General features: G+C 43.8%; 44 protein-coding genes (1 of these 44 cut by a window edge). 21 read left to right on the plus strand and 23 right to left on the minus strand.

Features of this window, described 5'->3' with window-relative positions:
* Positions 1–146: 146 nt before the first annotated feature.
* Positions 147–1313, plus strand: coding sequence for a Na+/H+ antiporter NhaA (gene nhaA / locus OQJ75_RS09455; RefSeq protein WP_265972775.1), 1167 nt, complete (start codon positions 147–149; stop codon positions 1311–1313).
* Positions 1314–1588: 275 nt separating this feature from the next.
* Here the strand turns inward: nhaA and OQJ75_RS09460 are convergent, their stop codons facing one another.
* Together OQJ75_RS09460 and OQJ75_RS09465 are read right to left on the minus strand one after the other, a co-directional pair.
* Positions 1589–2200 carry an OmpA family protein gene (locus OQJ75_RS09460; protein ID WP_248387776.1) on the minus strand — a complete coding sequence of 204 codons (612 nt, stop codon included), beginning with the start codon at positions 2198–2200 and terminating at the stop codon, positions 1589–1591.
* The gene (locus OQJ75_RS09465; RefSeq protein WP_265972777.1) at positions 2200–3510 is read right to left on the minus strand and encodes a TolC family outer membrane protein; all 1311 of its coding nucleotides are present in this window, start codon (positions 3508–3510) and stop codon (positions 2200–2202) included. The genes OQJ75_RS09460 and OQJ75_RS09465 overlap by 1 nt, the downstream gene beginning before the upstream one ends.
* 763 nt (positions 3511–4273) lie before the next feature.
* Here OQJ75_RS09465 and OQJ75_RS09470 point away from each other — a divergent pair.
* The 3 genes from OQJ75_RS09470 to fabV all read left to right on the plus strand — a co-directional run bounded on the left by OQJ75_RS09470 (position 4274) and on the right by fabV (position 8654).
* Positions 4274–4903, plus strand: a complete 630-nt coding sequence (locus tag OQJ75_RS09470) for a TetR/AcrR family transcriptional regulator (RefSeq protein WP_054546579.1) — start codon at positions 4274–4276, stop codon at positions 4901–4903.
* A 55-nt stretch (positions 4904–4958) separates the two neighbouring features.
* Complete coding sequence (locus tag OQJ75_RS09475; RefSeq protein ID WP_004734682.1) at positions 4959–7241, plus strand: acyl-CoA dehydrogenase; 2283 nt, start codon at positions 4959–4961, stop codon at positions 7239–7241.
* Between the two features lie 210 nt (positions 7242–7451).
* On the plus strand, positions 7452–8654 hold the full coding sequence (fabV, locus tag OQJ75_RS09480) for an enoyl-ACP reductase FabV (RefSeq protein WP_265972782.1): 1203 nt from the start codon (positions 7452–7454) through the stop codon (positions 8652–8654).
* Between the two features lie 266 nt (positions 8655–8920).
* Here the strand turns inward: fabV and OQJ75_RS09485 are convergent, their stop codons facing one another.
* Together OQJ75_RS09485 and OQJ75_RS09490 are read right to left on the minus strand one after the other, a co-directional pair.
* Positions 8921–10603: an aspartate:alanine antiporter gene (locus OQJ75_RS09485; RefSeq protein WP_248374619.1), complete on the minus strand. Its 1683-nt coding sequence runs from the start codon at positions 10601–10603 to the stop codon at positions 8921–8923.
* A 245-nt stretch (positions 10604–10848) separates the two neighbouring features.
* The gene (locus OQJ75_RS09490; RefSeq protein ID WP_009847069.1) at positions 10849–11112 is read right to left on the minus strand and encodes a GrxA family glutaredoxin; all 264 of its coding nucleotides are present in this window, start codon (positions 11110–11112) and stop codon (positions 10849–10851) included.
* A 406-nt stretch (positions 11113–11518) separates the two neighbouring features.
* Here OQJ75_RS09490 and OQJ75_RS09495 point away from each other — a divergent pair, with 406 nt between their 5' ends.
* Positions 11519–12811, plus strand: coding sequence for an iron-containing alcohol dehydrogenase (locus OQJ75_RS09495; protein WP_265972791.1), 1293 nt, complete (start codon positions 11519–11521; stop codon positions 12809–12811).
* 123 nt (positions 12812–12934) lie between these two features.
* Here OQJ75_RS09495 and OQJ75_RS09500 read toward each other — a convergent pair whose 3' ends face one another.
* The 5 genes from OQJ75_RS09500 to OQJ75_RS09520 form a co-directional block, all read right to left on the minus strand.
* The gene (locus OQJ75_RS09500) at positions 12935–13789 is read right to left on the minus strand and encodes a MurR/RpiR family transcriptional regulator (protein WP_004734686.1); all 855 of its coding nucleotides are present in this window, start codon (positions 13787–13789) and stop codon (positions 12935–12937) included.
* Positions 13790–14148: 359 nt separating this feature from the next.
* Positions 14149–15792 carry a pyridoxal-dependent aspartate 1-decarboxylase PanP gene (gene panP / locus OQJ75_RS09505; RefSeq protein WP_265972793.1) on the minus strand — a complete coding sequence of 548 codons (1644 nt, stop codon included), beginning with the start codon at positions 15790–15792 and terminating at the stop codon, positions 14149–14151.
* Between the two features lie 118 nt (positions 15793–15910).
* Entirely contained in the window at positions 15911–16438 is a 528-nt protein-coding gene (locus OQJ75_RS09510; protein WP_248374622.1) for a hypothetical protein, read from the minus strand.
* A 174-nt stretch (positions 16439–16612) separates the two neighbouring features.
* Complete coding sequence (locus OQJ75_RS09515; protein ID WP_265972796.1) at positions 16613–17518, minus strand: lysine exporter LysO family protein; 906 nt, start codon at positions 17516–17518, stop codon at positions 16613–16615.
* Between the two features lie 54 nt (positions 17519–17572).
* Positions 17573–18493 (minus strand): HDOD domain-containing protein, encoded by a 921-nt coding sequence (locus OQJ75_RS09520; protein ID WP_265972797.1) that lies wholly within the window; start codon positions 18491–18493, stop codon positions 17573–17575.
* Positions 18494–18851: 358 nt separating this feature from the next.
* On the opposite strand from OQJ75_RS09520, the gene OQJ75_RS09525 reads away from it, so the two are divergent.
* Complete coding sequence (locus tag OQJ75_RS09525) at positions 18852–19433, plus strand: TfoX/Sxy family DNA transformation protein (RefSeq protein WP_017060401.1); 582 nt, start codon at positions 18852–18854, stop codon at positions 19431–19433.
* Between the two features lie 161 nt (positions 19434–19594).
* On the opposite strand, the gene OQJ75_RS09530 is transcribed toward OQJ75_RS09525, so the two are convergent.
* The 3 genes from OQJ75_RS09530 to OQJ75_RS09540 form a co-directional block, all read right to left on the minus strand.
* Positions 19595–20137, minus strand: a complete 543-nt coding sequence (locus OQJ75_RS09530; RefSeq protein WP_060982739.1) for a hypothetical protein — start codon at positions 20135–20137, stop codon at positions 19595–19597.
* A 287-nt stretch (positions 20138–20424) separates the two neighbouring features.
* Complete coding sequence (locus OQJ75_RS09535) at positions 20425–20922, minus strand: response regulator (RefSeq protein ID WP_265972801.1); 498 nt, start codon at positions 20920–20922, stop codon at positions 20425–20427.
* Entirely contained in the window at positions 20915–22858 is a 1944-nt protein-coding gene (locus OQJ75_RS09540) for an ATP-binding protein (protein ID WP_265972803.1), read from the minus strand. The genes OQJ75_RS09535 and OQJ75_RS09540 overlap by 8 nt, the downstream gene beginning before the upstream one ends.
* A gap of 183 nt (positions 22859–23041) precedes the next feature.
* Between OQJ75_RS09540 and OQJ75_RS09545 the strand changes: the two genes are divergently transcribed.
* The 4 genes from OQJ75_RS09545 to OQJ75_RS09560 all read left to right on the plus strand — a co-directional run bounded on the left by OQJ75_RS09545 (position 23042) and on the right by OQJ75_RS09560 (position 28973).
* Entirely contained in the window at positions 23042–24304 is a 1263-nt protein-coding gene (locus OQJ75_RS09545; RefSeq protein ID WP_265972804.1) for a DUF945 family protein, read from the plus strand.
* Positions 24305–24467: 163 nt separating this feature from the next.
* Complete coding sequence (gene serC, locus OQJ75_RS09550) at positions 24468–25562, plus strand: 3-phosphoserine/phosphohydroxythreonine transaminase (protein WP_265972805.1); 1095 nt, start codon at positions 24468–24470, stop codon at positions 25560–25562.
* A gap of 352 nt (positions 25563–25914) precedes the next feature.
* Positions 25915–27063, plus strand: coding sequence for a sugar ABC transporter substrate-binding protein (locus OQJ75_RS09555; RefSeq protein ID WP_416340673.1), 1149 nt, complete (start codon positions 25915–25917; stop codon positions 27061–27063).
* Between the two features lie 20 nt (positions 27064–27083).
* Entirely contained in the window at positions 27084–28973 is a 1890-nt protein-coding gene (locus tag OQJ75_RS09560) for a GGDEF domain-containing protein (protein WP_265972905.1), read from the plus strand.
* A 221-nt stretch (positions 28974–29194) separates the two neighbouring features.
* Here the strand turns inward: OQJ75_RS09560 and OQJ75_RS09565 are convergent, their stop codons facing one another.
* Positions 29195–29911 carry a 3'-5' exonuclease gene (locus tag OQJ75_RS09565; RefSeq protein ID WP_248374632.1) on the minus strand — a complete coding sequence of 239 codons (717 nt, stop codon included), beginning with the start codon at positions 29909–29911 and terminating at the stop codon, positions 29195–29197.
* Positions 29912–29916: 5 nt separating this feature from the next.
* Positions 29917–31806, minus strand: coding sequence for a DUF294 nucleotidyltransferase-like domain-containing protein (locus tag OQJ75_RS09570; RefSeq protein ID WP_248374633.1), 1890 nt, complete (start codon positions 31804–31806; stop codon positions 29917–29919).
* A 150-nt stretch (positions 31807–31956) separates the two neighbouring features.
* Between OQJ75_RS09570 and OQJ75_RS09575 the strand changes: the two genes are divergently transcribed.
* The gene (locus tag OQJ75_RS09575) at positions 31957–32598 is read left to right on the plus strand and encodes a porin family protein (RefSeq protein WP_260810761.1); all 642 of its coding nucleotides are present in this window, start codon (positions 31957–31959) and stop codon (positions 32596–32598) included.
* A gap of 136 nt (positions 32599–32734) precedes the next feature.
* Here the strand turns inward: OQJ75_RS09575 and OQJ75_RS09580 are convergent, their stop codons facing one another.
* The 3 genes from OQJ75_RS09580 to OQJ75_RS09590 form a co-directional block, all read right to left on the minus strand.
* A complete protein-coding gene (locus OQJ75_RS09580) occupies positions 32735–33925 on the minus strand; it encodes an amino acid aminotransferase (protein WP_265972808.1) in 1191 nt (396 codons plus the stop codon).
* Positions 33926–34127: 202 nt separating this feature from the next.
* The gene (locus tag OQJ75_RS09585; RefSeq protein WP_265972809.1) at positions 34128–35669 is read right to left on the minus strand and encodes an HD-GYP domain-containing protein; all 1542 of its coding nucleotides are present in this window, start codon (positions 35667–35669) and stop codon (positions 34128–34130) included.
* 251 nt (positions 35670–35920) lie between these two features.
* Positions 35921–36220 (minus strand): hypothetical protein, encoded by a 300-nt coding sequence (locus tag OQJ75_RS09590; protein WP_265972811.1) that lies wholly within the window; start codon positions 36218–36220, stop codon positions 35921–35923.
* Between the two features lie 219 nt (positions 36221–36439).
* On the opposite strand from OQJ75_RS09590, the gene OQJ75_RS09595 reads away from it, so the two are divergent.
* Positions 36440–37843 (plus strand): PLP-dependent aminotransferase family protein, encoded by a 1404-nt coding sequence (locus OQJ75_RS09595; RefSeq protein ID WP_265972813.1) that lies wholly within the window; start codon positions 36440–36442, stop codon positions 37841–37843.
* A 127-nt stretch (positions 37844–37970) separates the two neighbouring features.
* Positions 37971–38177 (plus strand): hypothetical protein, encoded by a 207-nt coding sequence (locus OQJ75_RS09600; protein ID WP_004734707.1) that lies wholly within the window; start codon positions 37971–37973, stop codon positions 38175–38177.
* Positions 38178–38311: 134 nt separating this feature from the next.
* Here the strand turns inward: OQJ75_RS09600 and asnS are convergent, their stop codons facing one another.
* Positions 38312–39712: an asparagine--tRNA ligase gene (gene asnS, locus OQJ75_RS09605; RefSeq protein WP_265972816.1), complete on the minus strand. Its 1401-nt coding sequence runs from the start codon at positions 39710–39712 to the stop codon at positions 38312–38314.
* A gap of 559 nt (positions 39713–40271) precedes the next feature.
* Here asnS and OQJ75_RS09610 point away from each other — a divergent pair.
* The gene (locus OQJ75_RS09610; protein ID WP_265972817.1) at positions 40272–41762 is read left to right on the plus strand and encodes a SulP family inorganic anion transporter; all 1491 of its coding nucleotides are present in this window, start codon (positions 40272–40274) and stop codon (positions 41760–41762) included.
* 111 nt (positions 41763–41873) lie between these two features.
* Here the strand turns inward: OQJ75_RS09610 and OQJ75_RS09615 are convergent, their stop codons facing one another.
* Entirely contained in the window at positions 41874–43526 is a 1653-nt protein-coding gene (locus OQJ75_RS09615) for a methyl-accepting chemotaxis protein (RefSeq protein WP_265972819.1), read from the minus strand.
* Positions 43527–44330: 804 nt separating this feature from the next.
* Between OQJ75_RS09615 and OQJ75_RS09620 the strand changes: the two genes are divergently transcribed.
* Positions 44331–45473, plus strand: a complete 1143-nt coding sequence (locus OQJ75_RS09620) for an amino acid permease (RefSeq protein WP_265972907.1) — start codon at positions 44331–44333, stop codon at positions 45471–45473.
* Positions 45474–45621: 148 nt separating this feature from the next.
* Here the strand turns inward: OQJ75_RS09620 and OQJ75_RS09625 are convergent, their stop codons facing one another.
* The 3 genes from OQJ75_RS09625 to OQJ75_RS09635 all read right to left on the minus strand — a co-directional run bounded on the left by OQJ75_RS09625 (position 45622) and on the right by OQJ75_RS09635 (position 49266).
* Positions 45622–46983, minus strand: a complete 1362-nt coding sequence (locus OQJ75_RS09625) for an L-serine ammonia-lyase (protein WP_265972821.1) — start codon at positions 46981–46983, stop codon at positions 45622–45624.
* A gap of 120 nt (positions 46984–47103) precedes the next feature.
* Positions 47104–48357: an aromatic amino acid transport family protein gene (locus tag OQJ75_RS09630; RefSeq protein WP_017060421.1), complete on the minus strand. Its 1254-nt coding sequence runs from the start codon at positions 48355–48357 to the stop codon at positions 47104–47106.
* A 309-nt stretch (positions 48358–48666) separates the two neighbouring features.
* The gene (locus OQJ75_RS09635) at positions 48667–49266 is read right to left on the minus strand and encodes a CoA pyrophosphatase (RefSeq protein WP_265972822.1); all 600 of its coding nucleotides are present in this window, start codon (positions 49264–49266) and stop codon (positions 48667–48669) included.
* Positions 49267–49540: 274 nt separating this feature from the next.
* Between OQJ75_RS09635 and OQJ75_RS09640 the strand changes: the two genes are divergently transcribed.
* Positions 49541–50083 carry a heme NO-binding domain-containing protein gene (locus tag OQJ75_RS09640; RefSeq protein WP_265972823.1) on the plus strand — a complete coding sequence of 181 codons (543 nt, stop codon included), beginning with the start codon at positions 49541–49543 and terminating at the stop codon, positions 50081–50083.
* Between the two features lies 1 nt (position 50084).
* On the plus strand, positions 50085–51803 hold the full coding sequence (locus tag OQJ75_RS09645; protein WP_265972824.1) for an ATP-binding protein: 1719 nt from the start codon (positions 50085–50087) through the stop codon (positions 51801–51803).
* A 136-nt stretch (positions 51804–51939) separates the two neighbouring features.
* Here OQJ75_RS09645 and pabB read toward each other — a convergent pair whose 3' ends face one another.
* Positions 51940–53319 (minus strand): aminodeoxychorismate synthase component I, encoded by a 1380-nt coding sequence (gene pabB, locus OQJ75_RS09650; protein WP_265972825.1) that lies wholly within the window; start codon positions 53317–53319, stop codon positions 51940–51942.
* A gap of 520 nt (positions 53320–53839) precedes the next feature.
* On the opposite strand from pabB, the gene OQJ75_RS09655 reads away from it, so the two are divergent.
* From OQJ75_RS09655 to OQJ75_RS09670, 4 genes are all read left to right on the plus strand, one after another.
* Positions 53840–55357, plus strand: a complete 1518-nt coding sequence (locus tag OQJ75_RS09655; RefSeq protein ID WP_265972826.1) for a fumarate hydratase — start codon at positions 53840–53842, stop codon at positions 55355–55357.
* 164 nt (positions 55358–55521) lie between these two features.
* Positions 55522–55707 carry a hypothetical protein gene (locus OQJ75_RS09660; RefSeq protein WP_010441392.1) on the plus strand — a complete coding sequence of 62 codons (186 nt, stop codon included), beginning with the start codon at positions 55522–55524 and terminating at the stop codon, positions 55705–55707.
* Positions 55708–55915: 208 nt separating this feature from the next.
* Positions 55916–57289 (plus strand): YcjX family protein, encoded by a 1374-nt coding sequence (locus tag OQJ75_RS09665; RefSeq protein WP_265972830.1) that lies wholly within the window; start codon positions 55916–55918, stop codon positions 57287–57289.
* A gap of 14 nt (positions 57290–57303) precedes the next feature.
* Positions 57304–57671 carry the beginning of a YcjF family protein gene (locus OQJ75_RS09670; protein WP_265972832.1) on the plus strand. It continues 685 nt past the right edge of the window, so 368 of the gene's 1053 nt are visible here — the first part of the coding sequence; it begins with the start codon at positions 57304–57306; its stop codon lies off the right edge, out of view.

Genomic DNA, 57671 nt, shown 5'->3' on the forward strand with positions numbered 1-57671 from the left:
AATATACGACGTATTGTTTAGTATTTGTAGGAAAAACCGAAGTTAAACATCCGAAGAAGTGATTATCTATCAATTAAACTTGGATATAAACTCATGGCTATTCTTTGTTATTCGTTTATTTAAATAATAAATATAAGGGCGAAATCATGACCGACGTCATCCGTGACTTCTTTAAAATGGAATCTGCTGGCGGCATCATACTAGTCATCGCTGCGGCGATCGCAATGTTTGTAGCAAACTCACCACTGAACGAAATGTACCAAGGTGTACTTCACAGCTACGTTCTTGGTATGTCTGTGTCTCACTGGATTAACGATGGCTTAATGGCTGTCTTCTTTCTTCTTATCGGCTTAGAAGTTAAGCGCGAACTTTTAGAAGGCGCATTAAAGTCTAAAGAGACAGCAATCTTCCCAGCTATCGCAGCTGTGGGTGGTATGCTAGCTCCTGCACTTATTTACGTGCTATTTAACTCAAGTAACCCTGAAGCGCTTCAAGGTTGGGCTATCCCAGCAGCGACTGATATCGCATTCGCACTGGGTATTATGGCTCTTCTTGGCAACCGTGTACCGGTAAGCTTGAAGGTATTCCTGCTAGCGCTGGCAATTATTGACGACCTAGGTGTTGTTGTTATCATTGCACTGTTCTACTCAGGCGACCTATCAACGCTAGCACTTACAGTTGGCTTTATCGCGACTGGTGTGTTGTTCATGCTAAACAACAAGCATGTGACTAAGCTGAGCGTTTACCTCATTGTTGGTGCTATTCTGTGGTTCGCAGTATTGAAGTCTGGTGTTCACGCAACATTGGCTGGTGTAGTAATTGGTTTTGCTATTCCACTGAAAGGCAATAAAGGGGAGCGTTCACCGCTGAAACACTTAGAGCATGCTCTGCACCCATACGTCGCTTTTGCAATTTTGCCAGTCTTTGCTTTTGCAAACGCAGGTATTTCATTGGAAGGTATCTCAATCTCAAGCCTAACAGGTATGCTACCGCTTGGTATCGCTATGGGTCTATTGGTTGGTAAGCCTCTTGGTATCTTTGCATTCAGCTGGGGTGCGGTGAAACTGGGTGTCGCTAAGCTCCCTGAAGGTGTGAACTTTATGAACATCTTCGCAGTATCTGTGCTGTGTGGTATTGGTTTTACAATGTCTATCTTTATCTCTTCGTTAGCGTTTGGCCCAACGAACGCAGATTTTGACACACTAGCTCGACTAGGCATCCTGATGGGGTCTACAACAGCTGCAATTCTAGGTTACTTCCTGCTAAGCATTTCTTTACCGAAAACAGCAAAGCAACAAGAAGTAAAACTATAATTAGCGGTAGGCTCGTTTAACGGCGAGCCTATTCACTGATTAACAAGCTATTTTCTGAGTAGCAAGACGAGTCACAGAATCATCCTCCCCGATTCATGTGACAACAAAGAACAAAAAAGCCGTGATAGGGTTTCCTATCACGGCTTTATTGATCCTAATTGCTAGTGTTTTTAGTTTGGTTAGTTATTGATGATCTAAAACTCCTAGATTCAACTCATTATTTTGATCGGCATGAGTTGCGGATCGTTTTGGATGACCGGAGTGACAGTGTCACTTTATTTTTCTAGCGTGGTAAATATGGTCCACTCCTCGACGATCTGCTCATTCAGCCCGACAACCGTTGCTGTTACTCGACGGTTCAGTGCATGAGAAGTAGCATCGTTGCCATCGCTCTCTAAGCGGTTTTCACCGTAACCGACAACTCTTACTCGGCTCGGGTCTATACCATTCGACAATAATTCATCTTCAACGTGGTGAGCGCGCTTCTTTGATAGCTCTAAGTTGTATTCACTCGCGCCGACTTTACTGGCGTAACCTTGAATTTCTATCGATGCACTTTGGTAGGTTTCTAAGAACTCAGCCATGGTAGTGATTTGATCTGAGAAGATAGGGTTAACTTCATAGGAGTCATTGGCGAAAAGGATGTTCAGCTGTCTGACTTCTTCTGAGCGTATAGTCTCGCCACAGCCTTCATTATCAACTAATGACGCTCTAGGTGTACTTGGGCAGGTATCTCGTGCATTGACCACCCCATCGTTATCATCGTCTTGCAGGTCTGAAATTTGCTCCGCTTCTGGCGTTTCTATGTAGGGCTCTTCATTTTGGCTAGAGCATGCACATAGCGTTATCGTTAATGCGGAAAGCAATAAATAAGGTCTTTTCATCATTAATACTCCACGGCCGTTGTCCACTCGTCTGGAATGTCGACCAGTAGAGCGTTCAATAGAGAGCCTGTCGCGTTCATTACACGGTATTTAGCGTACTGTTCAGAGTAATGCGCATCTAAGTAATCTTTACGGGCTTCAAACAATTCGTTTTCAGTGTTAAGCAGGTCAAGGAGCGTACGTTTGCCGATTCGATATTGTTTCTCATAAGCGATAACGGTTTCTGACGCCGAATCCACGTGATCAGACAAGAAGTTCTTTTGTTGCAACGTCAGGTCCAATGCACTCCAAGATAGGCGAAGGCCTTCTTCCACTTGTCGATAAGCACGATCTCTTAGATCCTTCGCTTTATTGAGTTGGTAAGCTGCAGCTTCTGAATTAGCACTATCGGTACCACCGTTGTAGAGGTTGTATCGCATTCTTAACATTGCCAACGTCTCTTGGCTCGAACCTTCATCGCCTCCCGCATCATCGCGCCATGATTGAGATGCCTCGATAGAGAAAGTCGGGTAGTTAACCCCTTTTGATTGTTTGTACTGGAAGTGCGCCGAATCGACATCTGCAGTTGCGACTTTGATTACCGGGTGTTGGTCCAGAGCATCAACAAGGGCGTCTGATAATGACAGAGGAATCATAGAAATATCGGCTCTTGGGTAAACTAAGCCAAGCGGTTCTTGACCCACTATTCTTCTAAATTGAGTGTGGGTATCAATTAGGTTGTTCTGTGCGGCTAATAAATTGCCGTGCGCTTTTGCAATCCTAGCTTCTACTTGAGATACATCTGCGGTTGAGCCTATGCCTGAGACTGCACGTTTTTTGATGTCTTTATAGATTTTCTTGTGGATGGCAAGGTTACTTTCCGAAAGGGCTAAAACTTCAGTTGCTTTGACTGCATCCAGGTAGATCTGTGTGACCTCTAGCGCTTTGTCTTCGGCATCCGCGAGTAATTGTAAGCGAACCGATTCCGCTTCTGCGGCAGTACGGTCAATATCATTGAGAGTCGACGAACCATCCCACAGCAACTGAGTGAGGGATATGGTGGCTTCCTTTCGTGTAAGGTCAGAGTCCGGGCTCCCGCTACTTTCTGCTGGGTTTATACCTTCGTAACCAATACCAGCATCAAGATCGATACTCGGCCTATAAGCACCGCCTGCGGCATCATTTCGTTTTTGGACACTCACAAACTCATTAAAGATACTCTTTATCTCAGGGTTGGTAGCCAAGGTGATGGCAACGGCCTGTTCTAAAGTTTGAGCAGAGAGTGGAGTTGCAATAGCTAAGCAACAGATGATGGGTAATTTAAACAGTCTCAAAGTAGGTCTCCTTCTACTTTTAAAAGCTCCCGCCTCCTCCCAACTAGCGTTTAACTACGTTTAACTACTTAGTTGAGAAGGGTATTAAACGAAGCTTAGGACATCTGCTAGAAATTGCTAAGTTTGTTGGCTTTATTTCGAATGTAAGTCTCTATCTCTATTGATTAATTTACCAGTAGTGACAGGTGGCAAGCTTCGAGTAGATGTGTTGAAAATAAATGCAAGGCTAGAATTCGGCTTGGGCAGAGATTGGTAAACGTTGGTTAGGAGGTTGTTTGAAATACGTATCTCAGTGAGACCAATGTGCCAAGCGTGGTAGTTCGATTTTTAGGAAAAAATGACAATATATAAAGAATCGATCGCGCTGTTTAGTTTGTAGTTGTAGCAGTGAAGAAGGGTAAGTAAGGTTTCACCCTAAACAACAAACAAAAAAAAGCCCAAACCAACACGGTTTGGGCGGATACAAGTATAGGAGTTAATAAGGAAAATGCAGTAATTAAGAAAGCAGGGGAGAGACAAGTTTGACGGCCTGTTAAACTTCTAAATACTCTGTTTTCTACTTAATTTATGACCCTCCATTTCTATTTCAGTTCCCAGAAAATTCATTAATTTTTCCTTTTTTGTAAACATGCATCGATTCAATCGGTTAGTGAATAAAGCGATTAACTGGTACGACCAATTTGTGAAAATGTGATGTTGCTTGCTTGTTAAATAAATGTACTAAGCGTATATTTCAAACAGTTGTTTAATACGAGTGATTGAAATGGCACCAAGAAGTACAACCAAAGACAAAATCTTAGATGTGGCTGAAGGCTTATTTGCTGAGCACGGTTTTAATGACACCTCTTTACGCACCATTACGGGTAAAGCCAATGTCAATCTTGCTTCAGTGAACTACCACTTTGGCGACAAGAAGACTCTGGTTCGTGCCGTATTAAATCGATACTTAGAAGCATTTATGCCTGCACTGCAAGACGCTTTAGTGAACTTAAACTTGAACGAAACGTATTCTATGAGTGATGTGTTTGAGTCTCTGAGACAGCCGCTAAGAGCACTGAATGATGTAAGGCCAAATGGTACGAGTCGATTTATGTTACTCATCGGTCGAGGTTATACGGATGTGCAAGGTCACTTGCGTTGGTTCATTACCACTCGCTACAGCGAAGTACTAACTCTGTTTACTAGCTCAGTAATGAAAGCCAACCCGAATCTCACTCAAGAACAGTTATTTTGGCGATTGCACTTCACCCTAGGGACTTGTGTATTCACCATGGCATCTAGCCAGGCTCTGATAGAAATTGCAGAGAATGACTATGACAGAAAGATAGATGCGAAGGCAGTGGTCGATATTCTCATTCCATATTTGGCCGCTGGCATGTCAGCAAAAGAATAAAACAATAAAAAGCAAAATATTCACAAACAATATAGTGAACAAAAGGATCTGAACTATGAGCTCTCTAAGACAAAAATGGGTAAGTGACCCAGCTTTTAAACTCTTTAAAAAAGTACTACCACCACTATCTAGCACCGAGAAAGAAGCGATGGAAGCGGGTAGCGTGTGGTGGGACGGAGAGCTGTTTTCTGGTAAACCAGATTTCACTAAGCTTCACCAGTACCCAAAACCTCAGCTGACAGCAGAAGAGCAATCGTTCATGGATAATGAACTTGAAACTTTGCTCGCTATGCTTGATGACCACAAAATTGTGAAAGAAGACAGAGACCTTCCAGAGGAAGTTTGGAACTTCTTACGCAAAGAGCGTTTCTTCTCGCTAATTATCGCGAAAGGGTACGGCGGTCGTGAGTTTTCGGCGCACGCCAACTCTACAATCGTAACCAAGATTGCAACTCGTAGTATCAGTACTGCAGTTTCAGTAATGGTTCCAAACTCTCTTGGCCCTGGTGAGCTACTGTCTCACTACGGTACTCAAGATCAAAAAGACTACTGGCTACCACGTCTTGCTGACGGTACAGATATCCCATGTTTCGCATTAACAGGCCCTGAAGCGGGTTCCGATGCGGGTGGTATCCCTGATGTCGGCACTGTGTGTATGGGCATGCACGAAGGCAAAGAGACACTAGGTATCAAGCTTAACTGGAACAAGCGTTACATTACGCTAGCACCAGTGGCAACGGTACTTGGTCTGGCTTTCAAACTTCACGATCCAGAAAAGCTATTGGGTGACAAAGAAGACATTGGGATCACTTGTGCACTTATTCCAGCTGACCACGAAGGTGTTGTGATTGGTGAGCGTCATGATCCACTTGGTCTTGCGTTTATGAATGGTCCAACTCGCGGTCACGATGTCTTTATTCCTATGGAGTGGCTAATCGGTGGCGCAGATTACGCAGGTAAAGGCTGGCGTATGCTGGTGGAATGTCTGTCTGCAGGTCGTGGTATCTCATTACCCGCACTTGGCACGGCGATGGGCCACCTAACAGCGAAAACGACTGGCGCATACGCTTATGTTCGTAAGCAGTTCGGTATGTCGATTGGTAAGTTTGAAGGTGTTGCAGAGAGCTTAGGCCGTATTGGTGGTTTAACGTATCTATTAGAAGCGACTCGTACGCTGACAACCACGTCACTTGATATGAAAGAGAAGCCGGGTATCGTAACGGCTATCGCGAAATATCATATGACAGAGATGGCACGTACTATTTTGAATGACTCAATGGATATCCATTCAGGTCGTGCAATTCAAGATGGCCCAATGAACTACTTGGCAGCGCCTTACCTAGGTATTCCAGTTGCTATCACAGTAGAAGGTGCGAACATCCTAACTCGTAACCTGATGATCTTCGGTCAAGGTGCGACACGTTGTCACCCATACGTATTGAGCGAAATGGAAGCGGCAGCGAACCCAGATGAGAAGCAAGGTGCAAAAGACTTTGATAGCTTGTTGTTCAAGCACATCTCACACGCGACTAAAAACACGTTCGGTGCTTTTGGTGCGGCACTAACAGGTTCTAAGTTCATTAAAGCCGACATGAGCGGTCCGACTAAGCCTTACTACCAAGACTTGACTCGTTTGAGCCGTGCGCTTGCTGTCAGTGCGGATTTCGCAATGCTGACGCTAGGTGGTGAACTGAAACGTAAAGAGCTTATCTCAGCACGTTTGGGTGATGGTCTAAGTTACCTATACATGGCGTCTGCTGCGCTTAAGAAGTATGAAGACGAAGGTCGTCAACAAGCTGACCTAGACTACGTCCATTACGCGGTTCAACACTGTTTCCACAATGCGGCGAAGTCGTTACAAGAAGCGTACCGTAACTTCCCGAACAAGATGGTAGGTAAAGTACTTAAAGGTCTAGTTTTCCCTGTAGGTAACCACTTCGAAAAACCAAGTGATAACCTAACCGTTCAACTAGCAGAGAGCTTGATGACTCCAGGTGCACACCGTGAACGTTTGACTCACCTTTGTTACATTGGCAAAGAGGAAGATGACAGTGTTGGCCTTATGGAGAATGCTTTCAATGCGATGTACAGCATTAAACCTTTGGAGCGTAAGATCTTCAAAGCAGTGAAAGAGGGCAAAGTGGCTCGTAAAGGCTTGCTGGCGGATAAACTGGCTCAAGCACTTGCTGCTGATGTTCTGACACAAGAAGAAGTCGACCAAATTGTTGCTGCTGATAAACTACGCTACACAGCGATTCAAGTTGACCACTTCAGTCATGACTTTAGTGAAACTTTGACGCGAAAAGAGTTAAAACCTAAGCTAAATAGCGTTGCTTAGATAAAGAAATGATTAAAGGCACCTATCAAGGTGCCTTTTTTTGTTTTTGTCGTAGAAGTCTCAGTAGAAGCGTTAACAAATGGTGACTTAGTCAGCAAATATCAGCTGAGTGCTCCAACCACTTGCATTTTCACCACATTTTTACAGAAATTAGATGCCATTTGCGTACGAAACTTTTATCCTTAACCTGATTTTTTAAGGAAGTTGAATATGATCATCAAACCTCGAATTCGCGGATTCATCTGTACTACAACACATCCAGTCGGTTGTGAAGCTAATGTAAAAGAACAAATTGCTTACACAAAAGCTCAAGGCCCAATCGCAAACGCACCTAAACGTGTACTAGTTGTTGGTTCTTCAAGTGGCTACGGCTTGTCTTCACGTATTGCGGCTGCATTTGGTGGCGGCGCTTCAACTATCGGTGTTTTCTTCGAGAAAGCCGGTACTGAGAAAAAGCCGGGCACAGCTGGTTATTACAACTCAGCAGCGTTCGATAAGCTTGCTAAAGAAGAAGGCCTGTATTCAAAAAGCCTGAACGGCGATGCTTTCTCTAACGAAGCGAAACAGAAAACAATTGACCTGATCAAAGAAGATCTAGGCCAAATCGATATGGTTGTGTACTCACTGGCGTCTCCAGTGCGTAAAATGCCAGAGACTGGTGAAGTGATTCGTTCAGCTCTAAAACCTATCGGTGAAACATACACATCAACGGCTGTTGATACGAACAAAGACCTGATCATCGAAGCAAGTGTTGAGCCTGCATCTGAAGAAGAGATCAAAGACACTGTTACTGTAATGGGCGGTGAGGATTGGGAACTTTGGATCAACGCTCTATCAGAAGCAGGTGTTCTAGCTGACGGTTGTAAAACTGTTGCTTACAGCTACATCGGTACTGAACTAACGTGGCCAATCTACTGGGATGGCGCTCTAGGTAAAGCGAAGATGGATCTAGACCGTGCAGCATCAGTGCTGAACGAGAAGCTAGGCCAAACTGGCGGTACTGCAAACGTTGCTGTTCTTAAGTCTGTTGTGACTCAAGCAAGCTCGGCTATCCCTGTTATGCCTCTTTACATCGCTATGGTGTTCAAGAAGATGCGTGAAGAAGGTATCCACGAAGGTTGTATGGAACAGATCTTCCGTATGTTTAGCCAACGTCTATACAAAGAAGATGGCAGCGTAGCAGAAGTGGATGAAGTGAACCGTCTACGTCTAGACGACCTAGAACTTCGTGACGACATTCAAGAGCATTGTCGTAACCTATGGCCTCAAATCACAACTGAGAACCTGAAAGAACTGACTGACTACGTAGAGTACAAAGAAGAGTTCTTGAAGCTATTCGGTTTTGGTGTTGAAGGTGTGGATTACGAAGCTGACGTTGATACAGCGGTTGAATTTGATGTAGCTGACATCTAATTCGAATAATCGAATCAAACGACAGATAAAAAATAGGCGCTCATTGAGCGCCTATTTTTTGTCTTAAAAGCAGATACGGGATTCGAGTGGCGAGATACGAAGAGATTTAAGAGCAGGTGCGGGATACGAGTCGCGAGATGCAAAAGCTCTAAGAGCAGGTTTGGGGGCGGTGAAAGCTGAGCTGACGTAATAAAAAATGCACTAATCCAAAGATGAATTAGTGCATTTAAAATATCTAAGCTGGGCTGCTTTTAAAGCAGCAGGCGCTAGCTAATGATGATGATAAAAGTACCTGCTAAGGTCATCAATATATTGGCTATCGCATAGGTACCTGCATAACCCAGAGCCGGAATGGTTGAGCGAGCATGGTCGTTTACGATGTCCATTGCTGGAGCACAGGTTCGCGCACCAATGATCGCACCAAACAATAGAGCTCGATTCATCTTCAGCACATAAGCGCCGACCAAGTAAGCGAAGAATACTGGCAGTACACTCACCACCAGAGCAATACCAATGACCTGTGGGCCAACTTGGGTTAAGTGCTCGAATATCTTGCCACCGGCGCTCAACCCGATACCGACCATAAAGAACATCAAACCCAGGTCTTTGACCATATTCAACGCCCCTTGAGGCACGTAACCAAAGGTAGGGTGGTTCGCTCGTAGGAAACCAAGCATTATGCCTGATAGAAGCAGGCCAACCGCGTTACCTAGTCCAAACGATACCTGACCGAATGTCATGGTGATCAAACCAAACAAAATGCCCAGAATGAAGAAGCTACAGAAAGCCATCAAGTCTGCCATTTGGCTGTGGATCGAGATGAAGCCAATTTTCTCAGCTAAGCCGTGAACACGACTTTTTTCACCACTCACTTGCAGCACGTCACCTTTGGAAAGCACGATGTTTAAGTCCATCGGCATTTCAATTTGAGCTCGAACTACGCGGTTAAGGAAACAGCCATACTCAGACAAATTGAGGTCTGAAAGACGTTTACCTGCGATATTGTCACTTTTAACGACGATCTCTTCTTCTACGATACGTAGATCGAGAAGGTTACGGTCGAAGACCTCTTTACCGTTACGGAAACTTGGATCTAGACGAGCGTGGCTGTCTGGGAAACCAACCAATGCGATCTCATCGCCTTCTTGCAGAATTGCGTCACCATCTGGATGGGCAAGAATACCGTTACGACGAATACGTTCGATGTAACAGCCTGTTTGGCGATAGATACCCAATTCACGCAGGTTCTTACCGTCAGTCCAAGAGATAAGCTCAGGTCCCACACGGTAAGCACGAATGATAGGAAGATAAACCTTACGTTGACCAGATGCACCTAAACCACGCTCTTGAGCTATCTGCTCGGCCGAGTCGTGTAGATTTACTTTTTGTAGCTTTGGAATCAATCGAGCGAACATGATCATACTGATTAAACCAACCAAGTAAGCCATCGCATAACCGACAGAAAGGTTTTCGATAATCAGGCTCAAGTCCATATTTCTTGGCACTTCAGCAAGCCCAGAATTCAATGCATCTTGCGCACCTACAAGGATTGGTGTTGCTGTAAGAGCGCCAGCCATCATGCCGGCAGACAATCCAAAGCCTAGGCCGAGGTAATGACTACTGAAATAGGTTAGGGCAATAGCCGTAGAAAGTACTACAAGGCTAAGAATTAGGTAATGTTTACCATCTCTAAAGAAGATACCGAAGAAGTTTGGCCCTGCTTCAATGCCAACACAGTAGATGAATAACATAAAACCAATGGTGAGTGCATCAGGGTTAAAAGAAAAACCAAGATGTCCCATGACAAGGGAAGTAATCAGAACACCGATTGAATTACCGAGTTGGAGGCTACCGAAACGAATTTTACCAATGGCTAAACCAATCGATAAAACAACAAAGATGAGGAGAATGGGGTTTTGTTCTAACAGAAAAACAACGTCGATATTCACAGTGGTCGCTCAATAATTGGCGTGAAACACAGGGTAAGTTTGAGAGGTGAATTGTATCTAAATATAAATAAATTATAAGCGATATTTTGCTAATTTACTTTATTTTGACCTTATTCTTATTCCGTATGGAAACTGATCATAAAAAAGCCCGCTACAGTGAGCGGGCTTTCTACAAATCGTACAGTCTAACGCTTAAATGGGTCAGCTGTTTAAGGCCTTAGCCTAGATTCTCGTGTAATTCTAGCTTAGTCGAAAAGACCTAGGTTTTCCTTTGCGTATGCTTCAAATTCTGTGCAGCCGCCGATGTGGTCTTGGTCGATGAAGATTTGTGGCACTGTGTCTACAGGTTTACCAACAGTCTTCTCTAGATCTGCCTTGCTGATACCTTCAGCGTGGATGTCAACGTAACGGTAGTTGAAGTCATCGCGTTTAGCTTTAAGAGTTTCAGCATGCTCTTTTGCACGAACACAGAATGGGCAAGCAGGGCGACCAAAAATAACTACAAACATTTAATTTCTCCTAAATACGGGATGAGGCTCGTTAACTCGATTATGTTAACTATTCTTTAGTGAATGCCACTCTAAATTTCTTAAAACCAACTATGCCTCAATGCCATGGGGAAATAAAGATGGAATTACCTCTTAATACAATAGGTTTTGTCTATCAGAGCAAATAATGGCCACAAAAAGGATCCATACTGATTTCTTATGGGTATCTAGATTGATTACCCTTAATTTAAGAGTGTGAATTACCTCTAAAAATACGATATTAATCCATCTTTAATGCGACAAGTTGCACCTCGTCAAAAAAAGCTCATACAGAACGAGTCATCTTAATACAGATGCACGATATAAAGGCTAAATTCCAACAACCAAGAGTTCGCAGTTTTGTTCGGTCATAGGCGCAGGAGGCACCATGTTTCAATTTATGACATCTACAAAGATCATCTTTGGTGATGGAGCACTTTCCGCTTCATTGTCTCTCTTTAATCAATACGGCTACAGCGTGCTATTGGTTACAGGCAATACACTAGAGCGCACTTCAATTGTTACTGACTATCTGGATGCGCAGAGTATGCGTTATCAACACATTGCCGTTTCCGGTGAACCTAATATCAAAATGGTTGAAGAGGCGGCTATTTCTGCTCGTCGATTTAAGCCAGATATGGTCGTCGCGATGGGTGGTGGCAGTGCCATCGATATGGGAAAAGCGTTAGCCGCGGTTTTACCTAATCAAGGTAACTTGTATGACTATGTTGAAGTGGTCGGGCGTAATGTTCCTCTTAAAACCAAACCTCTACCGTTTATCGCTATTCCAACTACAGCGAGTACCGGCGCCGAGGTCACTAAAAACGCGGTGCTGAAATCAGGCCAAGACCAAGTAAAAATCAGCCTTAGAAGCCCTGATATGCTGGCTGACGTTGCGATTGTCGACCCTACTTTAACTCATGGCACCAATCTGTATTTATCAGGGCGTGGAGCGATGGACGCATTTACTCATTTAATGGAAGCCTATGTGTGTGGTGAACCTAACCCGCTAACCGATATGATTTGCGAGGAAGGGCTGCGTAAATTGAGTGTATCTGTGGTTCGAGCATGTATTGATGATGAGCCGCAAGCACGTTGTGATCTAGCGTTTGCCTCAATGCTTGGTGGAATGGCAATCACTAATGCTAAGCTTGGTGCTGCTCATGGTTTAGCCTCGGCACTAGGAGGCAAGATTTCTGCGCCTCATAGTGTGATTACCGCACGTTTAGCGCCGTTTGTGATGTTGGAAAACATTGCTGTCGCGAAAGAGCAACAAAGAAGTGACATCCTAACGCGTTATCAGAGAATCGCTCAGATAGTGACAGGTAACGTAGAAGCAAAACAAGAAGACGCAATTTCTTGGTTATCTGAAGTGCTTGATACGCTTAAGTTACCCAACTTGCTGGAATTTGGTGTCTGTGAAGCCCAGTTTGATGAGGTGTCTGCCGATGCGCTCAAGTCAGTGGCGATTAAAGGAAACCCTTTGCCATTGAACCAAGAGAGGCTCGTACATATTCTCAAGCAGGTTTGCGAGAAGTGCAGTTGTGGAGAGGGGGAGCATAAAGAGGCTTCAATGAGTCAAGTTGGGCAAGAGCCTGCTGTCGAGTCTAGTTTTACTATTATCAACTCTTATGCGTCTGAAAACAGCGTGGTTGAGAAGGGCAATAGCTGGACTATTTAGCGGTCTTAAACTTGTTCGTTGTATAAGTCATTTTATACAGACAAATAAAAACGGAGCTCTAGGCTCCGTTTTTTAATTCAACTTGTTCTCTGGTCATGTGTTTTCAGTTCATGACTAAGCAGACTAGAACTGAGAGTATTTCTCGTAACGTGAATCACGCAGTGACTCTTTCACACGCTTTAGGTTCTCTCTGAAGCCAGAACCACGACGAAGCGTGAAGCCTGTAGCTAACACGTCGATAACCGTCATCTGAACAACGCGGCTTGCCATTGGCATGTAAACGTCAGTGTCTTCCGGTACATCCAACGAGATAGACAGCGAGCTCGCTTTATCTAGTGGAGAATCTTTTGCTGTGATAGCAATAACTGTCGCGCCGTTTTCACGCGCTAAGTTCGCGATCTCAACTTGGCTTTTAGTTCGGCCTGTATGAGAGATAAGAACGATAACGTCGTTATCACTGCAGTTAATGCAGCTCATTCGTTGCATCACGATGTCTTCGAAACATGTGATCGGAATATTAAAACGGATGAACTTATTTTGAGCATCTTTGGCTACAGCAGAAGAGGCACCCAGTCCGAAGAACGAAATGCGTTTTGCTTGAGTCAGCAAGTCAACCGCACGGTTTACTTGCATCGCGTCGAGACTGTTTTTAGCAACGTCTAAACAAGCCATAGTCGATTCGAAAATCTTGTGTGTATAAGCATCTGGGCCATCATCTTCTTCAACGTTACGGTTCACGTAAGGTGTACCGTTCGCCAAGCTTTGAGCTAGGTGAAGTTTAAAGTCAGGGAAGCCCTTTGTGTCTAAACGGCGACAGAAGCGGTTAACTGTTGGCTCACTCACGTCAGCCATTTTAGCTAAGGTAGCAATGCTAGAATGAATTGCAGTTTGAGGGGAAGCCATAATTACTTCGGCTACCTTACGCTCAGACTTGCTGAAATTTTCCAGGTTTTTTTGTATTTTTTCTAATGTATTCATAGTGTTCACAAGGGTATAGAGAACAACTTGCTAGTTAATATCTTTTTACCAGGGGGTATGGCTGAAACAAATATCAGTAAAACATGACTCAAAATATTCTTTGGCATGTAAATACCGCAGCTTCAAATAGATATCAAGCTAACTAGCACCATAGAGTCAGTATAAACCCAACATACTATTTACTAATACAAAAACACGGCATGAATGCTTAAGAATATGACAAACCTCAACAAAATTTTAGAAAACTACAGAACTGGAAGAGATTTTGAGTAAAAAGAATGCAAATTGAGTACGAACTGACAGCTTAGTTACATCAAAAAGAAAGAAATTTTCAATTTGATGCAACTAAAATTGAATGGCTATGCATTGATTTGCGTAACCAACTTGGTGATTTTACCCATCAAGTTAGGGGCTAGTGTCGATATTTCGCGCTGTTCTTCAAGTACCGAAGAAAGAATGTCGTTGCCAGTGAGTGGGTTCGCTAACACAACACGGAAAACGATGATCGGTTGATGCGCCCAAGCTTCAGGGTTCAAACGAGTTCTTGAAACAAAAGATCGACCTGTTTCTCGCTGTTTTTTCTGGATGAACTTAGTGAGCTCGTTTAGTAACTCATTCAGTTCAATACGTTCTTTTGCATCGGCTTTAAGTAGGGCGGCTTTAACTGATTCCGGTACATAGCGGTAAGTCAGTAGGCAAAGTTCAGGCTCTGATACCAATTCAAAATCATTTTGTTGCTTAATTAGGTCGGCAAAGTAGCGCGCTTTGTTAATACTCTGGTCGATCAGTAGCTCATAACCAGGGCGGCTGATGATGTGCATCGAAGCATAAACCAGCATGGCCATGCCTGAGCGAGAGCCTTCTAACGTATGGCTGCCGAGATCTTTAGACCCTTTACGCAAAATATATTGAGCATGATGTTCAATGGCAGTCATTGCGTCTGGTTTTTTAAACAGAACCATACCCGCACCCATAGGGATATAAAGCTGTTTATGCGCGTCAATCGTGACTGAATCAGCTAATTCGATACCATCAAGCAGGTGACGATGATTGTTAGACATCAAAGTCGCACCGCCCCAAGCAGCATCAACGTGGAAATGACAACCTGACTCGGCACACACTTCAGCAATGTCTCTTAGCGGGTCGATATTACCGGTTTCGGTTGTACCTGCCACACCAATGACTGCGAAAGGTTTTATCTTGTTCTGTTTAAGCTGTTCGATCTTTAGTCTTAGGTCGTCAGTGCAAATACGGTTGTCGTTATCCGTTTTAACCGATACTAGACCTTCTTGGCCGATACCAAGCACATCTGCAGCTTTTTTCAGAGAGTAGTGACCGCGTTCAGAGACTAAGATTGCTAGGCCTTCGTAGTCGTAGTGCTTCATGGCTTTAAACAAGCCTTCTTTTTCGACACCTTTGAACGAACCTTGCGCTTTTAGTGCATTGTTACGTGCCACCCAAAGCGCAGTAATGTTCGCGATGGTACCACCAGAACAAAACGCACCTAAAGAGTGGTTTGCACTGTGCATCCAACGAGAATAAAACTGATCGCTATCTTGATAAATCAGGCGATGTAACATGCCCAGAACTTGACGTTCTAGGGGAGTGAAAGCTTTTGAGGTTTCGATTTTTACTAGATTCTGATTCAACGCAATCATGATTTTTGAAAGCGGCATCAGGAAGTACGGCAGGGCAGAGGTCATGTGGCCAATGAAACTTGGCGAAGACGTGTGAACCGAATGAGACACAAGAGAATCGAGGAGATGCTCAGTATGTTCAGAAACAAACTCAGGCTGCTCTGGTATATGAGCATTTGAAAAATCTTTCTCAATTTCACGCAGCGGCTTTTCTTCAGCCACAATATGTTCACGTAAGAATTGATTCAGGTTTCGTGAAAGTTTGTCTTCAATTTGAGTGAGTGTTGAATCTGGGCCTTCAGGTACCGTGAAGATACGTAGAAGACTGTCGAAGCTAACATCTGCTGTTTTTTGTTCCGTAACCATAGCAAGCGAGTTATTTTTCTAATATTGACGCGAGCGGGACAATCTAAACGAAAACGGGAACAATGTCCCGTCTTAATTATGAAATCCAACTTCTCACAAAAGCATAGTAAATAAAGGGTTATTTACACTTAATTGCTTCAAGCTTAGCAATCGACTGGTTGTAGCGTTGAAGCGCTGTGTCGATTTGCTTAGGGTGGCTAAGCAATTCAGCAAAGGCAGAGCGCAATTCGTAGTTTTGAGCGTGAGGTGTCGATTGGCGGTCGTCGAACGTTGTTTTCGCTATTTGACCAAGTTCATCATCACGTGTTGATAGTGTTTTAATGTCGTGTTGCTCTAGTTGCAGCCAGCCTTCTACTGATTGCTCTGTTGCCACTTTGCTTGAATCGTTCACAAGGTAGTAGTTTACCGCAGCGCGACTAAGCTCGAAGTGGTGCTTACGACCTTCTAGGAACCACTCACTTACTTCTGTTAGTTCTGGGTATTGCTCAGAGGTTAATGCAGCAAGGTCGGCATACCAATTCAAAGATGCGTCGATGTACGCATCATATTTTTTTGCTTGGCACTGGTTTGTTTCAGACATTGAATCTGCTGCAAAAGAGAAAGTAGAAGTTGAAGCTAGCAGTAATGCGACGCAAAGGCGTTTCATAGTGGTTCCTTTTGTAAGTTTATTCTTTTTATAACTTTGTCGTTACAGGTTACCGTGATCGTTATTTGTTGAGCAATGACACTTAGTGCCTTTTTATTTCGGTAACTGTATCGGTGTCTCGGGCATTGGTATTCGAGTTGCATTCTAATCTAAAACAAACGCCATTCCTGCGATCTAGTTAGCAAGAGATACAAAGAACAACATCAATATCGGAACAAGCAAGCTTAGGATAAAGCCACTGACGATAGCGATAGGCACACATCGAACGCCGCCTGTTGTTTGAATGACCGGTAAGGTGAAGTCCATCGCAGTAGCACCAGCATAACCAATGGAAGTGCACGGGTAGCTACGAATCAGTACTGGAATCAGTACCAAGGCAACCAATTCTCTTAACAGTTCAAGCATGAAAGAAGCGCCGCCATAGACAGGGCCAAAGGCGTCACCCATTAAGATACCAGCCAGAGAATACCAACCAAACCCAGAAGACATTGCCAAGGCTTTGAACAGAGGGATGTCTAGGATATAAGCCGCGATTACACCACCTAACATTGAGGTGATGATAATTGTGATTGCGATAACCATACCGTGCTTGTTGAGTAAAATCTGACGAAGTGTTAGTCCGCTATTACGCAGTTGAATGCCGATAAAGAACAGAAGAACAAACAGAATCCATTCGCTTGCGGTGTCAACCCAATCAAGGCTAATAGGTAGCACTAAGCCAGCGATTAACCCTGAACCCACCACCAAGATCAGTTTGGCAGACTCCATCGCCATCGAAGAGAGGGGAAGCTTCTTCTTGCTACTGTCGGTTTTCAGTGGCAGTAATTTATCGATTGCAGGCAACGCCATTAGATTGCATGCGCTTAAACAGACAAAGAAAGTGACGGTATAAAGAAGTATTGTCTGTAGGTTACTGCCTAGGTTATCAAGGGCGGCTAAACTTAGCCCCATTAACGCCAGAATTACATAGATCAACCGCGATGTTGAGCGGTTGATAAATTCTAATGTCTGAGTGTTCGAAATTGCAAAAAGATACCCCACGACGAGTGGCGCAAATATAAAGATCATCCCTGTAAACATGCTTTCCCCATTGCATTTACTTCATATTACATTTATTTGTAATTTAACAGTGACTTAGAAGCCGCTAGTATTGATCACGTCGTTTAGCTTTGCATTAAAATCATGTTTGCTCAAGTTGCTTAACTTATAAAGCACCTCTGCACCCGTCACGTTAAGTTCAACTTCGTGATCATCGATGTTCTCATCCTTGTTTCTGAACATCAGCAGGTGGTTAGCGATTCGAGCGATATCCAAGTAAGACACTTCACGCTGTTCATGGTTATTGATGGTATTGCTGCACACATCAATGAAGTCGCTGTCGAAGCCCCAACGGTTAAGCACCAATTTACTGGTAGCAGAACATTGGCCTTGGAAGATTTGTAGAGCGATGTCGTGATCTAGGTAATTGCCATTTTCGAGGTAAAGGTGGTATTCGCTAACCAAACAGAACAATCCAATGTCAGCCAATAATCCAACAAGCAGTGATTTTTCATGTTCAAGGTAACGGTATTCAATAGGGGAGAGCTCTTTGAAACCGTTGGTCACTAGTACCATAGTGGCGCCTAGCTCTTTTGATACAGAAGCGCTCTGAACCAATAACTTATTACACTCTTTACTGAGGTTTACGGAATGTTTGAGTTGCTCAATAGCCTGAGCTGTCACGATGTCACGCACTCTTAATATGCCAAGGCGTGATACAGCCGTCATTATGTCAACACAAGTGATATTACGTCGGTTAAAGACGACAGAATTAGCCACACGAATGACTATAGCAGTGAGGCCTGGGTCTTCGAGTAAGCACTCGGCAACTTCAGCAATCCCGGTCGATTCAAGAGTACAAAGCGTTTGGATCTTCAGTACAACGTTAGGGATAGGAGGAAGTGTTATTTTTCCCGCTGAGATAGAATGCCCAACAAGTTGGGCAAACTCTGATTCTAGGCCCTTTAAGAGAAGAGCCTTATTTTGTGGTAGCCAGAAAAACGATAAATGATTCATATAAAAAGTAAAAACAGGTCGGTCCTGCCATTTTACAAGCCACGATGCTGCGAGGCAATACTCACCCGTCTACATAACCTTTAATAATTTGAACCGGTGTATCACTAGGTGTCCAAATTTGAGTGTAGTTTGATAGTTTACTGTGATGTCAATCATGAAAAACCGGAATACACAATTGATTGATGTGAACTAAGTCCAGACTTATTTTTCTTTTCGAAGTATCATTTATTTAAAGGTGGAAAACGCAATCATAATATTCACCTAAAGAATAACAAAATAGATTAAAAATTTTTCGCATAAAAAGCTGCTTGTCTGGTGATCAACCTAATCGGGGTAATTTGATTAAGGATCAACGGATATGACCGAGACAGCATTTATTAATTACGTGAATCAATTTGGTGAGCATCAAAAACGTTCTATGTTTGGAGGTATTGGCCTCTTTCAAAATGACGCTATGTTCGCTTTGTTGAGTGAAGGTTGTTTATTCATTAGAGGTGGGAAGTCATTAGATAAAAAACTGACGGATCTTGATTGTGAAAAGTATCGTCATGTAAAAAAACAGACAACAGCTACCGTAAACTATTACGACATTACGGATCTGTTTACATGTGAACATCCTGAATTGGATAGTATTATTCGTACTTCAATCGATAATTCAATTCAGCAACGTAGCTTCAAGAAATCATCAGCTAGCCGTAGATTAAGAGATCTACCAAACATGCAGCTTACGTTAGAGCGTATGGTTAAAAAGGCGGGTGTGGATGATGTTTCAATGTTTATGCAGTTGGGCGCGCCTGAAGTGTTTAATAAGGTTCGCGAAGCGTACGGAAACGATGTTGACCTAAAACTACTTTGGAAATTTGCGGGTGCAATTGATGGTATTCACTGGAAACTATTACAAGAGCCACGCAAGCAGCAATTACTAAAGAGCTGCCACTAAAGAAGTTTGCCTTATATGCTTAAGATTACTGTTAATAAATAAAAACCGAGGAATGTCCTCGGTTTTTTTGTATCTGTCTTAGCCGGATTTCTTAAAAGACTAAGTATCAAAAGAGTAAGTGCTCATGGAGAGCTCATTTGCTAGGGCTCGAGCGTTAAGTCTTAGTACTTGAAGCGAGCAGTGAACATAAGTTGATCACCGTAGAAGTCGTTAATACGAGCTTCAGCGCCTAGAGAGAAAAGCTCTGTAGAGTGGAAACGCGCGTAAACAGAACCTGTCCAATCATCGTTGTCATCGATAGAAACGTAACCACCTTTACCACCAACTTCTAGTTGTGGACCAAGCCATTGGCGAACACCAATGTTGATTTCCATACCGATATCAGTAGAGCTTGAGTTCTCAGGCTGAACGATACGAGCTAGCATTTCACCTGTTAGGTCTGCCCAGTTGTTTAATGGAGCGTGGAAACCAAGACCTACAGCTGAGTCGTAATCACCTTCAAATTCTGAATCGATACGTGCTATAGCGTGAGCGTTTGGGTGAATTGACTTACTGAACGCACCACCAAATGTTACTGGGCTAGCACCGATACGTGCTTCAAAGTAATCATAATTAAAGTTGCTCATTACCTGTGGTTGTTCATCAACAGCTAGTGCTTGACCAGAAGCCAATAGCATAGCGGTAGTAAGTAGAATTTTGCGCATAACGACCGTAAACCTATATTAGTGTTAATTCCTTTGGTTTGAGACAAATCGGCAAACCATAAACATTGAGACAGTTTAATCTAACTCACGGAAAAGTAATCCATTAAAATGTAAATCCTTAATCATTTAGTTAAAAAACAAGCAAATTAAGGATCAGTCTGTAACGGAGATCTCATGTTTTAGGGCGAATAAGAAAAATTGACGAGCAAGTCATCCAAAATTTGTATGTATTGGGGCGATTCTTATATCGGATATCGCTTTTCTTAATGTCTATTAATCAATTAGCGCTATTCACCAAAGCTGGCGCGTTTATCGGCCATTGAAGTCAGTATACGCTCGGTATCTAAGATGGAAGTCCAGTTAAGCAATTGCTTGTCGTTGGCAATCACATAATCAGTCAGTTGTTGATTAATCGTGTCTCTCAGTTGGTCGCCTTGCCAAGGTTTTGAAATATAGAAATCCAGCGCAGCGTTGTTAATGGCCGTGACAGTATCTTCAAGTCCAGCTTGTCCGGTAAGCAACAGCTTACGTGTTGGCTTAGTCACGTCGTGTTGGTTGAGTTCTATCAGAAAATCGATCCCTGTTTTGTCCGGCATGATGTGGTCGCATAAAATTAAGGCGAGCTTAATACCATCTTGGCCCATTTCTTTGATTACTTGTTTGGCTTCATCGACCGATTCGGCTCCTTCAACAATAAAGTTTTCTTCAAATGACGCTAAGTCTTGAAGGACACTGTTGAGAACTTCAGGCTCATCATCGACACATAAAATTAGGTACTTATTCATGAGGTGCTCCTTCTTGTTTGAATGGAAGCCACACTTGCATATTTGTGTAGCTGCCTACCTCTGACTCCACCAAAATAAAACCTTGATGAGCCGAAACGATTTGTTGAGAAATGGATAACCCAATCCCTAAACCAAAGTTGCCTTCTTTTTTGGTCGTGAAATTTGGGTTGAAAATGGTGTTGATGTTTTCTTTGGCAATGCCGTGTCCAGTATCGGAAATTTGCACTACAAGAAACGTGTCGTCGCCTTTAGTCTGTTGGGAGGTAGTAATGGACACTTTCCCTCGTTCAGAAAGGGCATCGAGCGCATTGGAAATGAGGTTGGTCCACACTTGTTGCAGTGAGAGCGACTGGCACAATAAGGGCGGTAAGTCAGTGTCGTAATGCTTTTCGAGTTGGTGATGTTTGAGTCTGTTTTCAAAGATCACTAAGGTATCTTCAAGCCCTTCGTGGATATCTGTGTAGTGGCGAACTTCTTCATCTTCTCTAGCATAGCTTTTTAGGCTTTTGACCATATCGGCAATACGCTTACTGCACACTTGAATTGAGCGAATAGAGTTTCCAACATAGTGGTAATGTTCTAAGTCATTAAGCAGTTCTTTGCCCGCGACAGGGGACTCTTTCAAGGTCTCTAGAACCACAGAGTCTTGGCTTAGGTTTAGTCTCACAGCCTTTTTTGCTAGAGCTCGGTCATCGATCGTTGAGGTCAGATGCTTTACGAGTTGTCTTTCTTGAGCCGTTGATAGTGGCTTGGCTAATTTTGAATGCGCCAGTACGTCAGTCCTTTTATTGGACTCTGGAACGGATAGGTTTGCCAATATCTGGTCGAGATGTTCAGACAAGGTTTCAATACTTCGTAAGATAGCGGCAATAGGGTTGTTCAACTCATGAGCAACTCCGGCAACAAGCTGACCCAGCATCGCCATCTTCTCTTTCTCAATCAATTGTTGATGTGCGGACTCTAACGATTCAAGTGTTTGTTGCAGCTTGATCTTATTGGTGATGCTTCGTTGCAAACGGCGATTGAAGTGACGGAGCAGCAGATTAGTAAATAGTGGCAGCAGGGTATTGTTTGAATGCATCACTTGAGCAAAGCTATCTTTATCCAGCTTGATAACGCGTGTTTGCGTTAAGGTTATCGCGGTAGAAAACGAAGGCTCACCAGTCACAAACGACATCCCGCCGACAATGTTCCCCTTAGAATGACGAACCACTTCTCGCTGTTGCCCAAGTTCATCTTTCTTATAAAGAGCTGCTTCACCCTCAATGATCAGCCATAAAAAACGATTGTCTTCGCCTTCCACTGTGAGCAGATGCTCGGGGGAGTAGTCACGAATGGCCTTAGTTTTGTCATCTTTTGAAAACACATCTTGTAAGGCATTGACGACACGTTCAGCGAGGGCATTATCAGAAAGCTGGTGGTAGTCGTGAATGAACCCCGATTGGAAAGAGTGAATCTTTTGTTCAATGTGCGCTCTGAGTAAGCGCTGTTGATCCAATGCATCACTGTAAGAGAGCAGGTTTTCTGAGTCGTATTGGATAACAAAAGAAGTCAGCTCTTTTTGCGCTGATTTGAATAGAACCTGATCTTGAACCGGTTTGGTTAGACAGTGATTGAGTCGACCTTCATTCACAGCGGTTAGAATGGATTGAATGTCTGACGAGGCGCTGACTAATATCGTTCTTGCGGTATTACTATGGGGTAGCTGTTCAAGTTCAATAAGAAATTGCACGCCATTAAATTCAGAATGATGATGAGTGATCACCAAGGCAACGGTTTGGTTGTGATCATGGATATCTTCTAATGCGTGATGTGCGTCTTCTATGTTCTCGGCAGTATAAATATCGAATACAGAAGCCAACGGAACCAGCTCCGAACGTATTCTTTCAATGCTAACCGGATTATTGTCCAAACAGATAACAGCGTATTGATTCACAGCTCAACCTTAATAGTAGCGACGCTTCTAGCCTAGCAAGAACCGCCGAATAAGGATGAGAGCTAGCCGTTAATTTATTGAGGCAATCGAAGTATCGAGCAATAGACTGATTTAACTCAATGTTTCTTGTTTGCTACTGATGGGTTAGACTAAAAAAAACAGACACGTGTAGAAAGAGAACTCATGGAACAGTTAAGAAAAATTGGCGCAATCGGCGGAGCAATCTCATTGGCACTTTGTTGGCCACTAGCGGTTGGGCAAATTGGACAAAACGCGATTACTGATGGCGTTGCAAAGCTTAACAATTCAAGCATTCAAGCTGAGATCGTGGAATACGATAGAGGTTACCTGTCTTCCAACGTAACCACTCGTTTAACTGTGACGGATGAAAACCTGAAAGAGCAACTTGCGATTGATGGGCTGCCGAGTGAGTTTGTCATCAATAGTGCTGTTAGCCACGGTTTGGTGAGCCTAAATGCACTGTCGACGTTTGAGAATACCGATATTCTGCCTCTAACTCTGACGACTAGCACTGAGCTAAACGGCAACACTGACTTTAACTTCGAGTTAAGCCAGTTCAATCATCAAGGTTCTGATGAGAATGGTACTTCGGTATCGATCACTAAATCGAACCTTTCTGGCCATGCGACTGTTTTAGGGCAAGTTGATTACGAGCTTTCAATCCCGTCAGTTCAAATTGATTTTGAAACCGGTGAAGAGGTGACGCTGTCTAATCTGAAAGGTGTGGGTTCAGGCCAACAAGCGAAAGGCTACTGGTTAGGTACTCAGAATTTTACTATCGATAGCTTCTTGGTTTCAGACTCTGCAATGCAGCCTTTCATGACCATTGAAAACTCTAAGTACGATTTTGAATCACATCTAGATGAAGCAACTAAACGTCTGCGCAGCAACCTCAAGCTGGATATCGCAAACATCGAGACCAGTGAAGGCCAGTTGAACAACCTAAACGTCGATTTTGAAATGTCGAAGTTGGATAGCGAGTCGTTTGAGAAAATCTTTGAGATTTACCAATCTAATCCTGTGATGACGCAAGAACACGTTGCAGAGATCATTCCATTTATCGATATCCTATTTGCTAAAGGTTTCGACCTTTCAATGAACAACATGTCACTAGAGCTAGGTAAAGGGCAGTTCGAATCTAAGTGGTTGGTGAGCGTACCGGAAGGGACCGAAAATATCAGCAGCAACCCTTCGATGATCATGCCTGCATTAACGGGCAACGTTCACTCTAGCTTCTCAAATGAACTTGTTGAAGAGTACCCATTCATCCGTGAAGGTATCGATGAATTGCTTGTGATGGAAATGATCAAGGAAACAGACAGTGGTTATGAAATCAGCGCTGACTTAGAAAATGGAAACCTAGTGTTCGAAAATGGACAAGAAATTCCATTAATCGCTCTACTTATGCCGGTTTTTGTTCAATAAACAGAGCAGGCTTGAATACTGATAGGGTGATTTAGCAGGTTAAGCTTAAACATTTTATACGGTACAAAACAAAAGAGGTCTTAAGACCTCTTTTGTTGTTTTTATGTTGGGTAAAACATGGTATTACTTGCATAGTTATTATTTAGCAGGAGCAATCATCCCCATGGAACTTACATTAGATAACGTATTCAACTTCAGTGCTGGCCCAGCTGCACTGCCTAAACCGGTAATGAAACAAGCGCAAGCGGACTTTATTGATTGGAATGGTTTAGGGACTTCCGTGATGGAAATCAGCCATCGCAGCAAGGAATTCATTCAAGTTGCTGACGAGTCCGAACAGGACCTGCGTGATCTTCTGAACATCCCAGACAACTACAAAGTTCTTTTCTGTCAGGGGGGCGCTCGTGCTCAATTCGCTGCTGTTCCTCTAAACCTTTTAGGTGACGCGGCCAAAGCGACTTACATTGATGCGGGTTACTGGGCAGAAAGTGCAGTGACTGAAGCGAGCAAATATTGCGAAATCGATGTATTCAACGCGAAGACGTCTATTGATGGCAAAGCAGCGGTTGTTCCAGCTAAAGATTGGAAAATCGACCCGGAAGCGGCGTATGTACATTTCTGTCCAAACGAAACCATCGATGGTATTGAAATCAGCGAGCTTCCTCAAACGGATAAGCCAATCGTAGCGGATATGTCATCTAACATTCTGTCTCGTAAGATTGACGTGTCTCAGTACGGTGTTATCTACGCGGGCGCACAAAAGAATATTGGCCCAGCGGGTATCTGCATTGCAATCGTACGTGATGATCTACTCGAACTCGCAAACGACGTGTTGCCGAGTATTCTGAACTACAAAGTGCTTGCTGAAAAAGACTCAATGTTCAACACACCACCAACGTACGCTTGGTACCTATCAGGCCTTGTGTTCAAGTGGCTGAAAGCTCAAGGTGGCGTTGAAGCGATGGAGTTGGTAAACAAAGAGAAAGCAGAGCTGCTTTACGATGCAATTGATAGCTCAGCTTTCTACAAAAACGATGTTCACACTGTAAACCGTTCTAGAATGAACGTGCCGTTCCAACTGGCGAAACCTGAGTTAGATGGCAAGTTCCTAGAATTGGCTGATGCTGCAGGTCTGAAATCGCTAAAAGGTCACAGAGCAGTAGGTGGAATGAGAGCTTCACTTTACAACGCAATGTCTTTGGAGGGCGTTCAAGCGCTGGTTAGCTTCATGAAAGATTTCGAAGAGAAGTACGCTTAATCGATGACAGGGCTTTGACCGATAAATTGCTTATTTGATTTTTGATAGTGTCGAATGCACCGAACGAGATAAATGCCGCTTTTGCGGCATTTTTTTTGTCGTTAATAATAAAGGGTATGGTATGTTGATTTATTGTAAGAACAGTCATCCAGAGATATGACGGATGTATCGGAATGAGCAGACCTTTATCTTAAAGCGAGAGTAACAACTGTTTTTTAGACACTTTTTACTATATAACGTGTCGCCCAAAACTGAATCTCTAATCATGAGCTGCGAGTAATAAGCCGTATAGACCAGTTTATTAATGGGCGATTAAAATCCAACGCCTAATTTTTACTACAAGGAATCAAGTGTGAGGTTATTGAGTCTATTTGCGATGCTATTTCCGGCCGTTGCTTGTTCGTCCACACTTGAAATATGGGCTGGTATTAATTATGAAACGGCCGATTATGTAAAAGAACATATCGAAACGATGACTGATCATCGTGTGGAAATTCGTTCATTTGACGTCAACAGTATTCGTTCTGAACTTCTTGTCGCTGATCCTCGAGACAATACCTTTCCAGATGCCATTTGGGTTCCTTCTGACTTCTTAGGTCTAACTGAATATATCGATTTAGCGACACTTCCTGAGGCCTGGGTAGATACCCAACGTTATGAGAAAAAAGCGCTCGATGCGGTGGTCATCAACGGTCAGCTTAAGGCGTTACCGGTTGGTATTGGAAACCAGGTCGTTCTGTATTCGAGCAAGCCTCAAGCGCAAGGCGTTACATGGGAAAGCTTAATTGAGCGCTCTGCTAAGTCCGATCAAGTGAGTGTGCTTTTTCCCAATCCAAATATGTATTTCTATTTGGCTTTCTATCAGCTTTTTTCTGAAGACTTATTGTCGTCGAAGAATGTTAATGGTGAAGGGTTAGTTGCCATTTTTGATTTCATCGATATGTTGCAGCAGAAAAAGGTCATCGAATCATCGTGCAGTGATATTTGCGCGAGGCAGAGATTCATCAATGGAGAAGTCGAGTTTTTAATTGACGGCGACTGGGCTTTCAGCGAACTCGATGCCGCTTTTGGTCGAGATTTGTACATCAATTCGTTGCCGACCTATCGTGGTGAAAGTATGTCTTCATTTAGTGGCGCGAAGATTTTTGCTGTCACGGAAAAAGGCATGCAAAACCCAGATAAGAAATTAGCTTTGAAAGAAGTTGTTCAATATCTGCAATCAAACAGTTTCACCTATTTAGCTCACTCGAGTGCCATGGTTTCGCCGTTTTATGAGGTTAATCAACGCCGTGTTGAGGAAGGTAACCAGACTTTTTCAAATATGTACGATGAGTTTCAAGCGTCGCAAATGATGTCGAGTGACTACAAGATGGCGATCGTTTGGGAGGCATCGGCTCGGGCGTATCAGCGTTACAAGTCAGGGATGCCAAAGAGTGAACTGCATAAGTTTTACAATGATTTTGTTCAATATTACTCGGCGAATATGAGGGTAATAGATTGAAGCTATCATTAAAATACACCATGGGCTTGGTGTTGCTGGCTTGCTCAATGCTCCCTGTTTACCTAGCGGGGCAGTTGATTCTCAATAAACAAAACCAAAGTTCTTTAGAGCAAAAAGAAACCAAGCTGGACAACTCTACGACCGGTATTCGTCAAACCGTACAAGAACAAATCAAACTGACGGCGAGCTTAACCCAATGGTATTCGCAAGACCGTTCTCTGATTAAAGCTGGTGGTAATATCTTTTTCTCGAGTGTCGTTTGGGACAAGATGGATAGTTTTAATGCGCTGGCAGAGAGTGTGTCCGCGACTTATATTCTGGACCGAAACTGGAAGCCCATTTATGACAGCAAAGGCAGCTTATACCACTTTGAGCAGAGCCAATTGTTAGAAAGCTTGAAGCGTCCTCAATCGGTTTATGGGCAAGGAAAATTGTTCCACACCGAGTTTACCGAAACTGAAGTGGCGGATAATGCCACTGCCGGTATTGCTTTTGTCGCACCGATTTTACCTTATCGTTTGATTGAAGGTTCTACATACACGCCGCAGGGGTATCTTGTGGTTCTCATGGGTTATGACAGGCTCAACACTAAAGTGACGCCTTTTCTGTATCAAAATGAGTCGGTTGAGTTCAACTATGTTGATTCAACGGATTCTCAATCCTCTGGACAAAGTGCGAACATTATCTCTATCGACAGCAAATTATTTACCGACAACTTGGTGCTGAACGTCAAACATCATATTTCCGACAGTGCGCGCTTATTAGAGATGCAACAAGCTCAGGTGGTTTTTGTCAGAATATTGGTCGCAACGCTTGCCATCGCGATTGTGTTTGTTCTATTCCTGAGCCGCTGGTTCTCAGGGCAACTAAACCTGTTGGCTGAATCTGTTAGGTCGTATTCGCATAACCAGTCACCGGCTCATAGTGTGGATGAGCATCGTTTTACAGAGTTCGTCACACTGAGTCGTTTATTGGAAACGATGTGGTGTCGCATACAACATCAGGTTCGCGAGCTTACCGAGAGCAACGATAAACTCGAAAGATTTAATGTCCAGCTTGAGGACTTAGTTGAAGAGAAAACCAGCAAGTTAACGTATTCGCTCGCGCGTGAAGAATCCCAGAAGCATCGTATTTTGAAGATCGTACAGTTTGCATCATCGAGACAGGCGGCTGAATATCGGTTGATTCCTCAAATGGTCAATGACGAGTTAAAGATATTACTTGCTCAACATTCGATTCAATTTCATTTTAACCGGACTGGCGAGGCTGACTTAATACTCTGTAACTCTCAAGGGAAGGCAATTGGGTATTTTTGTTCAAGTTCATTTGATCTACTCAGTGAAGAAGATCTTCTGATTTTTGACATGTACCAAAAACAGCTAGCAGGTTGGATTGAGCTCGAAAATATTACGCGCATCAACATGCAGACTGGCTGTTTAAACCGTAAAGCTTTCAATGAAGACTTTGAATACAGTAAACGAAACCTTAACCACAATCAAAATCAGATTTCATTGATCATTATTGATCTCAACGGATTGAAAACGACCAATGATATTCATGGACATGAAGTTGGAGATGAGCTGATACTGCGCTGTGTAGACGTAATCAGCCACGAATTAACACCTGCCAGCAATCTATATCGCTTAGGTGGAGATGAATTTGCGGTGCTTACCTTAACGTTTGGTGAGTCGAATTCGCTCAATGTCGCAGAGATGGCTGAGCAGTTGTACATTGCTCAGGAGCAACAAGCAATTGAGACCAAAGCGGATATATCTATTCCTGTCAGATTCTCGATTGGTGCAGCTTCTAGTGATTCAACAGACGTTGAGCAATTGTTCTCAGTCGCTGATGAGAATATGTATCAGCAAAAGCGTCGTTATTACCAAACTTTGTCCGTGGTGGGGAAGTAGCGCTAATCTCGCTGCCAAATAGTTATCACGATTTTCGACGCCCATTAGAGCGAAACTGCTGTGGTGTGAGATTAGAATATGCTTTAAGCGCTTTTGGGAAATGCGTTTGGTTGGCCCTACAGCAGCATAAACCTGGATGACAAAAAGCAATAAAGCCCACTAACGGAAGTTAGTGGGCTTTATGTTTATGCGTTCTGTTTAACGTAAGCCTTAATTGGTAGTTATAGCCAGAAATTCTTCAAAGGCATCTCAGCGTCAAAGTGATGAGCTATCTGTGCTTGGAGAAGCTCAGCGGTCGCAATAGCGTCAGTTAGTGCATGATGTGGTGTGTAGTCGGGCAGGTGGTATCGACGACGACTTTGACCCAGTCTCACTGAAGCTGGCTTCTTACCTTTTAGCTTGTTCCATAAGCCGCCAGCCAGTTTATTTTGGATCTGAGATTCAATCTCTAGCGTGTCGAGGACTGGGAACTCAATGCCTTCACCGAGTCGCACTTTCAATGCGTTATCCAAAAAGTCACGTTCGATACGGCGATAGTGAACCACAGGGATATGTCCCGCCATTGATTCTAAGATCTCGCCCAACACTTCGCTAAGGTCTGGCGCATCAATGATGTCATTGTGAGTGATACCATGAATCACGACAGACTCTTCTTCCAACTTCTGCTTTGGTCTCAGCGTCCAGTGTTTGGCTTGTCGTAAGTAAATGCGATTGAGCGTAAACGGCACTAAGCCAATGGTAATGATACCGTCTTTGTTTGGGTTTAACCCCGTTGTTTCAAAGTCGACAGCTAAGAACATCACTTCTGAAAGTGGCGTATCAGGCGCAGGAAGAGGCTGGCTATAAAAGTGTTTTAAGCGCTCGTCTCTTGCTCGTTCTAGTTTCTGAGCAAACTTAAATGGCCAATCGACCGCAGGTGATCTGAATAGTTTGTTCATAGGCCCTACTTAAACTTATTGCTGGCTTGATAACGGAACTTAAGGAAGTTTTGCGCATTACTTAATATTTGGAATGCATCCTTTAGGTTACGTCGTTCGAAGTCAGACAGGTTCTCTGGTTCAATGTTGTTATCAGGCTCGATGTTGTTGTCGACATCGTGTGCTTGGTGACGAATACGAACCAGAGAGATGAACTCCATGGCGTCTTTTAAATCTTGTGCTCTGCCTTTTGGCAAAATACCTGCGTCGATAATGTCATCTAAACGTTCGAATGAGTTTTTAGAACGAGAAGCGACTGCCAAAGAGTGTACACGAATAAGATCCGCCAGCGGTGCCGTACCACGACGCTTAAGGTTGATCGAGTTGTTGTGACGACCATCTTTCTCCATCACGAAATCTTTGAAGAAGCCCAGTGGCGGAGTGCGGTTGAGCGCGTTACGAGCAAGACACGCCAAGAAGCGGTTGTTCTTACGTGCACGCCTTATGATGAAGCTATTCAATTGCTCAGCCCATTTCAAACGACCATACACGCCATCTAAATCAAAGAAGATAGAGGCGTTCAGCAGCGCTTTCGGGTTTGGATCATCAATCCAATCAGCAAAGCACTCTTCCCATTGTCGGCGTGTCATGCGCCAAGTTGGGTTCGTCGCCATGATGTCACCTGTACAATATACATAGCCACACTGGTCTAAGCCGTCGCAGATGAAGGTTGATAGCTCTTCAAAGTACTTGCCGTGTTTTTTTTCGTCGTAGGTGTCATCAAGAATGATGGCGTTATCTTGATCAGTGACAAGCAGTTGCTCATCACGTCCCATAGAGCCAAGCGCAAGGAAACAATACGGAATCGGCGCTTTACCGAGTTTTTCTTCACCCAGCTCGATAATACGTTGTTTAAAGCTGCGGCCAATTACTGACATCGCGGTGCCAACCATGTGGGCGTTGGCATCTTCATTAACCAAGCGTACAAAGCTGTCTTTTACTTGTTCAGAAAGTACTTTCAGGTCTTCGATACTTTGTTGTTGGAAGATACTACTTACCAACAACAGCGAGTTTTGAGATTCGTAACGTACAATATCGGTTGCTTCGATAATACCAATCGGCTTCTTATCTTTTAGTACTGGCAGGTGATGTACGTTGTAGCGAAGCATGGTCATCATGGCTTCATATACGTAAGCATTGTGATCGAGTGATATAACCTCAGCGGTCATTACGCTAGATACTTCATCCGATGGATCCAGGCCCTCTGCAAGTACACGAGTACAAAGGTCGCGGTCAGTGATGATGCCGATCACTGGGGTTGAGTCATCTTCATCATCTTCAACGATATCGGGATCGATGATTAGCAAAGACGAAACATTATCTTGTGCCATCATGGTCGCAGCTTGCTGAATAGTGCGCGTTTTTTCGATCATCGGCGCTTCGCTGGTCAGCAGAGTTTTGACCTTGGATGTTGTTAGGTCATTAGCGTCGTTGCTGTCTAAGTTCGCCTGACGCAGTCGTGCGTTATCTTCTACTTCGACAAAGTCGGCGAATGAATCATAGTTGTCATAAAGTTCTTGGAAAATAGGCCCGGGGATACAGTAGAGGAGGGTATCTTCAGTCGCTTTAACTGGGAAACGCACCTTGTTGTTGGTCAGCAGGCCCATCTGACCGAATAAGTGGCCTTCATCAAGGCGGTTATAGAGTTCGCCTTTGCGACGGTAGACTTCTACTTCGCCACTTCGAACCATGTAAAAGTCATGAATTTGATCACCAAAGTGAATGATAGGGGTATCTTGGCGGTAATAAGAAATTTCCACGCTACTGGTCACTTTCGCCAACATCTCCTCAGGGAGTTCTGTGAAAGGGGGGTATTGTGCCAGAAAGTTTTGAATCTCTAATAACTCAGCATCCATAATGATCATCCATTGGTTTGTATGATTTCATGGTACAACATTTGATAATATTTTGCCGTCACAAATCAATCTGTGAGCTAAAACCTTTTTAAAGTCTTATGGATAGACTAACCTTTCAGTTAATGGAGTGACAGTTTAAGGATGATAGGAATGTCGAAGTGGAAGCTTAGTTTTGTATCTGCGGTTTTTTTGTTTTCTCCAAGTTTGTGGGCGGACACTAACGCGGCGGATATTCTTGATTATGACCATGTTTATGCCACAGCGCATTCGGGCAGTTTAAATGAAGATGCAGGCAGTAATAACAATGCCTCGTCATATGGATTAGGCGTCGGTTACGCGATGACGGATGATTGGTTGCTGCTGGGAGACTACAGCGCACGCTTCATTCACCCTGATGACACCACAACTCGAATTGATACGCTGATGCCAGGTGTTGGTTACCGTTACAGCATTAAGAAAGATTTAGATATAGTGGCTTACTACCTACTTGGTATCACTAAAGGTAAGGTTGAAGATAATGATACCAACCGAACTGAATCTTCAGACACTGAGTTCATCCAAGGGGTAAAAGCTGAGCTTAACTATGGCTTTGCGAAACGTTGGATTGCCAACGGTAGTGTGCAAGTGAATCGAAGTGATCTGTTTGATGAAGAGATCTATCACTTAGGTTTACGCTATCTAGTGACCAACAAGTTTGCGATTGGTGGATCATACCAACATCGAGATGGTGAAGGTAAGATTCGCAGTGAACGAACTAATGAGTTAGGTGTTGAGTTCTTCTTAGAGTATTAACCTATTGAAGCGTTTAGCGCTTTAACTACAGAACAAGTTGCAGACACAATAAAGCCAGCTTAATTGCTGGCTTTTGCATATCTATTGGTCTGCAAGTGCAGGTTTCTGGACTGCAAATACGGGTTTCGCTTTACGATTAAAGAACCGCAGCGATGCCTTTACATAGAGGACCCATGTTTGACTTAGTCATACCAGCAACACTAATACGGCCAGAACCAACAATGTAGATAGCGAATTCGTCTTTTAGGCGAGTTACTTGCTCTTTGCTTAGGCCAGAGAAAGAGAACATGCCGTTTTGACGTTCGATGAATGTGAAGTCTGCATCAACACCTTCTGATTTCAGGGTTGTTACGAATAGCTCACGCATCTCTTGGATACGGTCGCGCATTTCTGCCACTTCTGCTTCCCATTCAGCACGTAGATCAGCATCACCAAGGATGTGAGTTACTACAGCGCTGCCGTGCGCTGGTGGGTTAGAGTAGATAGAGCGGATGATGCTCTTAACTTGCGAGAACGCTGTTGTTGCTACGTCTACAGACTCTGCAACCAATGTGAATGCACCAACACGTTCGTTGTACAAGCCAAAGTTCTTAGAGAACGAGCTCGCCACTAGAATTTCTTTGTTGTACTGAGCAAAAATACGCAGGCCAACCGCATCTTCTTCAACGCCTTTTGCAAAACCTTGGTAAGCAAAATCGAATAGAGGAAGCAGTTTCTTCTCTGCTACTAGTTTAGCCAGTACTTCCCACTCTTCAGTTGTTGGGTCGATACCTGTTGGGTTATGACAGCAGCCGTGAAGAAGAACGATATCGCCAGCAGAAGCTTTCTCAAGGTCAGCAACCATGCCAGCGAAGTCTTTGTCTTTAGTTTCAGCGTTGTAGTAGCTGTATTGAGCTGTCTCGATACCTGCAGCAGCTAAAACGCCGTTGTGGTTAGCCCAAGTTGGGTTACTGATCCAGATTTTCACGTCGCCCAGTTGGCGCTTGATGAATTCACCCGCTACGCGAAGTGCACCTGTACCACCTGGAGCTTGTGCTGTTTTAGCGCGTTGAGATGTAACGATCTCAGCGTCTGAACCGAAAAGAAGTTTCTGAACCGCTAGACCGTATTCAGCTGTACCTTCAATCGTTAGGTAAGATTTGGTTTTTTCGTTTTCAAGAAGTGCAGCTTCTGCTTTCTTTACTGTTTTAAGTACCGGTGTTTGACCATCTTCATTTTTGTAGATGCCAACACCAAGGTTGATTTTCTCTGCACGAGAGTCTTTTTTAAACTCTTCAGTAAGGCCGAGGATAGGATCGGCGGGAGCAGCTAACACTTTTTCAAACATAATCTTCATCCATGTCAATTGAGAGGGGATAGTATCTATGGGTAGTTATACCTGTATGGAATTTTTAAGACAATACGAAGTGAACAGAAAGGCTAAAAAAAATCCATTTCAATCAGATTTATTGACTAAAGAGGGTATTTGATAACAAAACACCCTACGGATTAACCTATAGGGTGCAAGAAGTTAGTGATTTTTGAATAGATTAAGCGGGTTGAGCAATAAGGCTTTCGCGTTCGAGTTCGCTTGCGATATTTTTGCCATCTTTATAGGTTGCGGCAATTGAAACAAACGCTTGTTCGACGGCCAGAAAAGCTTGGACAACTTGCGGATCAAAATGAGTCCCATTGCCCTCTAAGATAATCTGTTTAGCTTGTTCGTGAGTAAAGGCTGGCTTGTAGACTCGCTTCGAGATGAGCGCATCATAAACATCAGCTAATGCCATTAAACGGCCGGATAACGGGATATCTTCACCAGACAACTGATTAGGATAACCACTGCCATTCCATTTCTCGTGGTGAGTGAGAGAAATCTCCTTTGCGACTCTTAAGAAAGAGCTGCTTCCTAATTGCTTCTCTGCAATAGACAGGGCTTCAGCACCAATTGCAGGGTGACCTTTCATTATCTCAAATTCTTCATCGGTTAATTTACCGGGTTTTAGTAAAACCTTGTCAGGAATACCTACCTTGCCGACGTCATGTAGGGGAGCCGACTTATAAAGTAATTCGATATAATTCGGAGTTAACAAATTAGCGTGTGTTTCCGACTTGCTAAGCTCTTGTGCCAGTACCTTTACGTATTCTTGAGTTCTAAGGATGTGCGCACCTGTTTCATTATCTCTCGACTCGGCAAGTGCAGATAGACTGACAATTGCAACGTCGCGTGTGGTTTTTACTTCGTTTTGCGCCGTCTCTAGGCTATCAAGCATGGTGTTGGTCATTGATGCCATTGAGCCAAGCTCGTTATAGCCGAAAATAGGTAGACGCACGCCAGGTTCACCTAGGGTCACTTTATTTAATGCGCACTCTTGGCTAAGGAGAATACGCTTAACGAGCCTGCTCCATAGCGCCATGATGGTTATCGCATATCCGCCAAGTACTACAGCCAAATAGATGAACTCTTTGATCACGCTGATCTTGCCAGAGCCATCCAATAAGCGGCCAGGGTTATGTTCTAACCAGAAGATGTCTTTAACGGCAACCATCGTTAACATTGTGGTAAGGGTGATAAGAAGCACTATGACCAAACCAATCATCTGTTTAACTAAAGAGCTTCGCTCGCCAATCAGTTGAAAATCAAACTCTCCAGACGCTTCCATTTTATCCATTTGAGTCAACTTGGCGTTGAGTTGGAGAATGGTTCCGGTAAAGAAACCAAACAGGGTCATACCGAATAGCACTTTCGAATTACTATCGATGGTGAAGTCGTAGCTTAGGTTGTAGTAAAGCGCGAAAGGGACACTCGCAGCAAAAAATAGCAAAGTATCGAGCTGTGCGAATCGACCTTGTTCAACTAATGCGTGTTTCGCTAATAGGAAATGGCGAGTTAGCCAAACCAAGACAAAAACGATACTGACTTGAGTGAAAATTTCCAAAGTTGTTAGGGTTTCGAGCATCGGGCATACCCGACTGCCGTAGGTGCCAAAAAGCACGCCAGCGACAACGTATAACTTAGTCGTTAGCGATTGATTATAATTTGAAGTATCCATCGATAAGCCTTTGTTCTCATTCTTATTAGATTTACGCATTCATTGATTCACGACTTTAGAATTACGAATGATTAGCATAACTGGCGTGAATAAGACCGGAAATTCTATCGATAGCTTTCGTGGATTGATACAAGAAACTGGTTTGTGTTAGAGATTTGTTAGCTAGGTGGGGGTTATTGCAGCATTCTTATGAAGATACTTGAATAGCCTCGGTCGAGGTTTGAGGCTATTCAGTCTGCGTTCTGGGTTAGAATCGCGAGTGATTGATTTCGCTATCTACTTTAAAACAATTACTTTTTCAGGTTGATTTCAGCTTCGATAGAACCTGTTTCAATCTCAGGATGAGACGCTAGTTTGTCTGCTGCCCATTGGTTAAGGTGTTTCAGAATAGCAGACACCGCGTGTTTTTCCGTTGGTGCTTGGTCTTGTTCGACATCGATCTTTTGCTTTGGATGTGAGCCTGTAGCATCTTCAGCAATATGAAGCCAATCTGGGTGCCAGTAATATGGCTGGCCGCTCGGTGTTGTCCAACTGTGAACACCGTTTGACTCTCCTTTATAACTTAATTGGTCTGCTTCTATTTTTTTCATTGTTATCTCGCATGTTTTTGGGTTACATCAAATTATTGAGGTAGAAAGCCAACTTAGCTCCTGCCTTGGATACAAACTTAGCAAAGCTTACAAAGTTATCTGTGAACTGATTCACACTATTATAGAAATTAGGTTCATTCATATAGATAGCAGTAATAGTTGTTAGCGTTAGTGATAAAATCTCCGGCTTATTGGAATTTCTCTAGGTAGTACAATTAGATGGCGCGTTATGAAGAGCTTGCAAAGGATATTCGAACTCAGATCGCTAATAACACGTGGCGATCCGGGGAGAAGATCCCTTCTGTGCGCATGAGTTGTCGTAATTACAACGTCAGCAATAGTACTGTTTTACAAGCCTACCAGTTGCTAGAAAGCGAAGGGTGGATTATCGCTAAGCCTCAATCGGGGTATTTTGTTGCGCCAAGATTGGACGGCGTTGATTACGCACAGCCACTCGTTAGTGAAAAGAAAGCCATTAATGACCGCTTATTTGATTTCTTGAAGTCGAGTTCAGCCGAAGGTGTGATTCCTTTCGGTTCTGCATTTCCTGATCCAGACCTTTTCCCTTTACCGACGTTAACTCGAAATCTTGCCAGTGCCGGAAGGAAAATGACTGGCGCCAGTGTGATCAATAATTTGCCACCGGGCAGTGAATCCTTGAGAAGACAAATCGCGCAGCGCTATTTGCAACAAGGCATTACGGTTAATTATCAAGACATCGTGATTACATCGGGTGCTATGGAAGCGCTCAACTTGAGCCTGCAAACGGTCACTAAGTCGGGTGATAACGTCGTGATAGAGTCTCCCGCATTCTATGGCGCTCTGCAGGCTGTCGAGAGGCTAGGGCTTAACCCTATCGAAGTTGATGTTTGCCCAATTAATGGATTGAACATAGAGCAGTTTGAAAACGCACTACAAAACCAAGATATAAAAGCGTGTTGGTTGATGACGACTTTTCAAAACCCAACGGGAACCAGTTTGTCGGAACAGGCAAAGCGCCGTGTGGTAGAGATTGCAGAACAACATGAAACCTACATTATTGAAGATGACGTGTATGGCGACCTTTATTACGAAGGGTATAAGCCGAAGCCACTTAAGGCCTTCGACAAGACCGATTCCGTCTTGCTTTGTGGGTCGTATTCAAAAAGTTTGTGCCCGGGTTATCGAGTAGGCTGGGTTGTGAACACGCGTTTTAACGATGCGATTCAAAAGCTTCAGCTTCTTTCTACGCTATCGAGCAGCGCTCCTGTTCAACTTGGCGTCGCCCATTTCTTAACGCATGAAAGCTACGATAACCACCTTCGTAAACTGCGTAAAAACCTTTTAGTCAGGAAAGAGCGATTTATCGATGTCATTAAGCAGTACTTTCCGCATTCAATTGAGATTGAAGAACCGGCTGGTGGCTACTTGATATGGATTCGTTTCTCTGAAAACTTCGACAGCCAACAATTTCATCAACTGGCTATCGAGCAAGGTATTAGCGTCGCATCTGGCGATCTGTTCAGTGAGCAGGGAAGAGTGGATAACGCGATACGATTGAATTTTTCTTATGAACTCACAGAAGAGAAGGAACAAGCACTCATCTTGCTTGGCAAACTGGCACATCAACTTACGCATTCGTAAAATCTTAAGTCACTCATAAAACTGACAATCATTTCAACTGTACGGGTTGTTTGTGGTGCAACTGTACGCCTTGTACAACAAAGAGTTGTGATTCAATACAGTTAGACCAAATATTGGAGATACCGTTATGTTGAAAATGACTATGGGAAATGAAGTTAAGCTGATTATCGTCGCGATTGTATGTGCGCTTCTGCTTATTCTCGGCCACGTATTGCTGGCAAAAGCATTCGCTGATATGGCGTGGGCGGAATACACCACTGCGGCTATCCCATTCGTTATGATGGCAATCTGCGGTCTCGCAATAAAATACGCTATCGATCAAGATGTAGATTAGCCTTTGAATAACGAATCTCAGATGGTGGTACGCAGAAGCAGCCGTCGTCTCGTTTTATTCCGAACATAAAAAAACCTCCGCAAGTGCGGAGGTTTTTATTTGTTCTTAACTTTTAATTTCGACTAAGGTTCGAATTAGAAGTTTGCAGAGCGTGGTGTACGTGGGAACGGGATAACGTCACGAACGTTGCCCATACCTGTTACGTAAGACACTAGGCGCTCAAAGCCAAGACCGAAGCCTGCATGAGGCACTGTACCGTATTTACGTAGGTCGCGGTACCAGCTCATGTGCTCAGGGTCGATACCCATAACAATCATGCGCTCGTCTAGAATGTCTAGACGCTCTTCACGTTGTGCACCACCGATGATTTCACCGATGCCTGGTGCAAGTACGTCCATTGCTGCAACTGTTTTGCCGTCGTCGTTTAAGCGCATGTAGAAAGCTTTGATGTCTTTCGGGTAGTTTTTAACGATAACAGGTGCTTTGAAGTGCTCTTCAGCTAGGTAACGCTCATGCTCAGAAGACATGTCGATGCCCCACTCAACGTCGAATTCAAATTTCTTACCAGAATCTAGTAGGATTTGGATTGCGTCAGTGTAGTCAACTTGTGCGAAATCAGCGTCTACGAATTGTTCTAGACGAGTGATTGCTTGCTTGTCGATGCGAGAAGCGAAGAACTCAAGGTCGTCACGACGCTCTTCAAGAACAGCAGCGAAAACGTACTTAAGCATGTCTTCAGCCAGTTTTGCTACATCGTCAAGGTCTGCAAACGCAACTTCAGGCTCAACCATCCAGAACTCAGCTAGGTGGCGGCTTGTGTTTGAGTTTTCAGCACGGAACGTAGGACCGAACGTGTAAACTTTGCTTAATGCACAAGCGTAAGCTTCAGCATTAAGTTGGCCAGATACTGTTAGGAAAGTTTCTTTACCGAAGAAATCTTCGTTGAAGTCAACTTTGCCTTCGTCAGTGCGAGGTAGGTTTTCCATGTCTAGCGTAGATACGCGGAACATTTCACCAGCGCCTTCTGCATCAGATGCAGTGATAAGCGGAGCTGAAGTCCAGAAGAAACCTTGCTCGTGGTAGAAACGGTGAATCGCTTGCGATAGACAGTTACGTACACGTGCTACTGCGCCAATCACGTTTGTACGTGGGCGTAGGTGAGCAACTTCACGAAGGTATTCGATAGAGTGACGTGTCTTAGCCATTGGGTAAGTGTCAGCGTCTTCAACCCAGCCTACAACTTTAACGTCAGTTGCTGCTAGTTCGAAGTCTTGACCTTTCGCAGGAGACTCAACAATCTTACCAGTTACTTCAACAGAGCAGCCAGTTGTTAGCTTTAATACTTCGTCTTCGTAATTATTAAGATTATTAGGAACCACGGCCTGAATCGGGTCGAAACAAGAGCCGTCATAAATGGCAAGGAAAGAGATTCCAGCTTTGGAATCACGACGTGAACGGATCCAGCCGCGAACAGTTACTTCACTGTCTACCGCTAGCTTGCCGCCAAGTACGTCTGTTACAGGCGCGTAAGTCATGTTGATTTCATTCTCCATTGAGGGACAAATTCAACTCAAAGTCTCTGGCATTGCTGCAAACAAACATACATTTGCACAATAATTAGCCGACACATTAAGTTGTATAAACTTTTTAAATCGATTGAACATATTACCTGTCATACCGACAGCTTCAACCTTTATTCTTGCTTGGTGAAAGAAATATTGTGTCTACTGACGATAAAACCGTTTGAGGGTGTGTTTTTTGTTCGATCTTAGCGTCCGCCTTACCTTTCAACCCTATGTGAGCTGTTGAACGAGCGAGGCACAATCGAAACCTTTGTTTTCAATAATGGGAGTGTGATTGTGTTGATACTCACTCTATATTGGCGCGGATTCAGTCATTTTGGACTTGAACACCTTCTTAATTTCCCACTAAAGCAACAAGAGGAGTTTAATATCTACGTGTTAATTACGCCGCCTTAACCCCTGCATTCTCTCTACACCCGCACTTTTCGAGCGTTCGCTCATTCAAGAAAAACAGTCGATCAAATTATGTCTCAACAAGGCAGGACTGGCTGTACAAGTAAAAGAGAATTACATGCTTAATTATTTAAAAAAACACTGGTTATCAAACGTTAAAGGAGATTCATTATCTGGGATTGTGGTTGCACTTGCATTGATCCCTGAAGCTATCGCATTTTCAATTATTGCAGGCGTTGACCCTAAAGTAGGGCTCTATGCCTCGTTCTGTATTTGTGTCGTCACTGCTTTGGTTGGCAGTCGTCCGGGAATGATTTCCGGTGCAACAGGTGCAATGGCGCTATTAATGGTCACCTTAGTTAAAGACCACGGGCTAGAATATCTACTCGCCGCTTCGTTTCTTGCTGGCGTCATTCAAGTCGCGGCTGGATATCTCAAGCTCGGCAACCTAATGAACTTCGTTTCCAAATCGGTGATTACAGGATTTGTTAACGCGCTCGCCATTCTAATTTTCATGGCCCAACTTCCTGAATTAATCAACGTCTCATCAAGCGTTTACGTGTTAGTTGTTTTGGGTTTGGCGATCATTTATCTGCTTCCTTATTTTCCCAAGTTTGGTCGCGCAATACCTTCTCCACTGGTCGCGATTGTTACCCTGACAATCATTAGTTTGCTGTTCGGCTTAAATGTGAGAACGATTGGCGATATGGGCAAGCTTCCTGATTCACTGCCTGTGTTCTTGGTTCCTAATATTCCATTCTCGTTTGATACGCTTGCGACCATCCTGCCATATTCGATTGCTCTATCTCTGGTTGGCTTGCTGGAATCCTTGATGACAGCGACCATAGTCGATGATCTGACCGATACTGAAAGTAACAAAAACAATGAGTGTAAAGGGCAGGGAGTAGCGAACATCGTTGCCTCATTATTTGGTGGAATGGCGGGCTGCGCAATGATCGGTCAGTCGATCATTAACATCAAATCAGGTGGCTTAACCCGATTATCCAGCATGATCGCTGGAGTGGTTTTGTTGTTAATGGTGGTGTTTGTTTCTGATTGGTTGAAGCTGATACCAATGGCCGCTTTAGTGTCGGTGATGATCATGGTTTCTATCGGCACATTCTCATGGCGTTCTATTGTTGAGCTAAAAGACCACACACTGTCAACCAATGTAACCATGCTAGCAACCGTGGCGGTGGTGGTGTTTACTCATAACTTAGCAATAGGTGTTGCGGTTGGCGTGGTGCTGTCGGCTCTGTTTTATGCACATGCCAGCAAATCTATGGTGTTTATATCCGATGAAGTCGTGACAAACGAAATGCACACCATTCACCGAGTAAAAGGCCATGTCTTCTTTGCTTCGTCAGATGCGTTTGTCGACTTATTTGATTATGACAACGCGACCTCTTTAGTGACCATCGATATATCGGATGCGTCATTCTTAGATAATACGTCGGTTGAAGCGCTTGATAAGGTCGTGTTCAAGTTCCGTAAAAAAGGGGCTTACGTTGAAGTGTCAGGAATGGATAGCGTGAGTGCGAATCTGATAGTCAAACACGCGATGTATCACAAGCATAAAGACTTAACAGCGGTTTCAATTACGCACTAGTCACTGTTTGGTTTGAGTCCGATCTCGAACCCTCAGCAAAGATAGGTAAAGAAGAAAAAGCGCTCATGCAGAGCGCTTTTTTGTTGGTCGAAAGTAAAGCAACTCTTCAACTTAAGATTTGATACTGGTCTTGGAGTTCGGTTGTGAGTTCATCGTTGACTGAGACAATGTGAATTGATTGATCAGCGATTCAAGATGATCAGACAGCTCTTCTAGGTCATTGCTGATGTCACGGGTTTCAGCTGCAGATTGCGATGTGTTATTCGCGTGAGAGGTGATGGTTTCGACTTTCTGCTGAACATCTTTAGTAGCCTGTGTGGTGGATTGGGTCTGCTGTTGAATGTTCTGTGCATGTGCCAACACTTGCTTCATCTCTTCTACAACACCATTCATTTCAACAGACAGGGCATCGATATCGCTCGAGCTTTGATGTGCTTGTTCACAAACATGGTCAGCAGAGGTCAACGATTCTTCACTGCCTTGCTGGAACTGATGGATAATCGATTCAATGCTGCCTGTTGCTTCTGCCGTTCGTGACGCGAGATGACGGACTTCATCAGCAACAACGGCAAAACCACGACCTTGTTCACCGGCACGCGCGGCTTCGATGGCTGCATTGAGTGCCAGAAGGTTGGTTTGATCGGCAATGCCACGAATCACACTCAATATTGAAGAGACCTCTCCGGTTTGCTCATTGAGTGTCAGTATTTTGTGTTTCACTTCTTCTATGCTGCTGACTAGGTTCTTTATGTCACTGCTTGCGTCGTGTGCTTGGTTAGCACTTTTGCATGCCACATCAGCGGTGTGATTAATGAGGTCGGATGCGGTTAACGTCGCTTGTTCCACATTAACCTGTTGAGCTTGTATCCCTTCTACATTGTTTTGTACTTCTGCTGTTTCATATTGCTGATCGCTCGCCGCTTGTTCCGTAATTTGTGCAACGCTGGTCAGTTGGTTCGCAGACGCATTCAGTTTGTGCGAAGTATCTTGTACTTTCTCTAAACTGTCAGATACGGTGCCCATGAAGGAGTTAATCGAATTGGCGAGTGTACCAATCTCATCTTTGCTTTGTGCTGGTAAGCGGGTTGATAGGTTTTTGTCACTGCTAACTTGCGTCATAAAACGAGAAGTCTGTTGAAGAGGGCGAACAATGATCTTACGAATTAATCCCATCGTAAGCACAAATCCGGCAAAGGAGATCACCGCCATAATGCCAATCGCAGCCATGGTTTGAGTGTTGATCAGCGAATTGACATGGTTAAGGTTATATTCGAGGCGAATCGCACCCAAGACTTCACCTTCTGGTGCCATATGGCAGGCGACACAGTTGGTTCCTCGGTAATCTTCACTCGACTTCATTGGCAGAGCAATAACCAAGCCTTTACCCCAATCAGCCGAAAAAGGTTCGATAACGGTTTCGCCCGCTAGCGCTCGTTTATCAATATCATCAACGGGTGTTTGGTTGTTATTACCTGGCCCGTATAACTTGCTGACAGCGTCGGCGCGTAAAACACGAACGTCTTCAATACCTTCCTGTGCCAATGCTTTCTGACGCAGGGTTTCTTTCTGTGCCATGGTACCAGTCAGCATCATCATATTGAGGCTATCGAAATAGTTACTCGCTTTGTCGTGTAGCTGTTCACTCAACACGGAGTTAACCAGTTGTTTTTGCTGCGAGTATCGGAAGTAGGTCGATATTGCCAGCAAAAAAGTGAACACGATGGCGAGGGCCACTAGGATTTTAAAAGTGATTGTTGAGCGCATAAGGTGTTTGTTTTTATTAATTATAATGACGCGCATACTTTACGTGTAAGAAACCCTACTACCTATGGGGTATAGTGAATTGTGTGACCACACTCCGGTTGTGGTTTTGTTTCTGTGATGTAGCGATAATGTGTAGCAATTGATTCAAAATTTGAGGTTCAAATGAGTTTGTGTCTAATTTTAGTATATTACTAGGGCGTTGGCTGTGACTTGTTTCGGTAAGAACGCCGTTTATGCGGCTGTCGTATGTTTTTGAACGCTCTTTTCACAGGCATTGTAGTTAATGGTGTTGGTGAATTTATAGCTTGGATTCTTATCAGTAATGATTATTGTTTTATGTGGTTTGGTGGTCAATTTGTATCCAAATGGCTGTTTTGTTCAATTTAATAGCAAAAATTGTGGTTATAGCGTTGTGTTTCGAGTCTCATTCGATAAGATAAAACGACCTCTAATGCTAGAGGTAGGGCAGCAACGGATACGCTGCTTCAAATACTATGGAATGTGAATCAATTATTGGACACATACATGAAATTCAAGATTACATCGCCGATTATTGAACCTACGGAAGGTTCACCACATCAGTTAACGCTTACTCACGCTTCTCGTTTTACCTCTCTTAAGACAAGCCCCTCTTTGAACGCCCTGTTCGACAACGTCTCTGTACGCTTCTTTACCGCTTATCGCTCCTATTGTTATTCGTTTTATAACTTTATTTCTATCTGAATTCCTTTGTCATCCAATTGATGCACGAAGACTCACCCCTATAAAAACTAAACAAATAAGTTAAAAATAATGAATATTAAAATGATGGGTAGCTCCCTAATTATCGCTGGTACCGCTCTCGGTGCTGGTATGCTCGCGATCCCAATGGTATTAGCTCAATTTGGATTGCTTTACGGCACACTGCTTATGGTTCTGATCTGTTTCGGTACCACTTACGCAGCTCTATTACTTTTAGAAGCGACCATCAAAGCCGGTGGCGGTCTAGGGTTGAACTCTATTGCTCGAAAAACCTTGGGCAAACAAGGCCAGTTGCTTACCAACGGCCTACTTTACGCGTTATTGATTTGCCTATTAATGGCTTATATTTTGGGCGCGGGCGACTTGCTGAGCAAGTTACTGTCTAACTTTGGCGTTGAGATCACCGCGACCACGAGCCAAATCGTGTTTACCTTACTTGCGGGTGCCGTCGTCGCGAGTGGGACAGGTGTTATTGATAGACTCAACCGTGCATTGTTCTTTGTGATGCTTGCCAGCTTGTTTGTCACCATGGCGTTCTTAGCGCCAAACATGACTCAAGATAACCTGATGCAGGTGACCAGTCATGACCACGTTGATCTAATCAAAACCAGTGCAATCCTGTTTACCAGTTTTGGCTTTATGGTTGTGATTCCAACCTTGGTTTCTTACAACCACGAAGCGACAGACAAACAGCTGCGTAACATGGTTATTGTTGGTTCTCTGATCCCATTAGTGTGTTACTTGTGTTGGTTGTTTGCGGTAGTGGGTAACTTGAGTGAAGAGCAATTCAGAAGCTTTAAGAACGTATCAGATTTAATGGCAGCGTTTGAGGCCCAGTCTCCTTGGGTGGGTAACGTTCTGTCTACCTTCACTGGCTTGGCGTTGTTGACTTCTTTCTTTGGTGTGGCGATGGCGTTGTTCAACCAGAACAAAGACATGTTCAACCAAAATACAGCGGTAACGTACTGCATTAGTTTCATCTTACCGTTGGCGGGTTCGTTGCTTGCTGCAGACAAGTTCCTACAAGTGCTGAACTACGCTGGCATCATTTTGGTTTTCCTTGCTGTATTCGTTCCTTTGGTTATGGTTCACAAGCAACGCTTCATGAAAGTTGCTGATGACCGATACCGAGCAGAAGGTGGCAGCGCAATGATGTTGTTCTCACTACTGTTTGGTTGTTTCTTGCTTATCTCACAAGTGATTTAGCAAAAGAATTTGGTGGGTGAATCAATCAGTCACCAAGCTTCAGCTACAAAAGCTTTAGATACAAAAAAAGGAACGCATCGGCGTTCCTTTTTATTATCTGCTCATTAAAAGCAGATTGATTCAAAGGCTATTAACAAACTAATGCTAATTAACAAACCACCTTAACAGCCAAACCACCTTGAGATGTCTCACGGTATTTAGCGTTCATGTCTTTACCGGTTTCTAGCATTGTTTCGATAACTTTATCTAGAGAAACAGTAGGAGCAGAAGAACGACGAAGTGCCATACGAGTCGAGTTGATTGCTTTAACTGCAGCAATACCGTTACGCTCGATACATGGTACTTGTACTTGGCCAGCAACTGGGTCACATGTTAGACCTAGGTTGTGCTCCATTCCGATTTCTGCAGCCATACATACTTGCTCAGGGCTACCACCCATAAGCTCAGCAAGACCAGCCGCAGCCATAGAACATGCCACACCAACTTCACCCTGACAGCCAACTTCAGCACCAGAGATAGAAGCGTTACGCTTGTAAAGACCACCGATCGCGCCAGAAGCAGCGAAGTAACGGATGTAGTCTTTCTCTGTCACTGTTTGGATGAACTTATCGTAGTAAGCCAATACAGCAGGGATGATGCCACATGCGCCGTTTGTTGGTGCCGTTACTACACGACCGCCAGCTGCGTTTTCTTCGTTTACTGCGAAAGCAAACATGTTTACCCAGTCAACAACCGTCATTGGATCATTGGTTGTTTTTTCTGAAGTAATTAACTGTTGGCGAAGTGCTGCTGCACGACGAGGTACACGCAGTGGACCAGGAAGGATACCTTCAGTATTCATACCGCGATCCATACACTCACGCATCGTTTTCCAGATGTTAGCGAAGTAAGTGCGAGACTCTTCGTCTGAGTGGAATGCTGCTTGGTTTTTCATAACCAGTGTACTGATAGAAAGACCGCTTTCTTTACACTGGTTAACCAGCTCTTCAGCTGTTGTGAATTCGTAAGGTGCTTTGATTGGGTTTTCTTCTTCTTTGCCGAAGTTCTCTTCGTCAACGATGAAACCGCCACCAATTGAGTAGTACGTTTTTGAGTATGCAACTTCGTCACCAACCCATGCATGAATGCTCATGCCGTTCTCGTGTAGAGAAAGGTTGCTAGTGTGGAAGTTCATTCCGCCATCTTTAGGGAACGAAACAGTATGACAGTGCATACCAACAGGTAGACGTTCAGTTTCTTCTACGCGAGCAATGAAGCCAGCAATAGAATCGATATCAACATGTTCAGGAGTATTGCCAGCAAGACCCATGATGATTGCGATATCTGTGTGGTGACCTTTCCCTGTCAGTGATAGTGATCCATATACGTCCACGGTGATTTTAGTGATGTCGCGCAATTTTCCCATTGAACGTAGGTCATCAATAAACTCTTTACCCGCTTTCATTGGTCCAACTGTGTGTGAGCTCGATGGACCAACACCGATTTTATAGATATCAAATACACTAATCATAGCGATTACCTCAAAAAGAGAGCCTCCCACGTCGAGTAGGGAGGCTCATTTATTATCATTATATTTTTTGTCTAATCTCGCGATATAAGATGGATGTCATCTTATAAAAAGTGGTTGAGATTAAAGAGCGCCGTAGATTACAGAACTAATAGCCGCTAGACCACATAAAGCTGTAAAGATTTGCACAGGTGCTGAAGTTTTGTACTTAGCCATTGCTGGTACTTTTTGCATCGCGAATACAGGCATTAGGAACAGGATAGCTGCAATCATTGGAGCACCCATTGTTTCAATCATACCTAGGATGCTTGGGTTAACTACCGCAACAATCCAAGTTGTAACAACGATGAACGCTAGAGATGCTTTCTCAATCGTGCTGATTGAAGAACCAGAGCGAGACTTGATTAGACCAACAAGACCTTCATGAGCACCTAGGAAGTGACCGAAGTAGCTAGAAGTAATCGCTGCGAATGCTACAAGAGGACCCATGTAAGAGATAAGTGGAGACTCGTGAACGTTAGCTAGGTAAGAAAGTACAGAGATGTTTTGCGCTTGCGCTGTTGCTAGTTGCTCTGGAGATAGAGAAAGCACTACAGAGAATACGAAGAACATTACAAAACCCATCAGCATCATTGCTGCACCACCAGTGATCGCGTCAGTTTTCTTAACTGCGTCATCACCGTATACACGACGTTGCTCTTTAGAGAACTGTGAAATTATTGGGCTGTGGTTGAAAGAGAACACGATGATTGGAATAGCAAGCCAGATAATAGAAGGCATTGTTGACCATTCTGGGCTTACGTCCATCATTGAAGTGTTCCAATCAGGAACTAGGTAGAAAGATAGCGCTAGTAGGATGAATACTAGTGGGTAAACCATCGCTGAAGTTGCTTTAAGCATCAGCTCTTTACCGAATACAACACCTGCTGTCATAGCAAGGATAAGTGCACCAGAAAGAAGAGGACGTGGAATAGATTCCATACCCATTTGGTTTACTAGGAAAGAGTCAACCGTGTTTGTGATACCAACACCGTAGATAAGAACGATCGGGTAGATAGCGAAGAAGTAAGCAAAAGTAATAATGTTTGCGCCAGTTTTACCGAAGTGCTCTTCAACTGTGTCTGTAATATCAGCTTCAGGGTTTTTAGCAGACAGTACGAAACGAGCTAGAGATTTGTGTGCGAACCAAGTCATTGGTGCCGCAATTAGAGCTAGGATAACTAATGGCCAAAAACCACCCGCACCAGCTTTGATTGGAAGGAATAGTACGCCAGCACCAACTGCTGTACCGAATAGTGATAAACACCAGGTAAAATCTTTATAGTTAAACTTGCTTGAATCTTTAACGGCATTTGCCGAAGAAGTTGTTGTGTTCATGTTAAATTACTCATTTTTTGGGAACAGGAAATAAGTCGGGGCTAATTCTGCAGAATTTTCTTCTGCAAAAAATAGATCTAAATCATGTAATGAAACGGCGTGTCACATGATATGCGAAAAACGGATTTTTGATCACGAAAATAGCGTGCCACAGGTGATTTATGTTTATGCTTGGTATTAGTTTTATTTATGCGAAAGGCGGGGTTGTATAGATTTATACCAGGGAAACGTTTGCGTAAAATTGCATTAATAAATCTGTTCCATAGAAAGTCTGGATTTTGTTAACAGAGATTAAACAAAACGTAGTTGCTATGTAATTCGTTGCACTACATGTTGCTGCAGAGATTGGATGATTTGCGCCGTAACGCCCCAAATTAGGTGCTCTTGGAAGGGCATCGCAAAAACACGATGCTTGATTTGTTTAAAGTTAACAGTGTGGCTGTGTAACTTGGCTTGGTCTAAAACATAGGTGGCGGGTACTTCAAAAATTGAGGCAACTTCGTTCTCATCAATGATGGCTTCATAGTCAGGATCGACCATGGCAACAATCGGCGTCACAGAAAATTTACTAATAGTACTCAATGCAGGTAATTGCCCAACAATTTTAACTTGATCCGATCGAATTCCCACCTCTTCATGGAGCTCTCTGAGTGCAGTGAATTGCATAGAAGGGTCAGAAAGTTCGTGTTTACCTCCAGGAAAGCTGACTTGGCCGGGGTGATGCTTTAAATGAGCCGCTCTTTTAGTAAAAATGACGTGTAAACCATCTTCTCTTTCAACTAAACCGACAACGACTGCTGCCTTACGAAGCTCATCTCCACTTATGTGAGAAACACGCTCGACAGACTCAGGGTGGTAGCCAACTGCTGGGTTAAGTTGAAACTGTTGAAGGAAGTTATCTCGGTTCATACCATGCCAATATATTGATTATTATGCCTTTAAGTATAGGCATAACCTTTGGTGTGATGCCACCCAGTCGTAACAGGGGGCAAGTGGCATAAAGGTTATAGGTTAGCTAGGTCGCTCAATAATGTGGGTTTTGCTATATTAGAAGTGAGCATCTAGATGAGTATCCGTTATCAATGTCATAAAATTAACTACGAATCCCTACTTTTTTGATTAAGAATTTGATAACAATAACTTAGTGGACCATTCTAAAAAGAAATAGAAGAAAAGGTATGAGATGAAAGGAATCATATTCACCGAATTTTTAGAGCTTGTTGAAGACAAGTTTGGGTTAGAGCTTTTGGAAGAAGTTCTCGAAATGTCAGAAGATGAAGGGATCTATACGTCGGTCGGCAGTTACGACCACAAAGACCTTGTCAGGTTGATTATCAACCTAAGTAAAAAAACCGATATTGATGCGGCAAGCTTGCAACGCGTGTTTGGGCAGTCTGTATTTAAAAACTTACTGGCCTCTTTACCGAATAAAGCGAGCCTTGCTCATAGCAATACCACCTTTCAATTTATTCAGCACGTAGAGCGCTACATTCACGTTGAAGTGAAAAAGCTCTATCCAGATGCTGAGCCACCTGAATTCAGTTTTATCACCACGACCGAAGCACAACTTATTTTTGACTACAAAAGCGCAAGGTGTATGTCTCATGTTTGCTTAGGACTTATTGAAGGATGCGCTGAATACCACGGTGAATCTATCGCGGTGGAGATGACGCCACAAAATGATGACCAAAGCGTGGTTAGGTTTAATCTCAAAGTAGAAAAGTGATATGGATCTGGCATCTGCCCTAGAGAAGAAGCTCAAGCGTCAAATCGCGGCAAGAAAAGCGGCTGAAGGATTGTTGGAACAGAAGAGCCTCGAACTGTTCGAGGCTAACCAACAACTTGAGCTTGCTTTGCGTCAGTTAGAAAAGCGCTCCAACGCGAATATACGCCGCATTGAATTCCAAGAACAAATCGACAACCTGTTGATTGATTTTGGGCGCGCGTTTCTAAGAAATGATCTCGATGATGTCATGCTATCTGAACTAACGACGAACGTGACCAACAGTTACTTAATCGAAGCCAGTCGTTTGACTCTACCTCCCAAGCTAATCCCTCAGTTACAGACTTATGATTATGGCGATGAGACTGTCGAGGTGTTAGAGCAAGACATTCAAGAACCTCATTGGCAAGACAACCTGCTGACCGTGCCCTTAGAGGTCGAAAAAGTCATAGTTGGCGCGTTAATCGTCAGAGTCAGGTTGTTAGACCAAGACTACGAGTTTATCCAAAGCCAACTGTTGCTGGTGACGGATCTTATTTGCAGTGCCTTAACCCATCAACTAGCAATTAACCGAAATATTGAATCACGTAAACGAGCGGAAGAGTCTGAAAGGGCAACGCGTGACTTTGTGGCCATGATTAACCATGAGTTAAGAACTCCGCTTAATGGCCTGCTAGGCAATGCCGAGTTGATCAGTGATACCGAACTCAACAGTTCTCAGCGCGAAATAGTGAACAATTTAAGCCAATCTGGAGAGTTTCTCAGAACCATCATTAATGATCTATTGGATTACAGCAAAATCAATGCAGGGATGTTGGAGCTTATTCCAAAGAAATTTGCGCTGCATGACTTACGAAACACGATTGAAAGTATCTTCGTCAATCGAGCAATAGAGAAGCAGCTTGAATTCAATATCAGTGTCGGATCAAACGTTCCCTCCCATTTCCAAGGCGATTTAGAACGCATCACTCAGCTGTTTGTGAACTTAATCGGTAATGCGATTAAATTTACAGAAGAAGGGCATGTGAATGTTGATATTGAGTGGGACACAAACCAATTTATTTTCTCTGTAGAAGATACAGGGGTAGGGATTGCTGAATCGGCTCATAAGACGTTGTTTGAACCTTTTACACAGGCAGATAACTCAAGTAGCCGAAACTATGAGGGTACCGGTCTTGGCTTAGCGATCTGCCGCAAGCTGGTGGCTTTGATGAATGGCGAGATTGGGGTGAGCAGTATTGTTGGCTCAGGCACGACGTTTACCATCTCGATTCCTCTTCAAGTTGTCGATATTCAGGCAGAGAGTGATAGTGTCGCCAAAGGCTTTGAGTCAGAAGTCGAATTGTCACTACTTAAAGTGTTGGTGGTTGATGATATTAAGATGAACCAGATCATCATCCAACAGATGCTACGTAAACATGAGATTGAACCTGCCATTGCAAGTAATGGTGTCGAAGGGTTTGAACTCGCGTCAGACAATGAATACGACATTGTATTCATGGATTGCAGAATGCCCGTTATGGACGGGTTCGAAGCAACAGAGAAGCTAAGAGAGAAGGGTTACGTTAAATCTATTGTGGCACTCACCGCCGGAACGACACTTGAAGAACGCGAACGTTGTATTCAATGTGGAATGGATGACATTTTGAGTAAGCCTTACACCGCCAATGATCTTAAAGAGATGCTTAAGAAGTGGGGTGTCTCTGCGGTGAAGGTCGCTTAAACACGCGAATAAAGCGTGGTGAGTCATGTACTCTAGTTGAAAGACTAAAAAACCGAAGTGATCTTGCGATCCTTCGGTTTCTTTTTATATAGAGTTTTTGCTGGTCGTTAAGCCGCGGAACTCGGAGTTAATGATACTAAGCTTCGCAATCTTCAAGTACCGGTAGAATTCGGCTCAGTTTATCCAGTGTTTCTTGGTATTCAGAAGCGCAATCACTATCAAATACCACACCACCGCCAGCCCACGCATAAAGCGTGTTGTTCTCGGCGACTAATGTACGAATGGTGATACTTGTATCCATTCTGCCATTTCGGCTGATGTAGCCGATACTGCCGCAGTACGCTGAACGTCGATGTGGTTCTAACTCTTCAATGATCTGCATAGCACGAACTTTTGGTGCGCCCGTAATTGATCCCCCAGGGAAACAAGCTCTCAGAAGGTCAGTAGCAGAATATTGGTCATCAAGGTCTGCTCGTATTGTGCTTACCAAGTGGTGCACGGCTGGGAAGCTCTCAATATCGAATAACTTTGGTACATGAACTGTGCCCGGTTTTGCTACTCGGCCAATGTCATTACGGAGTAGGTCGACGATCATCAAGTTCTCCGCCTGATCTTTATCGGCGCTTGCCAGGTCTTGCGCGTTCGTATCATCAATCACATGGTCGTCAGAACGAGGGCGTGTGCCTTTAATCGGCTTGGTTTCAATCACGTTGTCTTTAAGTTCTAAGAAACGTTCTGGCGAAACACTGATGATGGTGCAGTCGGCCAAACGGATGAAACCAGAAAAGGGCGCTGAGTTGTACTGCTCTAACTTGTCATAAGCGAGCCACTCACTGCCTTGGTATTGGGCATTGAAGCGCTGAGCTAAGTTAATCTGATAGCAGTCACCGGATAACAGGTACTCTTGAACACTATCGAACTTGGTGGCGTAGCTCTCTTCACTCATGTTCGATTGCCACGGTGTCGTTAGGCGAAATTCTTCTGCTTTAGGCTTGTCTTGCTGCCCAGATAACCAATTCCAGTGAGCCTCGATGTTTTGCCCAACGATACATGCTGTCTTAAGCTTGTGATCAACCACGATTGCCCATTCATATAAACCAACCGCCATGTCGGGCGCTTCAATATCACGCTTTGCGAGTGAAGGAAGTGTCTCGACTCTGCGCCCTAAATCATAACTAAAATAGCCTAAAGCACCGCCAACGAATGGCAACTCAGCGTGCTCTTTAGTTGCAGGCAATAATTGTTGCTGATATTGGTCGAGTAGTTCGAAAGGATCAGACTCTGAAACCTCGCACGTCTCATTAACATTAACGGTCGTTTTTGCACCGATTGTCTCGAAGGTGGCGATGGGTTGAGCAACTAAAATATCGTATCGACTATCAACGTGGCTTTCTGAAGCGGAGCGTAATAGCATTGCCCACGGCAGGTTTTCAATATGGGAAAACAGCTGTTTAGCTAAAGTTGATTGATATTCAAGCGGCTTGATTTGGATAGAGCGAAATTCGTTGTTATTCATTTGTTTAATTTGTGACAAAGAGTTCGATCACTGCATGGCGTGTGAGAGGAAGCAAGAGTATCATAAATTGAAAATAAAATGGGTTCTTGATTAGGGCGTGTTGATCTTTCGAGCTGATTTTTGCAGCGAGTTGCTGGGTATTTATACAAGGCAGAGGCGTCGACGTGTAGCTAGCCTACATGAGAAGCCGATAACGTAGTAGAAATGACCAGCAAGCGCTGCCCGAAGGGTTCGGCTAAAAGCGTTTTACTCTTTGTTGAGGGAGATTTGCTTAGAGTGACTAGGCTACTTCCCCCTCGCCGCGATTAAAACGCTTTTATCTCGAACAAAATTGAACCACGAAAGGTCTACACGCCCTAGAACAGAGTAATCCAAGTGGTTTAGTTTAAAGCTATGCAAGCGATTGCTAAAGCAACTAAATACAGCTCAACACAATAAAAAGCTAAACCAACTAATTCGATTTGGCATATATAGCCAAGCTGTGAACCCACATGGAACCAGAACAATAAAGAGGCATGCAATGACGGTTATTCGTAAGCAAGATATGATCAGCAGTGTCGCTGACGCACTTCAGTACATTTCTTATTATCACCCTTTAGACTTTGTCCAAGCCCTAGAAAAAGCGTACGAGAAAGAAGAAAGCCAAGCAGCAAAAGATGCGATAGCTCAAATTCTTATTAACTCGCGCATGTCTGCGGAAGGTCATCGTCCAATTTGTCAGGATACAGGTATTGTTACTTGTTTCGTGAACATCGGTATGGATGTTAGGTGGGAAACGGATCAAACAGTACAACAGATGGTTGATGAAGGCGTTCGTCAAGCTTACAACAACCCAGATAACCCATTGCGTGCATCTGTCCTAATGGACCCTGCAGGTAAGCGTATTAATACTAAAGACAACACGCCAGCGGTTGTTCACATTAATATGGTTCCGGGCAACAAAGTTGAAATTCAAATCGCGGCAAAAGGCGGCGGTTCTGAGAACAAAACTAAGATGGTTATGCTGAACCCTTCTGACGATATTGCAGAATGGGTAGAGAAGACGCTACCAACCATGGGGGCGGGCTGGTGTCCACCGGGTATGCTAGGCATAGGTATCGGCGGTACAGCTGAGAAAGCAGCGGTACTTGCGAAAGAATCTTTGATGGAACATATCGATATCCAAGAGCTTATCGAGAAAGGTCCTGAGAACGCAGAAGAAGAGCTTCGTCTAGACATCTTCAACCGTGTAAACAAACTGGGTATTGGTGCACAAGGTCTTGGCGGCCTAACGACTGTGGTAGATGTAAAAATCAAAACAGCACCAACACACGCAGCATCTAAGCCAGTTTGCTTAATCCCGAACTGTGCAGCGACTCGTCACGTTCACTTCACACTAGACGGCAGCGGCCCAGCAGAGCTAACGCCACCTAAGCTAGAAGAATGGCCAGACATCACTTGGGAAGCGGGTGCAAACACACGCCGTGTTAACCTTGATGAAGTAACCAAAGAAGACGTACAAGAGTGGAAGACAGGCGAGACTGTTCTTCTATCGGGTAAGATCTTAACCGGCCGTGATGCAGCACATAAGCGTATCCAAGGCATGCTAGAAAGCGGCGAAGGCTTACCAGCTGGCGTTGATTTCAAAGGCAAGTTTATCTATTACGTTGGCCCTGTTGATGCAGTGGGCGATGAAGCGGTAGGCCCTGCGGGTCCAACAACGTCAACACGTATGGATAAGTTCACAGACATGATGCTAAACGAAACAGGCATCATGGGCATGATCGGTAAAGCCGAGCGTGGTCCTGCAACGGTTGAGTCAATCAAAGAACACAAAGCGGTTTACTTGATGGCAGTCGGCGGCGCAGCTTACCTAGTAGCGAAAGCAATCAAAAAAGCACGTGTGGTAGCGTTTGAAGATCTTGGTATGGAAGCGATTTACGAGTTTGAAGTTGAAGACATGCCAGTAACGGTTGCGGTTGATTCAACGGGTGCTAACGCACACCAGATCGGCCCTGACACGTGGAAAGTGAAAATTGCTGAAGCTGAAAAAGCTTAATTAAACGAAGCCAAAAAATCGTAATTGATGTTGGCTTCACTGTTTGAATTGCAAATTTTGACAGAAAGTTAAAGACAAAAGTGCAGCATTATCTGCACTTTTGTCTTATTATCAATGATATAGTGATAAACACATCGTTTGATATAAGAACATAGGAGAGAGGAATGCCTCGTTTTATTCAGATCCTACAGATTATCTTGGCAGTGGTGATTGGTAGTTTCATTGGTTACGATTTGATCTTGCACGGAATCAGCATCTTTAACGAAAAATACGTAACTATCACATGTGTATTGTGGTTGATTTCTGAGATAACACTGTTTGTTATCTACAAGCTGATAGAAGACGATTAGTCCGATATCAACGAAAAAATTCAAAGCCCCTGATTATGAATGTAGTCAGGGGCTTTTATTCATCTAGCATTAAGAATGGGTATTGCATACTCACTGACATAAGCAAAAGAACAAGAAACAGCATACAAACTATCCCAACAGGGAAAGAACATAGGCTTGCCTCTCTATTATCATAACCAGCTAGCCTATTTATCACGGAGTCGTTCAAATGAAACACCTAACTCAAGAAATGAGTGACTTTATAAGCAGAGGAACGGATTCTCACATTAGAGTAGCGGTCACGGGTTTGTCTCGTGCGGGTAAGACAGCCTTCATTACTTCGTTGGTTAACCAGCTTCTTCATACCTCTACACACAAAAATTTACAGTTTCTTTCATCGGCGAGAGATGGAAGGATTATTGGCGCAAAGCGTATCCCGCAGCACAACATGATGATTCCCCGTTTCTCGTATGATGAAGCGATGGAGTCACTCACTTCGCAGCCACCAGAATGGCCAGTGCCGACGCGTGATGTCAGTGAAATTCGATTAGCGATCAAATACAAGCCGGCTAAAGGTGCTAAGAAACTGCTGAGTAAAAACAGCACACTTTATCTCGACATCGTTGATTATCCGGGCGAATGGTTACTTGATTTACCGTTACTGGATATGGATTTCGATACTTGGAGCCAATCTCAATTCGCAGCACTGAAAGGTGACAGAGAAACCTATTCGCATGAGTGGAATACCCTGCGTGGTGACATCGACTTGTTAGCAGAAGCCGATGAAAAGAAACTGGTCGCGATTGCCGATAGCTACACTCAGTACCTTCATACTTGTAAAAGTAATGGACTGCACTGGGTACAGCCGGGTCGATTCGTATTGCCGGGTGAGCTTGAAGGCGCGCCTGTGCTGCAGTTTTTCCCGTGTGCTGCACCAGAAGGTAAGTTCTCGAAAACAAGTAATTATGCCGTGCTAAAAGCGCGTTATGAAGAGTATCAACAGAAGGTAGTGAAGGCGTTCTATAAGAATCACTTTGCGACGTTCGATAGACAAATCGTGCTGGTGGACTGTTTGCAGCCACTCAATGCAGGTTATGACTCTTTCATGGATATGCGTGGCGCACTTGAGCAGTTATTGAAGAGCTTTAAGTACGGTCGAAGCAATATCTTAAGACGCTTGTTTGCACCGAAGATTGACAAGATATTGTTTGCAGCCACCAAAGCCGACCATGTAACACCAGACCAGCATCCAAACTTGGTGTCACTGTTACAGCAGATGGTGCACCCTGCGTGGCAACAGGCAGCGTTTGAACACATCGATATGAGCTGTATGAGTATCGCGTCTATTCAAGCGACCAGTACAGGTTATATCTCTTCAGGTTCAGATAATGTGCCTGCGTTGCAAGGTGTGACCTTGGATAACATGCCTCAAACCATGTATCCGGGTGAGGTGCCACGTAAACTGCCGAACAAACAGTATTGGGAAACTAACCAGTTTGATTTCACGAGCTTTAGGCCAATGGAACAACACTCTGATGAGCCGTGCCAGCATTTAAGAGTCGACAAGGTTTTAGAGTATCTCATTGGCGACAAGTTGAAGTAATTGAGGCAATTTAAATGAGTGAATTAAAAACAAAGCAGGTCTTTAATGAACCGTTGAAGACCTCTTTTGATGAGCAAGATAAGAGCGAAGCTGGCCCAGATCTCGGTGCTCAGCAGCTGTTTTCTGAACAAGAAAAATTTGTCCCTGTCGTACCACAAGTGGAAGCTGAACTTGATGGCGAAGCCGAGCAGCAACTTGAACAAGTGATTCGACCGAGCAAAAAGAAGAAGTGGTTGGGTTCAGGCTTATTAGTCGCTTTCTCTGGCTTAGTCGGCTGGCAAGCGATTGATTCTGTCATCACAGCTATTCAATCAGCCGATTGGCTTGCGCTAGGTTGGGCGGGTTTCATCGTAGCTATTGCTTCGTTAGGTTTAGGCGCAAT

The sequence above is a fragment of the Vibrio sp. 14G-20 genome, from assembly GCF_026241515.1.
GTDB lineage: Bacteria > Pseudomonadota > Gammaproteobacteria > Enterobacterales > Vibrionaceae > Vibrio.

Coding starts and splice junctions, on each gene's coding strand:
- nhaA (WP_265972775.1), top strand. CDS start 147: ATGACCGACGTCATCCGTGACTTCTTTAAAATGGAATCTGCTGGCGGC.
- OQJ75_RS09460 (WP_248387776.1), bottom strand. CDS start 2,200: ATGATGAAAAGACCTTATTTATTGCTTTCCGCATTAACGATAACGCTA.
- OQJ75_RS09470 (WP_054546579.1), top strand. CDS start 4,274: ATGGCACCAAGAAGTACAACCAAAGACAAAATCTTAGATGTGGCTGAA.
- OQJ75_RS09475 (WP_004734682.1), top strand. CDS start 4,959: ATGAGCTCTCTAAGACAAAAATGGGTAAGTGACCCAGCTTTTAAACTC.
- fabV (WP_265972782.1), top strand. CDS start 7,452: ATGATCATCAAACCTCGAATTCGCGGATTCATCTGTACTACAACACAT.
- OQJ75_RS09490 (WP_009847069.1), bottom strand. CDS start 11,112: ATGTTTGTAGTTATTTTTGGTCGCCCTGCTTGCCCATTCTGTGTTCGT.
- OQJ75_RS09495 (WP_265972791.1), top strand. CDS start 11,519: ATGTTTCAATTTATGACATCTACAAAGATCATCTTTGGTGATGGAGCA.
- OQJ75_RS09500 (WP_004734686.1), bottom strand. CDS start 13,789: ATGAATACATTAGAAAAAATACAAAAAAACCTGGAAAATTTCAGCAAG.
- panP (WP_265972793.1), bottom strand. CDS start 15,792: ATGGTTACGGAACAAAAAACAGCAGATGTTAGCTTCGACAGTCTTCTA.
- OQJ75_RS09510 (WP_248374622.1), bottom strand. CDS start 16,438: ATGAAACGCCTTTGCGTCGCATTACTGCTAGCTTCAACTTCTACTTTC.
- OQJ75_RS09515 (WP_265972796.1), bottom strand. CDS start 17,518: ATGTTTACAGGGATGATCTTTATATTTGCGCCACTCGTCGTGGGGTAT.
- OQJ75_RS09520 (WP_265972797.1), bottom strand. CDS start 18,493: ATGAATCATTTATCGTTTTTCTGGCTACCACAAAATAAGGCTCTTCTC.
- OQJ75_RS09525 (WP_017060401.1), top strand. CDS start 18,852: ATGACCGAGACAGCATTTATTAATTACGTGAATCAATTTGGTGAGCAT.
- OQJ75_RS09530 (WP_060982739.1), bottom strand. CDS start 20,137: ATGCGCAAAATTCTACTTACTACCGCTATGCTATTGGCTTCTGGTCAA.
- OQJ75_RS09535 (WP_265972801.1), bottom strand. CDS start 20,922: ATGAATAAGTACCTAATTTTATGTGTCGATGATGAGCCTGAAGTTCTC.
- OQJ75_RS09545 (WP_265972804.1), top strand. CDS start 23,042: ATGGAACAGTTAAGAAAAATTGGCGCAATCGGCGGAGCAATCTCATTG.
- serC (WP_265972805.1), top strand. CDS start 24,468: ATGGAACTTACATTAGATAACGTATTCAACTTCAGTGCTGGCCCAGCT.
- OQJ75_RS09560 (WP_265972905.1), top strand. CDS start 27,084: ATGGGCTTGGTGTTGCTGGCTTGCTCAATGCTCCCTGTTTACCTAGCG.
- OQJ75_RS09565 (WP_248374632.1), bottom strand. CDS start 29,911: ATGAACAAACTATTCAGATCACCTGCGGTCGATTGGCCATTTAAGTTT.
- OQJ75_RS09570 (WP_248374633.1), bottom strand. CDS start 31,806: ATGGATGCTGAGTTATTAGAGATTCAAAACTTTCTGGCACAATACCCC.
- OQJ75_RS09575 (WP_260810761.1), top strand. CDS start 31,957: ATGTCGAAGTGGAAGCTTAGTTTTGTATCTGCGGTTTTTTTGTTTTCT.
- OQJ75_RS09580 (WP_265972808.1), bottom strand. CDS start 33,925: ATGTTTGAAAAAGTGTTAGCTGCTCCCGCCGATCCTATCCTCGGCCTT.
- OQJ75_RS09585 (WP_265972809.1), bottom strand. CDS start 35,669: ATGCGTAAATCTAATAAGAATGAGAACAAAGGCTTATCGATGGATACT.
- OQJ75_RS09590 (WP_265972811.1), bottom strand. CDS start 36,220: ATGAAAAAAATAGAAGCAGACCAATTAAGTTATAAAGGAGAGTCAAAC.
- OQJ75_RS09595 (WP_265972813.1), top strand. CDS start 36,440: ATGGCGCGTTATGAAGAGCTTGCAAAGGATATTCGAACTCAGATCGCT.
- OQJ75_RS09600 (WP_004734707.1), top strand. CDS start 37,971: ATGTTGAAAATGACTATGGGAAATGAAGTTAAGCTGATTATCGTCGCG.
- asnS (WP_265972816.1), bottom strand. CDS start 39,712: ATGACTTACGCGCCTGTAACAGACGTACTTGGCGGCAAGCTAGCGGTA.
- OQJ75_RS09610 (WP_265972817.1), top strand. CDS start 40,272: ATGCTTAATTATTTAAAAAAACACTGGTTATCAAACGTTAAAGGAGAT.
- OQJ75_RS09615 (WP_265972819.1), bottom strand. CDS start 43,526: ATGCGCTCAACAATCACTTTTAAAATCCTAGTGGCCCTCGCCATCGTG.
- OQJ75_RS09620 (WP_265972907.1), top strand. CDS start 44,331: ATGATGGGTAGCTCCCTAATTATCGCTGGTACCGCTCTCGGTGCTGGT.
- OQJ75_RS09625 (WP_265972821.1), bottom strand. CDS start 46,983: ATGATTAGTGTATTTGATATCTATAAAATCGGTGTTGGTCCATCGAGC.
- OQJ75_RS09630 (WP_017060421.1), bottom strand. CDS start 48,357: ATGAACACAACAACTTCTTCGGCAAATGCCGTTAAAGATTCAAGCAAG.
- OQJ75_RS09635 (WP_265972822.1), bottom strand. CDS start 49,266: ATGAACCGAGATAACTTCCTTCAACAGTTTCAACTTAACCCAGCAGTT.
- OQJ75_RS09640 (WP_265972823.1), top strand. CDS start 49,541: ATGAAAGGAATCATATTCACCGAATTTTTAGAGCTTGTTGAAGACAAG.
- OQJ75_RS09645 (WP_265972824.1), top strand. CDS start 50,085: ATGGATCTGGCATCTGCCCTAGAGAAGAAGCTCAAGCGTCAAATCGCG.
- pabB (WP_265972825.1), bottom strand. CDS start 53,319: ATGAATAACAACGAATTTCGCTCTATCCAAATCAAGCCGCTTGAATAT.
- OQJ75_RS09655 (WP_265972826.1), top strand. CDS start 53,840: ATGACGGTTATTCGTAAGCAAGATATGATCAGCAGTGTCGCTGACGCA.
- OQJ75_RS09660 (WP_010441392.1), top strand. CDS start 55,522: ATGCCTCGTTTTATTCAGATCCTACAGATTATCTTGGCAGTGGTGATT.
- OQJ75_RS09665 (WP_265972830.1), top strand. CDS start 55,916: ATGAAACACCTAACTCAAGAAATGAGTGACTTTATAAGCAGAGGAACG.